Source organism: uncultured Serinicoccus sp., from assembly GCF_947487915.1.
GTDB lineage: Bacteria > Actinomycetota > Actinomycetes > Actinomycetales > Dermatophilaceae > Ornithinicoccus.
The window spans coordinates 1-54022 of sequence record NZ_CANKYH010000007.1; the positions used below are offsets into that span (position 1 = coordinate 1).

At 70.6% G+C, this 54022-nt stretch carries 63 protein-coding genes and 3 tRNA genes (1 of these 66 cut by a window edge); 5 read left to right on the forward strand and 61 right to left on the reverse strand.

Annotated features, from left to right (window positions below; all coding sequences use genetic code 11):
- Nucleotides 1–266: 266 nt before the first annotated feature.
- From Q0795_RS10010 to rplJ, 42 genes are all read right to left on the reverse strand, one after another.
- Nucleotides 267–1259, reverse strand: coding sequence for a zinc-binding dehydrogenase (locus Q0795_RS10010; RefSeq protein ID WP_298889323.1), 993 nt, complete (start codon nt 1257–1259; stop codon nt 267–269).
- A gap of 17 nt (nt 1260–1276) precedes the next feature.
- Entirely contained in the window at nt 1277–2116 is an 840-nt protein-coding gene (truA, locus tag Q0795_RS10015; protein WP_298889325.1) for a tRNA pseudouridine(38-40) synthase TruA, read from the reverse strand.
- A 100-nt stretch (nt 2117–2216) separates the two neighbouring features.
- Nucleotides 2217–2894, reverse strand: a complete 678-nt coding sequence (rplQ, locus tag Q0795_RS10020) for a 50S ribosomal protein L17 (protein ID WP_298889327.1) — start codon at nt 2892–2894, stop codon at nt 2217–2219.
- 26 nt (nt 2895–2920) lie between these two features.
- On the reverse strand, nt 2921–3943 hold the full coding sequence (locus tag Q0795_RS10025; RefSeq protein WP_298889329.1) for a DNA-directed RNA polymerase subunit alpha: 1023 nt from the start codon (nt 3941–3943) through the stop codon (nt 2921–2923).
- Between the two features lie 266 nt (nt 3944–4209).
- Nucleotides 4210–4818, reverse strand: coding sequence for a 30S ribosomal protein S4 (gene rpsD / locus Q0795_RS10030; RefSeq protein WP_058890651.1), 609 nt, complete (start codon nt 4816–4818; stop codon nt 4210–4212).
- Nucleotides 4819–4848: 30 nt separating this feature from the next.
- Nucleotides 4849–5256, reverse strand: a complete 408-nt coding sequence (rpsK, locus tag Q0795_RS10035) for a 30S ribosomal protein S11 (RefSeq protein ID WP_058890650.1) — start codon at nt 5254–5256, stop codon at nt 4849–4851.
- A gap of 57 nt (nt 5257–5313) precedes the next feature.
- Nucleotides 5314–5691 carry a 30S ribosomal protein S13 gene (gene rpsM, locus Q0795_RS10040; RefSeq protein ID WP_058890649.1) on the reverse strand — a complete coding sequence of 126 codons (378 nt, stop codon included), beginning with the start codon at nt 5689–5691 and terminating at the stop codon, nt 5314–5316.
- 214 nt (nt 5692–5905) lie between these two features.
- Nucleotides 5906–6019: a 50S ribosomal protein L36 gene (rpmJ, locus tag Q0795_RS10045; protein ID WP_022925314.1), complete on the reverse strand. Its 114-nt coding sequence runs from the start codon at nt 6017–6019 to the stop codon at nt 5906–5908.
- A gap of 71 nt (nt 6020–6090) precedes the next feature.
- Nucleotides 6091–6312, reverse strand: a complete 222-nt coding sequence (gene infA, locus Q0795_RS10050) for a translation initiation factor IF-1 (RefSeq protein ID WP_010148648.1) — start codon at nt 6310–6312, stop codon at nt 6091–6093.
- 132 nt (nt 6313–6444) lie between these two features.
- Complete coding sequence (gene map / locus Q0795_RS10055; protein ID WP_298889331.1) at nt 6445–7320, reverse strand: type I methionyl aminopeptidase; 876 nt, start codon at nt 7318–7320, stop codon at nt 6445–6447.
- A complete protein-coding gene (locus tag Q0795_RS10060; protein WP_298889333.1) occupies nt 7320–7925 on the reverse strand; it encodes an adenylate kinase in 606 nt (201 codons plus the stop codon). The genes map and Q0795_RS10060 overlap by 1 nt, the downstream gene beginning before the upstream one ends.
- Nucleotides 7925–9250 carry a preprotein translocase subunit SecY gene (secY, locus tag Q0795_RS10065; protein ID WP_298889335.1) on the reverse strand — a complete coding sequence of 442 codons (1326 nt, stop codon included), beginning with the start codon at nt 9248–9250 and terminating at the stop codon, nt 7925–7927. Before secY ends, Q0795_RS10060 begins: the two co-directional genes overlap by 1 nt.
- Nucleotides 9251–9433: 183 nt before the next feature.
- Nucleotides 9434–9904: a 50S ribosomal protein L15 gene (gene rplO, locus Q0795_RS10070; RefSeq protein WP_298889336.1), complete on the reverse strand. Its 471-nt coding sequence runs from the start codon at nt 9902–9904 to the stop codon at nt 9434–9436.
- 1 nt (nt 9905) lies between these two features.
- Nucleotides 9906–10088, reverse strand: a complete 183-nt coding sequence (gene rpmD / locus Q0795_RS10075) for a 50S ribosomal protein L30 (RefSeq protein WP_010148653.1) — start codon at nt 10086–10088, stop codon at nt 9906–9908.
- Complete coding sequence (gene rpsE / locus Q0795_RS10080; protein ID WP_058890644.1) at nt 10088–10762, reverse strand: 30S ribosomal protein S5; 675 nt, start codon at nt 10760–10762, stop codon at nt 10088–10090. The genes rpmD and rpsE overlap by 1 nt, the downstream gene beginning before the upstream one ends.
- Before the next feature lie 36 nt (nt 10763–10798).
- Complete coding sequence (rplR, locus tag Q0795_RS10085; RefSeq protein ID WP_298889338.1) at nt 10799–11176, reverse strand: 50S ribosomal protein L18; 378 nt, start codon at nt 11174–11176, stop codon at nt 10799–10801.
- A 3-nt stretch (nt 11177–11179) separates the two neighbouring features.
- Nucleotides 11180–11719: a 50S ribosomal protein L6 gene (gene rplF, locus Q0795_RS10090; RefSeq protein WP_298889340.1), complete on the reverse strand. Its 540-nt coding sequence runs from the start codon at nt 11717–11719 to the stop codon at nt 11180–11182.
- A gap of 30 nt (nt 11720–11749) precedes the next feature.
- Complete coding sequence (gene rpsH / locus Q0795_RS10095) at nt 11750–12148, reverse strand: 30S ribosomal protein S8 (protein WP_010148657.1); 399 nt, start codon at nt 12146–12148, stop codon at nt 11750–11752.
- Between the two features lie 124 nt (nt 12149–12272).
- Nucleotides 12273–12458, reverse strand: a complete 186-nt coding sequence (locus tag Q0795_RS10100) for a type Z 30S ribosomal protein S14 (protein WP_009483068.1) — start codon at nt 12456–12458, stop codon at nt 12273–12275.
- 2 nt (nt 12459–12460) lie between these two features.
- A complete protein-coding gene (gene rplE, locus Q0795_RS10105) occupies nt 12461–13060 on the reverse strand; it encodes a 50S ribosomal protein L5 (RefSeq protein ID WP_298889342.1) in 600 nt (199 codons plus the stop codon).
- A gap of 2 nt (nt 13061–13062) precedes the next feature.
- Nucleotides 13063–13407: a 50S ribosomal protein L24 gene (gene rplX / locus Q0795_RS10110; protein ID WP_298889344.1), complete on the reverse strand. Its 345-nt coding sequence runs from the start codon at nt 13405–13407 to the stop codon at nt 13063–13065.
- 3 nt (nt 13408–13410) lie between these two features.
- Nucleotides 13411–13779 (reverse strand): 50S ribosomal protein L14, encoded by a 369-nt coding sequence (gene rplN, locus Q0795_RS10115; protein WP_010148661.1) that lies wholly within the window; start codon nt 13777–13779, stop codon nt 13411–13413.
- Nucleotides 13780–13900: 121 nt separating this feature from the next.
- The gene (rpsQ, locus tag Q0795_RS10120) at nt 13901–14242 is read right to left on the reverse strand and encodes a 30S ribosomal protein S17 (protein WP_298889346.1); all 342 of its coding nucleotides are present in this window, start codon (nt 14240–14242) and stop codon (nt 13901–13903) included.
- A 2-nt stretch (nt 14243–14244) separates the two neighbouring features.
- Nucleotides 14245–14493 (reverse strand): 50S ribosomal protein L29, encoded by a 249-nt coding sequence (rpmC, locus tag Q0795_RS10125; protein ID WP_058890637.1) that lies wholly within the window; start codon nt 14491–14493, stop codon nt 14245–14247.
- Complete coding sequence (gene rplP / locus Q0795_RS10130; RefSeq protein ID WP_298751757.1) at nt 14493–14912, reverse strand: 50S ribosomal protein L16; 420 nt, start codon at nt 14910–14912, stop codon at nt 14493–14495. Before rplP ends, rpmC begins: the two co-directional genes overlap by 1 nt.
- Entirely contained in the window at nt 14912–15766 is an 855-nt protein-coding gene (gene rpsC, locus Q0795_RS10135; RefSeq protein WP_298889348.1) for a 30S ribosomal protein S3, read from the reverse strand. Before rpsC ends, rplP begins: the two co-directional genes overlap by 1 nt.
- Nucleotides 15766–16131: a 50S ribosomal protein L22 gene (rplV, locus tag Q0795_RS10140; RefSeq protein ID WP_298889790.1), complete on the reverse strand. Its 366-nt coding sequence runs from the start codon at nt 16129–16131 to the stop codon at nt 15766–15768. Before rplV ends, rpsC begins: the two co-directional genes overlap by 1 nt.
- Nucleotides 16132–16166: 35 nt before the next feature.
- Nucleotides 16167–16448: a 30S ribosomal protein S19 gene (gene rpsS, locus Q0795_RS10145; RefSeq protein ID WP_010148667.1), complete on the reverse strand. Its 282-nt coding sequence runs from the start codon at nt 16446–16448 to the stop codon at nt 16167–16169.
- A 20-nt stretch (nt 16449–16468) separates the two neighbouring features.
- Complete coding sequence (rplB, locus tag Q0795_RS10150; RefSeq protein ID WP_130014036.1) at nt 16469–17305, reverse strand: 50S ribosomal protein L2; 837 nt, start codon at nt 17303–17305, stop codon at nt 16469–16471.
- 40 nt (nt 17306–17345) lie between these two features.
- A complete protein-coding gene (gene rplW, locus Q0795_RS10155; RefSeq protein WP_058890632.1) occupies nt 17346–17648 on the reverse strand; it encodes a 50S ribosomal protein L23 in 303 nt (100 codons plus the stop codon).
- A 2-nt stretch (nt 17649–17650) separates the two neighbouring features.
- Complete coding sequence (rplD, locus tag Q0795_RS10160; RefSeq protein ID WP_298889352.1) at nt 17651–18301, reverse strand: 50S ribosomal protein L4; 651 nt, start codon at nt 18299–18301, stop codon at nt 17651–17653.
- Nucleotides 18302–18308: 7 nt separating this feature from the next.
- Entirely contained in the window at nt 18309–18980 is a 672-nt protein-coding gene (gene rplC, locus Q0795_RS10165) for a 50S ribosomal protein L3 (protein WP_298889354.1), read from the reverse strand.
- A gap of 11 nt (nt 18981–18991) precedes the next feature.
- A complete protein-coding gene (rpsJ, locus tag Q0795_RS10170; RefSeq protein WP_006946210.1) occupies nt 18992–19300 on the reverse strand; it encodes a 30S ribosomal protein S10 in 309 nt (102 codons plus the stop codon).
- Between the two features lie 354 nt (nt 19301–19654).
- Nucleotides 19655–20272, reverse strand: coding sequence for a histone deacetylase (locus tag Q0795_RS10175; protein ID WP_298889356.1), 618 nt, complete (start codon nt 20270–20272; stop codon nt 19655–19657).
- 118 nt (nt 20273–20390) lie between these two features.
- Nucleotides 20391–21584 (reverse strand): elongation factor Tu, encoded by a 1194-nt coding sequence (gene tuf, locus Q0795_RS10180; RefSeq protein ID WP_058890629.1) that lies wholly within the window; start codon nt 21582–21584, stop codon nt 20391–20393.
- Between the two features lie 113 nt (nt 21585–21697).
- Nucleotides 21698–23800 (reverse strand): elongation factor G, encoded by a 2103-nt coding sequence (fusA, locus tag Q0795_RS10185; protein WP_298889359.1) that lies wholly within the window; start codon nt 23798–23800, stop codon nt 21698–21700.
- 100 nt (nt 23801–23900) lie between these two features.
- Entirely contained in the window at nt 23901–24371 is a 471-nt protein-coding gene (gene rpsG / locus Q0795_RS10190; protein WP_058890627.1) for a 30S ribosomal protein S7, read from the reverse strand.
- The gene (gene rpsL / locus Q0795_RS10195) at nt 24371–24745 is read right to left on the reverse strand and encodes a 30S ribosomal protein S12 (protein WP_022925287.1); all 375 of its coding nucleotides are present in this window, start codon (nt 24743–24745) and stop codon (nt 24371–24373) included. Before rpsL ends, rpsG begins: the two co-directional genes overlap by 1 nt.
- 369 nt (nt 24746–25114) lie before the next feature.
- Nucleotides 25115–29041 carry a DNA-directed RNA polymerase subunit beta' gene (locus Q0795_RS10200; RefSeq protein WP_298889361.1) on the reverse strand — a complete coding sequence of 1309 codons (3927 nt, stop codon included), beginning with the start codon at nt 29039–29041 and terminating at the stop codon, nt 25115–25117.
- A 129-nt stretch (nt 29042–29170) separates the two neighbouring features.
- Complete coding sequence (gene rpoB / locus Q0795_RS10205) at nt 29171–32650, reverse strand: DNA-directed RNA polymerase subunit beta (RefSeq protein WP_298889363.1); 3480 nt, start codon at nt 32648–32650, stop codon at nt 29171–29173.
- A 491-nt stretch (nt 32651–33141) separates the two neighbouring features.
- Complete coding sequence (rplL, locus tag Q0795_RS10210) at nt 33142–33534, reverse strand: 50S ribosomal protein L7/L12 (protein WP_058890624.1); 393 nt, start codon at nt 33532–33534, stop codon at nt 33142–33144.
- 80 nt (nt 33535–33614) lie between these two features.
- On the reverse strand, nt 33615–34259 hold the full coding sequence (gene rplJ / locus Q0795_RS10215; protein ID WP_298889365.1) for a 50S ribosomal protein L10: 645 nt from the start codon (nt 34257–34259) through the stop codon (nt 33615–33617).
- Nucleotides 34260–34573: 314 nt separating this feature from the next.
- On the opposite strand from rplJ, the gene Q0795_RS10220 reads away from it, so the two are divergent.
- Nucleotides 34574–35899 (forward strand): MFS transporter, encoded by a 1326-nt coding sequence (locus tag Q0795_RS10220; protein ID WP_298889367.1) that lies wholly within the window; start codon nt 34574–34576, stop codon nt 35897–35899.
- 304 nt (nt 35900–36203) lie between these two features.
- Here the strand turns inward: Q0795_RS10220 and rplA are convergent, their stop codons facing one another.
- The 5 genes from rplA to Q0795_RS10245 all read right to left on the reverse strand — a co-directional run bounded on the left by rplA (nt 36204) and on the right by Q0795_RS10245 (nt 38814).
- Nucleotides 36204–36920, reverse strand: a complete 717-nt coding sequence (gene rplA, locus Q0795_RS10225) for a 50S ribosomal protein L1 (protein WP_298889368.1) — start codon at nt 36918–36920, stop codon at nt 36204–36206.
- A gap of 113 nt (nt 36921–37033) precedes the next feature.
- Nucleotides 37034–37465 (reverse strand): 50S ribosomal protein L11, encoded by a 432-nt coding sequence (rplK, locus tag Q0795_RS10230; RefSeq protein ID WP_298889371.1) that lies wholly within the window; start codon nt 37463–37465, stop codon nt 37034–37036.
- A gap of 102 nt (nt 37466–37567) precedes the next feature.
- Nucleotides 37568–38380: a transcription termination/antitermination protein NusG gene (locus tag Q0795_RS10235; RefSeq protein WP_298889373.1), complete on the reverse strand. Its 813-nt coding sequence runs from the start codon at nt 38378–38380 to the stop codon at nt 37568–37570.
- 57 nt (nt 38381–38437) lie between these two features.
- Nucleotides 38438–38683, reverse strand: coding sequence for a preprotein translocase subunit SecE (gene secE, locus Q0795_RS10240; RefSeq protein ID WP_058890619.1), 246 nt, complete (start codon nt 38681–38683; stop codon nt 38438–38440).
- Between the two features lie 58 nt (nt 38684–38741).
- Nucleotides 38742–38814 (reverse strand) — tRNA-Trp (locus Q0795_RS10245).
- A gap of 145 nt (nt 38815–38959) precedes the next feature.
- Between Q0795_RS10245 and Q0795_RS10250 the strand changes: the two genes are divergently transcribed.
- Nucleotides 38960–40189, forward strand: coding sequence for a pyridoxal phosphate-dependent aminotransferase (locus Q0795_RS10250; protein ID WP_298889792.1), 1230 nt, complete (start codon nt 38960–38962; stop codon nt 40187–40189).
- 15 nt (nt 40190–40204) lie between these two features.
- On the opposite strand, the gene argG is transcribed toward Q0795_RS10250, so the two are convergent.
- Nucleotides 40205–41710, reverse strand: a complete 1506-nt coding sequence (gene argG / locus Q0795_RS10255) for an argininosuccinate synthase (RefSeq protein ID WP_298889376.1) — start codon at nt 41708–41710, stop codon at nt 40205–40207.
- 90 nt (nt 41711–41800) lie between these two features.
- Here argG and Q0795_RS10260 point away from each other — a divergent pair, with 90 nt between their 5' ends.
- On the forward strand, nt 41801–43120 hold the full coding sequence (locus Q0795_RS10260; RefSeq protein WP_298889378.1) for a hypothetical protein: 1320 nt from the start codon (nt 41801–41803) through the stop codon (nt 43118–43120).
- Here the strand turns inward: Q0795_RS10260 and Q0795_RS10265 are convergent.
- From Q0795_RS10265 to Q0795_RS10280, 4 genes are read right to left on the reverse strand one after another with little or no spacing between them, the layout of a single operon-like run.
- The gene (locus Q0795_RS10265) at nt 43104–43814 is read right to left on the reverse strand and encodes an ABC transporter permease subunit (protein WP_298889380.1); all 711 of its coding nucleotides are present in this window, start codon (nt 43812–43814) and stop codon (nt 43104–43106) included. The two genes, Q0795_RS10260 and Q0795_RS10265, sit on opposite strands and share 17 nt — an antisense overlap.
- Nucleotides 43811–44734, reverse strand: a complete 924-nt coding sequence (locus Q0795_RS10270) for an ABC transporter ATP-binding protein (RefSeq protein WP_298889381.1) — start codon at nt 44732–44734, stop codon at nt 43811–43813. The genes Q0795_RS10265 and Q0795_RS10270 overlap by 4 nt, the downstream gene beginning before the upstream one ends.
- On the reverse strand, nt 44734–45618 hold the full coding sequence (locus tag Q0795_RS10275; protein WP_298889382.1) for a hypothetical protein: 885 nt from the start codon (nt 45616–45618) through the stop codon (nt 44734–44736). The genes Q0795_RS10270 and Q0795_RS10275 overlap by 1 nt, the downstream gene beginning before the upstream one ends.
- Entirely contained in the window at nt 45615–46628 is a 1014-nt protein-coding gene (locus tag Q0795_RS10280; RefSeq protein WP_298889384.1) for an ABC transporter ATP-binding protein, read from the reverse strand. The genes Q0795_RS10275 and Q0795_RS10280 overlap by 4 nt, the downstream gene beginning before the upstream one ends.
- Nucleotides 46629–46693: 65 nt before the next feature.
- Here Q0795_RS10280 and Q0795_RS10285 point away from each other — a divergent pair, with 65 nt between their 5' ends.
- The gene (locus tag Q0795_RS10285) at nt 46694–47746 is read left to right on the forward strand and encodes an adenosine deaminase (protein ID WP_298889385.1); all 1053 of its coding nucleotides are present in this window, start codon (nt 46694–46696) and stop codon (nt 47744–47746) included.
- Between the two features lie 381 nt (nt 47747–48127).
- Nucleotides 48128–48703 carry a helix-turn-helix transcriptional regulator gene (locus tag Q0795_RS10290; protein ID WP_298889387.1) on the forward strand — a complete coding sequence of 192 codons (576 nt, stop codon included), beginning with the start codon at nt 48128–48130 and terminating at the stop codon, nt 48701–48703.
- A gap of 113 nt (nt 48704–48816) precedes the next feature.
- Here Q0795_RS10290 and Q0795_RS10295 read toward each other — a convergent pair whose 3' ends face one another.
- The 9 genes from Q0795_RS10295 to Q0795_RS10335 all read right to left on the reverse strand — a co-directional run.
- On the reverse strand, nt 48817–49257 hold the full coding sequence (locus Q0795_RS10295) for a hypothetical protein (RefSeq protein WP_298889389.1): 441 nt from the start codon (nt 49255–49257) through the stop codon (nt 48817–48819).
- 70 nt (nt 49258–49327) lie between these two features.
- Entirely contained in the window at nt 49328–50506 is a 1179-nt protein-coding gene (locus Q0795_RS10300; RefSeq protein ID WP_298889391.1) for a UDP-N-acetylmuramate dehydrogenase, read from the reverse strand.
- Nucleotides 50503–50907 carry a MaoC/PaaZ C-terminal domain-containing protein gene (locus Q0795_RS10305; RefSeq protein WP_298889393.1) on the reverse strand — a complete coding sequence of 135 codons (405 nt, stop codon included), beginning with the start codon at nt 50905–50907 and terminating at the stop codon, nt 50503–50505. The genes Q0795_RS10300 and Q0795_RS10305 overlap by 4 nt, the downstream gene beginning before the upstream one ends.
- Nucleotides 50907–51353 carry a MaoC family dehydratase N-terminal domain-containing protein gene (locus Q0795_RS10310; RefSeq protein WP_298889395.1) on the reverse strand — a complete coding sequence of 149 codons (447 nt, stop codon included), beginning with the start codon at nt 51351–51353 and terminating at the stop codon, nt 50907–50909. The genes Q0795_RS10305 and Q0795_RS10310 overlap by 1 nt, the downstream gene beginning before the upstream one ends.
- Nucleotides 51354–51460: 107 nt before the next feature.
- Entirely contained in the window at nt 51461–51628 is a 168-nt protein-coding gene (rpmG, locus tag Q0795_RS10315; protein ID WP_010148718.1) for a 50S ribosomal protein L33, read from the reverse strand.
- Nucleotides 51629–51686: 58 nt separating this feature from the next.
- Nucleotides 51687–51763: transfer RNA gene (locus tag Q0795_RS10320), tRNA-Met, on the reverse strand.
- 29 nt (nt 51764–51792) lie between these two features.
- Nucleotides 51793–51865 (reverse strand) — tRNA-Thr (locus Q0795_RS10325).
- A 103-nt stretch (nt 51866–51968) separates the two neighbouring features.
- Nucleotides 51969–52898: a MaoC/PaaZ C-terminal domain-containing protein gene (locus Q0795_RS10330; RefSeq protein WP_298889397.1), complete on the reverse strand. Its 930-nt coding sequence runs from the start codon at nt 52896–52898 to the stop codon at nt 51969–51971.
- On the reverse strand, nt 52895–54022 hold the 3' portion of the coding sequence (locus Q0795_RS10335) for a 3-oxoacyl-ACP reductase (RefSeq protein WP_298889399.1). It continues 294 nt past the right edge of the window; the window shows 1128 of its 1422 coding nt (coding positions 295–1422); its start codon lies beyond the right edge, outside the window; the stop codon is at nt 52895–52897. The genes Q0795_RS10330 and Q0795_RS10335 overlap by 4 nt, the downstream gene beginning before the upstream one ends.

Sequence of the window (54022 nt, forward strand, 5' to 3'; positions counted from 1 at the left end):
GGCACCAGCCATGGCAAACAAAACATGGCATCAAAAAACAAACACGCTGTTGAGTTCTCAAGAATCGGACACACACCTGCGGTCCAGACCTTTCCGGTCCTTGTCCGCTCGGGGCAACCTCTCCAGCCTACCTGATCTTCCGGCCCGGTGTCACATCCGTGGGACGTGACCGTGTGGGGGGTTGATCTGGTGGTCCTGGCGCGTCCGCCGCTTCTGCGTCGGCCGCGAGGTACAACACTACACGCCCTCAGGAGGGCGGTGCAAACTCACCCCGAGCCGTCGGTGCCGCGGACCTGGATCCCCAGCTGGCCGCCGCTCTCACCGGCCGCCATGCGTGCCAGGGCGGAGCCGGTGTCCGCCAGAGCGAAGACCCCACCCACGGCCGGCCGGAGGCCCTCCCGGGACACCAGCCGGGCGAGTGCCGCCAGCTCACCGCGGGTTCCCATGGTCGAGCCCTGCACCCGCAGCTGCTTGAAGAAGATCTTGGTCAGCTCGGCCTTCTCCGGTGCGTCCCCCGACGTCGCTCCGCAGATGACGAGCGTGCCACCGGGCCGCAAGGCGTTGATGGAGTGCGACCACGTGGCCGCGCCGACGCTCTCGAGCACCGCGTCGACCCGGGCCGGGAGGCGCTCGCCCGTCTCGAAGGTCGCCCCGGCGCCCAGCTCCTCGGCCCGGGCCCGCTTGGCGTCCGACCGGCTCGTCACCCACACCGTGAGCCCTGCCGCCGCACCGAGCTGGACGAGGGCGGTCGCCACCCCCCCGCCTGCCCCCTGCACCAGCACCGTGTCCCCGGGTCGGACCTGGGCCTGGGTGAAGAGCATGCGGTAGGCCGTCAGCCAGGAGGTGCACAGGGCAGCGGCCTCCACGGCGCTCAGGTGCTCCGGGCGGGGAACCCAGGCGCCCTCGGGCACGCTGACGAGCTCGGCGAGGGTGCCCTGGTGCTTCTCGGACAACAAGGAGCGGCGGGGGTCGAGGGTGGGGTCGCCCTCCCAGGACGGCGTCCCGGTCACCACGGGGTGGATCACCACCTCCCCCAGCTCGGGGTGCTCCGCCACCGCGTCGCACCCCAGGATCATGGGAAGACGGTCCTCCGCCAGCCCCACCCCCCGAAGCGACCACAGGTCGTGATGGTTCAGACCGGCGGCCACGACGGGGAGCACCCGCCAGCCGGGCCGGTCCGGCGGCTCCGGACGCTCGCCGACCACCAGCCCGCTGAGCGGGTCCTCGGGGTGGAAGCTCCGGGCGTAGGCGGCCAGCATGCGTCCATACAACCAGATCAGCCGGCGTGCGGCGCGCGGACGGCCCGGCTCTCCCGACCGCGTCGTCGCTGTCCCTCCACGGTGCCGGGGTAGGTGATCTCCTCCAGGCAGAGTCCGTGGGCGGGCATGACCCGCACCCCGGGGTCCCGGCGCCCGGCCCGCTGGACCTCCTCCGGCCAGCTCGCCGGACGTCGCCCCTCCCCCACCGGCGCGACCGCACCGACGAGCGCGCGCACCATGCTGTGGCAGAACGCGTCGGCCACGACGGTCCCCACGACGACGCCGGCGTCGTCCCTGCGCCAGCGGAACTCCAGCAGCGTGCGGATGGTGCTCGCCCCCTCCCGCGGCTTGCAGAAGGCCGCGAAGTCGCGCAGCCCCACGAGCGACCGGGCCGCCTGATCCATGAGGTCCGCGTCGAGCGGGTGCCGCACCACGACGGTGTCGTGGCGGCGCAACGGGTCGGCGCCGGTCGGACGGTCCTGCAGCCGGTAGCTGTAGCGGCGCCGCAGCGCGGAGAAGCGCGCGTCGAAGTCCGCGTGCACCTCGGTGGCCGCCCGCACCGCGACATCGGCCGGGAGCACCCCCCTCAACCGCGTCACCAGCGCGTCACCGGGCAGGCGGTCCGACCGGCCGGGCACGCGCCGCCACACCTCGTCCTCCACGTCGAGGTGGCAGACCGACCCCCGGGCGTGGACGCCGGCATCCGTGCGTCCCCCCACCACGAGCCTCGGGGGGTCCACCCGCAGCACCCGCCCCAGGCCCTGCGCCAGCGTCTCCTCCACCGTGCGCAGGCCCGGCTGCCGGGCCCACCCGGAGAAGTCGGTGCCGTCGTAGGCGAGGTCGATCCTGATGCGCACCCGCCCATCCTGCCCTGAACACCGGGGTGGGGGAACGACGAGGGCCGCCCACCCCCGTCAGGGGATGGGCGGCCCGTCGGTGCGTCAGTGACGCGACGGCTCACTTCGCGCTGTCGTCGCCCTCCGCCGGCTGCTCGGCGTCATCGGCACCGCCGGAGACCATCGCGGCCTCCGTGGTGTCCTCGGCGGCCTCGTTGTCGGCGACCTCGGTGAGCTCACCGTCGGCGGCCGGCTCGGCGCCCTGCTCGGCCGCGACGTCGGCGGCCTCGACCTCGGCCTGGGCCTGGTCGACCTCGGCGGCGTCGGTCGTGGTGGGCTCCTCCGCCTCGAGCTCGGCGTCGCTGATCGCGGCGGCCTGACGGTCCTTGGCCGAGCGCCTGGTGGCGCCTTCGGCCTGGGTGACCACGGCCTTGCGCTCGACCGGCTCACGCACCAGCTCGATGACCGCCATCGGCGCGTTGTCGCCCTTGCGCGGGGCGATCTTGGTGATGCGGGTGTATCCACCCTGACGCTCGGCGACGTCCGGAGCGATCTCGGTGAACAGCCGGTGCACCACGCCCTTGTCCCGCACGATGGCCAGGACCTTGCGGCGGTTGTGCAGGTCTCCGCGCTTGGCGAAGGTCACCAGGCGCTCGGCCAGCGGACGCAGCCGCTTGGCCTTCGCCTCGGTGGTGGTGATCCGGTCGTGCTCGAACAGAGCGGTCGCCAGGTTGGACAGGATCAGGCGCTCGTGCGCCGGACCGCCGCCGAGGCGCGGACCCTTCTTGGGGGCAGGCATGGGTTCTCCTTAAGCCTTCTCGTGTCTCAGTACTGCTCGTCCTCGGCGAAGGCGGCGTCGCCCTCGTCGTCGTGCGCGCCGTCCTCGTAGGCGGCCGCACCCTCGAACCCGGGAGGGCTGTCCTTGAGGGCCAGGCCCATCTCCGCCAGCTTGTCCTTGACCTCGTCGATGGACTTGGCGCCGAAGTTGCGGATGTCGAGCAGGTCGGCCTCGCTGCGCCCGACGAGCTCACCCACGCTGTGGATGCCCTCGCGCTTGAGGCAGTTGTAGGACCGGACGGTGAGGTCGAGCTCCTCGATCGGCAGCGCCAGGTCGGACGCCAGGGCGCCCTCCCCCGCGGACGGGCCGATCTCGATGCCCTCGGCCTCGACGTTGAGCTCGCGGGCGAGCCCGAACAGCTCGACCAGGGTGCGGCCCGCGGAGGCGACCGCGTCCCGGGGAGCCATCGAGCTCTTGGTCTCGATGTCGAGCACGAGCCGGTCGAAGTCGGTCCGCTGCTCCACGCGCGTCGCCTCGACCTTGTAGGTCACCGCGAGGACCGGGGAGTAGATGGAGTCGACGGGGATCCGCCCGATCTCCTGGTCGCCGGACTTGTTGAGCTGGGCGGAGACGTAGCCCCGGCCGCGCTCGACGGTCATCTCCATCTCCAGCGAGGCGGACTCGCCGAGGGTGGCGATGTGCAGGTCCGGGTTGTGGACCTCCACCCCGGCCGGCGGGGCGATGTCGGCCGCGGTCACGGCACCGGCGCCCTGCTTGCGCAGGTACATGACGACCGGCTCGTCGAACTCGCTGGACACCACGAGGGACTTGAGGTTGAGGATGACCTCGGTGACGTCCTCCTTGACGCCCGGGATCGTGGAGAACTCGTGGAGCACGCCGTCGATCCGGATGCTGGTGAGGGACGCACCGGGGATGCTGGACAGCAGGGTCCGGCGCAGGGAGTTGCCGAGGGTGTAGCCGAAGCCGGGCTCGAGCGGTTCGAGGGAGAACCGGGAGCGGCTGTCGGAGACGACCTCCTCGGTGAGGGTGGGGCGCTGTGCGATGAGCACGTTTCGTTCCTTTCCACGGGCGACCGCTATATGACGCCCGGCGAGGGGTGCCGACCGACCTGCGGTCAGCTGCCCCGGTCACCTCTGTCCGTGACCGTGGCAGGTGAGGGGCAGGTATGCCGTCACGACCGCATACCTGCCCGCTCGCGGAGCGAGCCCGGGAGACCGCCGAGCGGAGCGACCTGGTCTCCCGGAACGTCGAGAACGAGCGAGCGCAGCGAGCACATCGCCGTTCGGGGGCTGGTGGGGGCGAAGCCCCCACCAGATCAGTTCTTGGAGTAGAGCTCGACGATCAGCTGCTCGGTGAGGATCGTGTCGATCTGCTCCCGGGTCGGCAGCTGGTGGATGAGGATCTTCAGCGAGCCGGGCACGACCTTCATCCAGGCGGGGACCGGCCGGTCGCCGTAGGTCTGGCGGGCCAGCTCGAACGGGAAGGTCTCGACCGACTGCGGCCGGACCTCGACGATGTCGTACTGCTCGACCCGGTAGCTGGGCACGTCGACCCGCTTGCCGTTGACCAGGAAGTGACCGTGGGTCACCAGCTGACGGGCGGCGCGACGGGTCCGCGCCAGGCCGGCGCGGTAGACGACGTTGTCGAGGCGGGACTCCAGGATGATGAGCAGGTTGGCGCCGGTCTTGCCGGGGCGGCGTGCCGCCTCGGCGTAGTAGCGGCGGAACTGCTTCTCCATGACGCCGTAGGTGAAACGGGCCTTCTGCTTCTCCTGCAGCTGGGTCAGGTACTCCTTCTCCTGGCTGCGACGGCGGCCGTGCTGTCCCGGGGGGAAGGGGCGCAGGTCGAAGTTCTTGTCGCCGCCGACGAGGTCGACCTTGAGCCGGCGGGACTTCTTGGTGATGGGTCCGGTGTAACGGGCCATGATGTGTCTACCTTGTTCCTTCCGGGGCGGTCAGTTGCGACGCTTCTTGGGCGGGCGGACGCCGTTGTGCGCCTGCGGCGTCACGTCGGAGATCGCGCCGACCTCCAGGCCGGCCGCGGTCAGCGAGCGGATCGCGGTCTCGCGACCCGAGCCCGGACCCTTGACGAAGACGTCGACCTTCTTCATGCCGTGGTCCATCGCGCGACGCGCGGCGGCCTCGGCGGCCATCTGGGCGGCGTAGGGGGTCGACTTGCGCGACCCCTTGAAGCCGACCTGGCCCGAGGAGGACCAGGCGATGACGGCACCGGTCGGGTCGGTGATCGAGATGATGGTGTTGCTGAACGTGCTCTTGATGTGAGCCTGCCCGAAGGCGACGTTCTTCTTCTCCTTGCGACGCACCTTGCGGGCGCCGGTGGCCTGACGGCTCTTGGGGGGCATGTGGTTTCTCCTAGCGGAAGAGCAAGACTGAGGTGTCGGGGCGGGGCCGCGACAGGGCTACTTGCCGGCCTTCTTCTTGCCGGCGACGGTGCGCTTGGGTCCCTTGCGGGTGCGCGCGTTGGTCTTGGTGCGCTGACCGTGGACCGGGAGCCCGCGGCGGTGCCGCAGCCCCTGGTAGCTGCCGATCTCCACCTTGCGGCGGATGTCGGCGGCGACCTCGCGGCGGAGGTCGCCCTCGAGGCGGAAGCTGCCCTCGAGGTGGTCGCGCAGGGAGACCAGCTGCTCTTCCGTCAGGTCCTTGACCCGGGTCGACGGGTCGACGCCCGTGGCCTGGAGAGTCTGCTCGGCGCGGGTGCGGCCCACGCCGAAGATGTAGGTGAGAGCGACCTCGACGCGCTTGTCGCGCGGCAGGTCGACACCGATGAGTCGTGCCATGTGGCAGTGCTCCTTGGGAGTCGTGCGAGAGTCTGGTGCAGCACCGGTCCGCATCGTCTGGTGGGCTCGGTCGCCCGCGGTCCCCGGCTCTCGCGGCCAGGGGTGACGTCCCGCCGGTCGGCGGGGGTCGGGTGCTGCGTCATCTGGGTGGTGACGGTATGCAGTTGTGGTCGACGCATCGAAGCTGCGACGCGTGCGGCGGGTGGTGCTCTGCTCAGCCCTGACGCTGCTTGTGGCGCAGGTTGTCGCAGATCACCATGACCCGCCCGTGACGGCGGATCACCTTGCACTTGTCGCAGATCTTCTTCACGCTCGGCTGAACCTTCATGGCTTCCTGCCTTCGGTGGAGTGGATCTGTGCGGGGGTGGGGTGAGGAGCGCGGCCCGGAGGCCGTGGACCTCAGCGGTAGCGGAAGACGATGCGACCGCGGGTCAGGTCATACGGGCTGAGCTCCACCACCACCCGGTCCTCGGGGAGGATCCGGATGTAGTGCTGCCGCATCTTCCCGGAGATGTGAGCCAGCACCACGTGACCGTTGGTGAGCTCGACCCGGAAGTTCGCGTTCGGGAGGGCCTCGACAACCGAGCCCTCGATCTCAATGACGCCGTCCTTCTTCGCCATGTCCTCCACATTCCCTGAATTGCACTGGACTCGGCCCACGCAGGGCCGACGCACCATCCTACGGGAACGGCAACCCCCAAGGCCAATCGCCCAACCTGCACCTGGCCGGGCCCGTGCGAGGGGACGCCCGCGTCAGTCGGAGAGCGGGGCGAAGTCGGCGCCGACGCGCGCGAGCCCGGCCTCTCCCCCGTCCGCCGCGGTGAGCACCCACAGCCCCGCGTCGGTGACCGCGACGGTGTGCTCCCAGTGGGCCGCGCGGCTGCCGTCCGAGGTGACGACCGTCCAGTCGTCGGCGAGGGTGCGCGTCTCGATGCTGCCGAGGGTGACCATCGGCTCGATGGCGAAGGTCGCCCCCGACGGGACCGTGGGGCCGCTCGAGGTGACCCCGTAGTTGGGGACGTGCGGGTCCATGTGCATCTCCCGGCCGATGCCGTGACCGGTGTAGTCCTCGAGGATGCCGTAGACCTCCACACCCGACACCCCGTCCCGACGGCGTCGCTCCAGAGCCGCGTCGACCGACTCCTCGACCGCGTCCCCGACCGCGTACAACCGGCCCCCGGGGCGCAGCGCCGCGATGCCGGCCCACAGCGAGGCCTCGGTGTCGTCCATGAGGGCGAGGTCGGCGGCACGGCCACGCTCCCGGCCGCCGACGACGAGGCTGACCGCGGCGTCCCCGTGCCAGCCCTCGACGATCGCCCCGCAGTCGATGGAGACCAGGTCCCCGTCGGCGAGGACCCGCCCCCCGGGTATGCCGTGCACCACCTCGTCGTTGACCGAGATGCACAGGCTGCCGGTGAACCCGTGGTAGCCCAGGAAGCTCGGTGTCGCACCGGCTCCGCGGATGGCCTCCTCGGCCAGGGTGTCGAGCTCGAGGGTGGTCACCCCGGCGGTGGCGTGCTCGGTGGCCAGGGCCAGCGTCCGCGCCACGACCGTGCCCGCCCGCCGCATGGCGACGAGCTGGTCCGGGGTCTTGGCCTCGATACGGGGCCGACGCCGGAGGAGGGACATCAGCTCTCGCCGGTGGCGCCCGGCGTGCCGGCCGCGGCCGGCACCTGCGACAGGGCGGCCTCGATGCGGCCGGTGACCTCGTCGACAGCCCCCATCCCGTCGACGCGCCGGAGCAGGCCGCGAGCCTTGTAGTGGGCGGCCAGCGGGGCCGTCTCCTCGGCGTACATCCGCATGCGCTCGCGGATGACGTCCTCGGTGTCGTCGGCCCTGCCCTGCTCCTGCGCACGGGCCAGCAGCCGCTGCACGACCTCGTCGGTGTCGACCGTCAGCTCGACCACGACGTCCAGCTGGTGGCCGGTGTCGCCGAGCATCTCGTCCAGCGCCTCGACCTGCCCCGTGGTGCGGGGGTACCCGTCGAGCAGGAAGCCGGCGGCCGCGTCGGGCCGGGCGAGGCGGTCACGCACGATCGCGTTGGTGATCTCGTCCGGGACGTAGCCGCCGGAGGCCGTGATCTGCTTGACCTGCAGGCCGAGGTCGGTCTCGTCCTTGATGTTGGCCCGGAAGATGTCACCGGTGGAGATGGCGGGGATGCCGTGGGCGGCGGACACGTGGGCGGCCTGGGTGCCCTTGCCGGCACCGGGGGGCCCGAGCAGGATGAGGCGCATCAGCGGAGGAACCCTTCGTAGTCGTGCTGCTGGAGCTGGGACTCGATCTGCTTCACCGTCTGCAGGCCGACGCCCACGATGATGAGGATCGAGGCACCACCCAGCGGGAAGTTGGCCACCCCCATGACGTTGAAGGCGATCAGCGGGATGACGGCCAGACCGGCGAGGTAGAGCGCGCCGGGGGTGGTGATGCGGTTGATGACGTACTCGAGGTACTCGGCGGTGGGACGACCGGCCCGGATGCCCGGGATGAAGCCGCCGTACCGCTTCATGTTGTCCGCCACCTCGGTCGGGTTGAAGGTCACCGACGTGTAGAAGAAGCAGAAGAAGATGATCATGGCCGCGTACAGCAGCATGTAGACCCAGTGCGTGCCGGAGCCGGTGGCGCCCATGGACAGGTAGCGGTCGATGAAGCCCACCCAGGCCGGCGCCGTGGCCCCCGGCTCCGTCGGCCGGTTGAAGTTGGCCAGCAGCGAGGGAAGCATGAGGATCGAGCTGGCGAAGATGATGGGGATGACGTTGGCCATGTTGAGCTTGAGCGGGATGTAGGTCGACGTCCCGCCGTACTGGCGACGACCCACCATCCGCTTGGCGTACTGCACCGGGATGCGGCGCTGGCACTGCTCGACGTAGACGACGAGCGTCATGATGACCAGACCGAGCAGCATGACGAGCACGAAGGTCGTCACCGAGCTCTGGTAGATGGCCCCCAGGGCCGCGGGGAAGCCGGCCGCGATGGAGATGAAGATCAGCAGCGACATCCCGTTGCCGACGCCCTTCTCGGTGATGAGCTCCCCCAGCCACATGATGAGCCCGGTGCCCGCCGTCATCGTGAGCACCATGAGCGCCAGCGTCCAGATGCTCTCGTCCGGCATCACCGAGGTGCACGTCGCGCCGAAGAGGCGAGCCGGCTCGCGGGCGATGGTCACGAGGGTGGACGCCTGCAGGACCGCGAGGCCGATGGTGAGGTAGCGGGTGTACTGGGTCATCTTGGTCTGACCCGACTGCCCCTCCTTCTTGAGCTGCTCGAACCGCGGGATGACCACGGTGAGCAGCTGCACGATGATCGCCGCCGTGATGTAGGGCATGATCCCCAGCGCGAAGATGGACAGCTGCACCATGGCCCCGCCGGAGAACAGGTTGACCATGCCCAGCACGTTGCCCGACAGCTCGGCGGTGTTGAGGCACTGCTGCACCAGGCCGTAGTCGACGCCGGGCGTCGGGATGTGCGTCCCGAGCCGGTACAGCGCCATGATGGCGAGCGTGAAGAGGATCTTCTTGCGAAGATCCGGCGTCTTGAACGCGCGCACGAAGGCGGAGAGCATTCAGGTCCTCCTGTGGGTCTCCCCCGACGCCGGTCGTCGCGGTCGACGACGCGCCCGGGGAGGCGAGCATGAGTCGCCCCCGACGATAACACCAGGGGTGGTGGGGGTGGGTAGCAGTGAGGCCCCGCGCCGCGGGGCGACGCAGGGCCTCACTCGAGGTGTGACAGGACCGGGGCCGGAGCCTCAGACCTCCGTGGCGCTCCCACCGGCAGCCTCGAGCTTCTCCTTGGCGGAGGCCGAGAACTTCGTGGCGGTCACGTCGAGCGCGACCGACACCTCACCGGTGCCGAGCACCTTGACGGGCTGGCCCTTGCGGACCGCACCCTTGGCGACGAGCTCGTCGGTCCCGACGGTGCCGCCCTCGGGGAAGAGGGTGGCCAGGGTGTCGAGGTTGACGACCTGGTAGGTCACCTTGAACGGGTTGGTGAAACCACGCAGCTTGGGCAGCCGCATGTGCATCGGGGTCTGACCGCCCTCGAAGGTCGCCGGCACCTGGTACCGGGCCTTCGTGCCCTTCGTGCCACGACCCGCGCTCTTGCCCTTGGACGCCTCACCGCGACCCACACGGGTCTTCGCGGTCTTGGCGCCGGGGGCCGGACGCAGGTGGTGCACCTTCAGCGCGGCCGCCTCGCGGCGGGTGGTGCTGTCGGCCATATCAGTCAACCTCCTCCACGGTCACCAGGTGGGCGACCGTGCGGACCATGCCCCGGAACTCCGGGCGGTCCTCCTTGACGACGGTGTCCCCGATCCGCTTGAGGCCCAGGCTCCGGACGGTCTCCCGGTGCATGTGCTTCGTGCCGACGGTGGACTTGATCTGGGTCACCTTGAGCTTGGCCATCAGGCACCTGCCTTCGCCTCGGCCGCGGCCTCCGCACGTGCCTTGAGCATGGCGTGCGGCGCGACCTCCTCGAGTGACTTGCCCCGACGGGCCGCGACGGCCTCGGGCTGCTCGAGACCCTGCAGCGCCGCGACGGTGGCGTGCACGATGTTGATGGAGTTGCTCGACCCGAGCGACTTGCTCAGGACGTCGTGGATCCCCGCGCACTCGAGCACGGCGCGCACCGGACCCCCGGCGATGACACCGGTACCCGGGCTGGCCGGCTTGAGCATGACGACACCGGCGGCGGCCTCGCCCTGGATCGGGTGCGGGATGGTGCCGGCGATCCGCGGGACGCGGAAGAAGTTCTTCTTCGCCTCCTCGACCCCCTTGGAGATCGCGGCCGGCACCTCCTTGGCCTTGCCGTAGCCGACGCCCACGGTTCCGTCGCCGTCACCCACCACGACGAGCGCGGTGAAGCTGAAGCGACGGCCACCCTTGACGACCTTGGCCACGCGGTTGATCGTCACGACGCGCTCGAGGTACTGGTTGCGGTCGTCGTCCCGACCCCCGCGGCCACCACGGCCGTCGCGATTGTCTCGGTTGTTGCTGTCCCGGCCGCCGCGACGGTTGTCGCGGGCGTCACCGGACGTGGAACCGGAACCGGTTCCACGTCGCTGGAAGTCACCAGCCATCGAAAAGTCCTCTTTCCTCGTTCTCGCAGGTCCGAATCAGAGCGCCAGGCCGCCCTCGCGGGCGCCCTCCGCGATCGCGGCCACGCGGCCGGCGTACCGGTTGCCGCCACGGTCGAAGACCGCCGCGTCGACGCCCGCCGCCTTGGCCCGCTCGGCGAGCAGCTCGCCGACCCGCCTGGCCTTGGCCGTCTTGTCGCCCTCCAGGGCACGCAGGTCCGACTCCATGGTGGAGGCGGAGGCCACGGTGGCGCTCTTGGTGTCGTCCACGAGCTGGACGAAGACGTGACGCGAGGACCGGTTGACCACGAGACGCGGACGCTCCGCGGTCCCGGTGACCTTCTTGCGCAGCCGCACGTGGCGGCGGCCCCGTGCTGCGCTCTTGCTGTTGGCGCGCTTGACGATGATCTGTGCCATGGCTTACTTACCAGCCTTTCCGACCTTGCGGCGGATGCGCTCACCCTCGTAGCGCACGCCCTTGCCCTTGTAGGGGTCCGGCTTGCGCAGCTTGCGGATGTTCGCGGCGACCTCGCCGACCTGCTGCTTGTCGATGCCCGTGACCGAGAACCGCGTCGGGTTCTCGACCTGGAAGGTGATGCCCTCCGGGGCCTGGATGAGGATGGGGTGGCTGTAGCCGAGCGCGAACTCGAGGTCGCTGCCCCGGGCCACCACGCGGTAGCCGGTGCCGTGGATCTCGAGCTTCTTGGTGTAACCGTTGGTCACACCCTCGACCATGTTGGCGATGAGGCTGCGGGTGAGCCCGTGCCGCGAGCGCGAGTCGCGCTCGTCGTCGGGTCGGGTCACCTCGATGCTGCCGTCCTCGCCCGCGGCCACCGCGATGGGCTCGACGACGTCGAGCGCGAGCTGGCCCTTGGGCCCCTTGACCGTGACGGTCGAACCGTCGATGGCCACGTCGACACCGGAGGGGACGGTGACGGGGAGTCGTCCGATACGAGACATTCTTGTGAGCTCCTTACCTTCTGCTCCGGGTCACCAGACGTAGGCGAGCACTTCGCCGCCGACGCCCTTCTCGGCCGCCTGGCGGTCGGTGAGCAGGCCGGAGGACGTGGAGATGATCGCCACTCCCAGGCCGCCCAGCACGCGGGGCAGGTTGGTGGACTTCGCGTAGACACGCAGGCCCGGCTTGGAGACGCGGCGCACACCGGCGATGGAGCGCTCCCGGTTGGGGCCGTACTTGAGGTCGATGATCAGCGTGGTCCCCACCTCGGCATCCGCGGAGGACCAGGAGGCGATGTAGCCCTCGGCCTTGAGGATGTCGGCGATGGTCGCCTTCAGCTTGGAGTACGGCATGGAAACCTGGTCCTTGTGCGCCGAGTTGGCGTTCCGGATCCGGGTCAGCATGTCCGCGATCGGGTCGGTCATGGTCATGGGCTTCGTGCCCTTTCTCACCGCGGTTTCCCCCCGGGCATGGTGCCCGGGGCGACCTTCGATGTTCCAGGTGGGTGGTTACGTCAGTGAAGGATGTGCCGGAGGACGGGCGGGGAGGCCCGCCTCACCAGCTCGACTTGGTGACACCGGGCAGCTCGCCGCGGTGCGCCATCTCGCGCAGGCAGATCCGGCACAGGCCGAACTTGCGGTAGACCGAGTGCGGACGGCCGCACCGCTGGCAGCGGGTGTAGGCGCGCACCTTGAACTTCGGCTTGCGGTTGGCCTTGTTGATGAGAGCAGTCTTCGCCATGCTCAGTTCTCCTTGAACGGGAAGCCCAGGTGCTTGAGCAGCGCCCGGCCCTCGTCGTCGGTGGTGGCGGTGGTGACCAGCGTGATGTCCATGCCGCGGACCCGGTCGATCTTGTCCTGGTCGATCTCGTGGAACATCGACTGCTCCACCAGACCGAAGGTGTAGTTGCCGTTGCCGTCGAACTGCCGCGGGGACAGCCCGCGGAAGTCGCGGATGCGCGGCAGGGCCAGCGACAGCAGCCGGTCGAGGAACTCCCACATCCGGTCCCCGCGCAGCGTCACGTGGGCGCCGATCGGCATCCCCTCGCGCAGCTTGAACTGGGCGATGGACTTGCGGGCCTTGGTGACCGACGGCTTCTGGCCGGTGATCGTCGCCAGGTCCCGGATGGCGCCCTCGATGAGCTTGCTGTCGCGAGCGGCCTCCCCGACACCCATGTTGACGGTGATCTTCACCAGGCCGGGGACCTGCATGGGGTTGGCGTAGCCGAACTGCTCGGTCATCGCCGGGGCGATGTCCTGGCGGTAACGCGCCTTGAGCCGGGGTGCCGCCGCGGCGGCGGAACCGGCCTGCGTCTCGGTGGTCTCGGTGATCGTGTCAGTCATGCTCAGAGGTCCTTACCCGAGCGCACCGCCACGCGGGTGCGCACCGTCTTGTCACGGCCATCGCGGTCCACCTGCTCGACGCGGGTCTTGATCCGCGTCGGCGTCTTGGTCTCGGGGTCGACCACCATCACGTTGGACACGTGGATGGGGGCCTCCTGGACCTGGATGCCGCCGGTGTTGACGCCGCGCTGGCCACCCGCACGAGTGTGCTTGGTGATGCGGTTGACGCCCTCGACCAGCACGCGTCCGGTGTCGGTGTGCACGGCGATGACGCGGCCCTGCAGGCCCTTGTCCTTGCCGGCGATGACCTGCACCAGGTCGTTCTTCTTGATCTTCATCTTCGCCATGTCTCAGATCACCTCCGGCGCGAGCGAGACGATCCGCATGAATCGCTTGTCGCGCAGCTCACGGCCCACCGGGCCGAAGATGCGGGTGCCGCGGGGGTCTCCGTCGTTCTTGAGGATGACCGCGGCGTTCTCGTCGAAACGGATGTAGCTGCCGTCGGGGCGACGGCGCTCCTTGCGGGTGCGGACGATGACCGCCTTGACGACATCGCCCTTCTTCACGTTGCCGCCGGGGATGGCGTCCTTCACGGTCGCCACGATGGTGTCCCCGATGCCCGCGTAGCGGCGGCCGGAACCGCCGAGCACGCGGATGCACAGGAGCTCCTTGGCACCGGTGTTGTCGGCGACGCGCAGTCGCGACTCCTGCTGGATCACTGTTCGTTCTCCTACTGCCGGCTGGTTCTCGCCCGCGGGGGCCGAGCCTGGCCAGACGTCGTGGATGAAAGGGTTCGTTGGCGGGACGCGAGGGTCCCGCAGGTGGGGGTCGGAGTGCGGCCTACTTGGCCTTCTCGAGGATGTCGACCAGCCGCCACCGCTTGGTGGCGGACAGCGGGCGGGTCTCCATGATGAGGACCCGGTCGCCGACGCCTGCGGAGTTGCCCTCGTCGTGCACCTTGACCTTGTTGGTCGTGCGGATGACCTTGCCGTAGAGGCCGTGCTTCACGCGGTCCTCGACCTGGACGACGATCGTCTTGTCCATCTTGTCGCTGACGACGTAGCCCTGACGGGCCTTGCGGTAGTTGCGGTCACCGCCGTGCCCGAGCGAGCTCTCGCTGGGCTCGTGCGCCTCGACCGACGCGGAGGCCGTGCCGGCCTGGGTCTGGGTGCTCTCGCTCATGCTCAGCCCACCTTCTCGTTCTCGTCGGACGCACGGCCGATGCCGAGCTCGCGCTCGCGCATCTCCGTGTAGATGCGCGCGATGTCCTTGCGGACCGCACGCAGCCGGCCATGGCTCTCCAGCTGCCCGGTGGCGGACTGGAAGCGCAGGTTGAACAGCTCCTTCTTGGCCTCGGCCAGGGCATCGGCCAGGGGGCCGTCCTCCAGGCCGCGCAGCTGCTCGGGGGTCAGGTTGTCGGAACCGACAGCCATCAGATGTCACCACCCTCACGGGAGACGAAACGGGACTTCATGGGCAGCTTGTGCATCGCCAGACGCAGCGCCTCGCGGGCGACGTCCTCGGACACACCGGACAGCTCGAACATGACGCGGCCCGGCTTGACGTTGGCCACCCACCACTCGGGCGAGCCCTTGCCGGAACCCATGCGGGTCTCGGCCGGCTTCTTGGTCAGCGGACGGTCGGGGTAGATGTTGATCCACACCTTGCCGCCTCGCTTGATGTAGCGGGTCATGGCGATACGAGCGGACTCGATCTGCCGGTTGGTGACGTAGGCCGGCGCGAGGGCCTGGATGCCGTAGTCACCGAACGCGAGCTGGGTGCCACCCTTGGCGTTGCCGGAGCGGCCCGGGTGGTGCTGCTTGCGGTGCTTGACGCGACGGGGAATCAACATCAGGACTGCTCTCCCTCGGTGGTAGCGGGGGCGGCGGTCGCCGAGTCCGTCTGCGCAGCAGCGGGGGCCTGCTCCGAGCTCGCGGCGTCGTCGCGCCGCGGGGCACGGCCGCGGCGCTCGCCACGCTCGCCCCCGGGGCCGCCACGACCACCGCGGCCGCCGCGGCGGTCGCCACGCCCGCTGGGGGCCTGGGCCTCCTCGCGAGCGAGCTCCTTGGCGGTCAGGTCGCCCTTGTAGATCCAGACCTTCACGCCGATCCGGCCGAAGGTCGTCTTGGCCTCGTACAGGCCGTAGTCGATGTTGGCGCGCAGGGTGTGCAGCGGCACACGGCCCTCGCGGTAGAACTCCGACCGGGACATCTCGGCGCCGCCAAGACGGCCCGAGCACTGGATCCTGATGCCCTTGGCGCCGGCGCGCAGGGCGGACTGCATGCCCTTGCGCATCGCGCGCCGGAAGGTCACGCGGGCGGCGAGCTGCTCGGCGATGCCCTGGGCCACCAGCTGCGCGTCCACCTCGGGGTTCTTCACCTCGAGGATGTTGAGCTGGACCTGCTTGCCGGTGAGCTTCTCCAGGGCACCGCGCAGCCGGTCGGCCTCGGCGCCACGGCGCCCGATGACGATCCCCGGGCGGGCCGTGTGGATGTCGACGCGGACGCGGTCGCGGGTGCGCTCGATCTCGACCTTGGAGATGCCGGCCCGGTCCATACCGGTCGACAGCAGCTCACGGATCGCGACGTCTTCCTTCACGTAGTCGCGGTAGCGCTGCCCCTCCTTGGTGGAGTCGGCGAACCAGCGGCTGCGGTGGTCGGTCGTGATGCCCAGGCGGTAGCCGTTCGGGTTGATCTTCTGCCCCATCAGCGGGCACCTCCCTTGGTCTTCTCGGCGACGACCACGGTGATGTGGCTCGTGCGCTTGTTGATGCGGCTGGCGCGGCCCTGCGCGCGCGGCCGGAACCGCTTCATGGTCGGGCCCTCGTCGACGAAGGCGGACGCGACGACGAGGCGGGCCTCGTCGATGCCCGAGCCGCTGTTGTCGGCGGCGTGCCGGGCGTTGGCGACCGCGCTGTTCAGGACCTTGAGCACCGGCTCGCTGGCGCTCTGCGGGGCGAACCGCATGAGGGCCTGCGCCTCCGGGACGCTCTTGCCCCGGATGAGGTCGACGACACGGCGGGCCTTCATCGGCGTCACGCGGACGAACCGCGCCTGCGCCTTGGCTTCCATGACGAATCCTTCTTCCGTGGTGTTCGTGGTGGTCGTCATCGGCGGCGACCCTTCCTGTCGTCCTTCTCGTGACCCTTGAACGTGCGGGTCGGAGCGAACTCACCGAGCTTGTGGCCGACCATCGACTCGGTCACGAAGACCGGGACGTGCTTGCGGCCGTCGTGCACGGCCAGGGTGTGGCCGAGCATGTCGGGGGTGATCATCGACCGGCGGGACCAGGTCTTGATGACGTTCTTGGTTCCGGCCTCGTTCTGCGCGTCCACCTTCTTGGTGAGGTGGTCGTCGACGAACGGGCCCTTCTTCAGGCTGCGAGGCATACTTCGGACTGCTCCTAAACTCAGCGCTTCTTGCCGGTCCGGCGACGACGCACGATGAGCTTGTCGCTGGGCTTGTTGGGCTTGCGGGTACGTCCCTCGGGCTGACCCCAGGGGCTCACCGGGTGACGGCCACCGGAGGTCCGGCCCTCACCACCACCGTGCGGGTGATCCACCGGGTTCATGACCACACCGCGGACGGTCGGGCGCTTGCCCTTCCACCGCATCCGGCCGGCCTTGCCCCAGCTGATGTTGCTCTGCTCGGCGTTGCCGACCTCGCCGATGCTGGCGCGGCAGCGCGCGTCGACGTTGCGGATCTCCCCGGAGGGCATGCGCAGCTGCGCCATGCTGCCCTCCTTGGCGACCAGCTGGACGCGGGCCCCGGCCGAGCGGGCGATCTTGGCTCCCCCACCGGGCCGCAGCTCGATGGCGTGGATGACGGTACCGACCGGGATGTTGCGCAGCGGCAGGTTGTTGCCGGGCTTGATGTCGGCGGACGGGCCGTTCTCGATGGTGTCGCCCTGCTTGAGCCGGTTCGGCGCGATGATGTAGCGCTTCTCGCCGTCGGTGTAGTGCAGCAGGGCGATGCGGGCGGTGCGGTTGGGGTCGTACTCGATGTGCGCGACCTTGGCGTTGACGCCGTCCTTGTCCGCACGACGGAAGTCGATCACCCGGTAGGCGCGCTTGTGCCCGCCACCGATGTGCCGCGTCGTGATTCGACCGGAGGCGTTGCGCCCACCCGTCTTGGACAGCGGCTTGACCAACGACTTCTCGGGGGTCGTCCGGGTCACCTCGACGAAGTCGGCCACGCTCGAGCCGCGTCGGCCCGGCGTCGTCGGCTTGTACTTGCGAATAGCCATTCTGGAAAGTCCTCTAGCTTCTCGTCTCGTGCCCCGGCGCTCAGAGCGTGCCGAAGATGTCGATGGATCCCTCACGAAGCGTGACGATCGCCCGCTTCGTGTCCTTGCGGCGGCCCATCCCGAACCTCGTGCGACGGGCCTTGCCCTGACGGTTCATCGTGTGGACCGAGGAGACCTTCACGTCGAAGATGGCCTCCACGGCCTTCTTGATCTCCGACTTGTTGGCGCGGGGGTCGACCAGGAAGGTGTACTTGCCCTGGTCCAGCAGCGCGTAGGACTTCTCGGACACGACCGGCGACAGCAGGATGTCGCGGGGGTCCTTCTGGGTGCTGAAGGTGCTCATGCTCACTTGCTCTCCTCGGCAGTCGTGGTGCTCACGCCGGAGATGAAGGTGTCCAGGGCGGCCTGGGTGAAGACCACGTCGTCGGAGCACAGCACGTCGTAGGTGTTGAGCTGGTCGACGAACAGGACGTGCACGTCGGGCATGTTGCGCACCGAGCGCAGCCCGAGGTCGTCCGCGCGGTCCAGGACCACGAGGAAGTTCGGCCGGTCCGACAGGGCCTGCAGGACCGTGCGCGCGGTGCGGGTGGAGGGGGCCTCCCCCTCCACCAGCGCCGACAGCACGTGGATGCGGCCGTGGCGGGCGCGGTCCGACAGCGCACCGCGCAGGGCGGCGGCCTTCATCTTCTTGGGCGTCTTCTGGGCGTAGCTGCGCGGCTGCGGGCCGTGCACCGTGCCACCGCCGGCGAACTGCGGGGCGCGGGTCGAGCCCTGGCGGGCGCGGCCGGTGCCCTTCTGCCGGTAGGGCTTGCGGCCACCGCCGCGGACCTCGCCGCGGGTCTTGGTGGCGTGCGTCCCCTGCCGGGCCGCGGCCAGCTGGGCCACGACGACCTGGTGGATCAGGGGCACGTTGGTCTGCACGTCGAAGAGCTCCGCGGGCAGGTCCACCGTGCCGGCGTCTCCACCGGCGGGCTTGGTGATGGTGATGGTGGTCATGTCAGGTTCACGCACCCTTCGCGGCCGTGCGCACGAGGACGACGCCGCCGCGGGGGCCGGGGACGGCACCCTTGATGAGCAGCAGGCCCTTGTCCGCGTCCACGGCGTGGACGGTCAGGTTCGAGGTGGTCTGGCGCTCGCCGCCCATCCGGCCGGCCATCCGCAGGCCCTTGAAGACGCGGCCCGGGGTGGCGCAGCCACCGATGGAGCCCGGCTTGCGGTGGTTGCGGTGAGCACCGTGGGAGGCGCCGACGCCGGAGAAGCCGTGGCGCTTCATGACGCCCGCGAAGCCCTTGCCCTTCGTGGTGCCGGTGACGTCCACCTTCTGGCCACCCTCGAAGGTCTCGGCGGTGATCTCCTGGCCGAGCTCGTAGTCGCCGGCGTCCGCGGTGCGCAGCTCGGCGACGTGCCGGCGCGGGGTGACCCCGGCCTTGGCGAAGTGGCCCTTCAGCGGCTGGGTCACCTTGCGCGGGTCGATCGCCCCGAAGGCGATCTGCACCGCGTCGTACCCGTCGGTCTGCGCGTTGCGGACCTGGGTCACGACGGCGGGGCCGGCCTTGATGACCGTGACCGGCACGAGGCGGTTGTCGGCGTCCCAGACCTGGGTCATGCCGAGCTTCTCGCCGAGCACGCCCTTGACGGTGCGCCTGGTGGTCGATGCAGTGGTCGCAGTAGTCATCGTCGTCACACTCACAGCTTGATCTCGATGTTGACGTCCGCCGGGAGGTCGAGACGCATCAAGGAGTCGACCGCCTTGGGGGTGGGGTCGACGATGTCGATCAGCCGCTTGTGGGTTCGCATCTCGAAGTGCTCGCGGCTGTCCTTGTACTTGTGCGGCGACCGGATGACGCAGAAGACGTTCTTCTCCGTCGGGAGCGGCACCGGGCCGACCACCGTGGCGCCAGCACGGGTCACCGTGTCAACGATCTTGCGCGCCGAGCTGTCGATGACCTCGTGGTCGTACGACTTCAGCCGGATGCGGATCTTCTGTCCCGCCATCGCTTGTCTGACTCTCTCTCGTCGTCCGTCTGGAACATTCGTGGTCCGGTCCGACGGGCCTTCCACCGACCCCCGCGGTCGGGCGTGTCGCGCCTCCCGCGGACGTCACCCAGGGATCCTCAGATCGTTCTGGGCGGTGTCCGTGCCCGGCTCGGCCGGGGCTTGCGCTGCCGTCGCCCGCGCCACGTGGGCGCGTGCCGTACGGCCGGCGGCGCACACATGGGTGAGCACCGCGCGTCAAGCAACCTGTCCAGTGTGCCATGCGTCGTCGGCATACCTCAAATCGGTGCCGCGAGAACCTCCGGGAGGGCCTCCCTCACATCGGTGCCGCGAGAACCTCCGGGAGGGCCTCCCTCACATCGGTGCCGCGAGGACCTCCACCAGGGCGGGCCGTGACCACGCCTCGCGGACAACCGGGCTGGACCGCAGGTAGTCCGCCACGGCCTCCTCGCTCATGCCGTGGCTCTCCCGGAGACCCTCGGCGATGGTGCGCAGGTAGGGCGCGGTCGGCGCCAGGGACCCCAGCGCGTCGACGTCCTCGGCGGTGAAGGTCAGCACCGGGAGATCCTCGATGGTCCCCACGCGGTGGATGGTCTCGTAGCGCCCCGGCCCGGCGACGTCATAGCCCTCGGACAGCACCCGGGACAGGTCCAGCCTGCCCCGGGGCTCCCGGTGCATCTCCTGCGCCGCGACGTCCACGAACTGCTCCGCCGTCAGCAGGTAGGCCCGTGCCGCCACCCCGCGCGGGTCCTCACCGGGCACGTAGAAGGCGATCCCCCCGCCCCACGTCACCGACTCCCACCCGAAGTGCAGCCGGCCGGGGAGGTGGACCGGCCGGTCCCCCGTGGGTGGCTGCGGGTCGCGGGCCCCGGTCTGCGTCCGACGTGCCCCCGAGGCGGTACCCCCCTGCAGGTAGGTGAGGAAGCGGCGACGGCTGAGGTTCGACCCGTACGCGGCATACCAGACCCTCATCCCACCAGCCTGCCACGTGCGCCTCGGAGTCCGGCGAGCCACCCGCCCCGGGACGTCAGGAGCCCCCGTCACCGAGAACGGTGACGGGGGCTCCTGCGCGGGACGGGCCCGGCTCAGGTCACTTGAGGATCTTGGTGACCCGACCGGCGCCGACGGTGCGGCCGCCCTCGCGGATGTTGAACATCAGGCCCTCCTCCATGGCGATCGGCTGGATCAGCTCGACCTTCATGTCGGTGTTGTCGCCGGGCATGACCATCTCGGTGCCCTCGGGCAGGTGCACGACACCCGTGACGTCCGTCGTCCGGAAGTAGAACTGCGGACGGTAGTTGTCGTAGAACGGCGTGTGCCGGCCACCCTCGTCCTTGGACAGGATGTAGGCCTGCGCCTCGAACTCGGTGTGCGGGGTGATGGTGCCCGGCTTGACGATGACCTGACCGCGCTCGACGTCCTCACGCTTGGTGCCACGCAGGAGCAGGCCGACGTTCTCGCCCGCACGCCCCTCGTCGAGCAGCTTGCGGAACATCTCGATGCCGGTCACGGTCGTCTTGCTCGAGCCCGGGCGGATGCCGACGATCTCGATCTCCTCGTTCACCTTAAGGATGCCGCGCTCGATGCGGCCGGTGACGACGGTGCCACGACCGGTGATCGTGAAGACGTCCTCGACGGGCATCATGAACGGCTTGTCCAGGTCGCGCTCGGGCTCCGGGATGTACTCGTCCACGGTGTCCATGAGCTCGAGGACGGTGTTGGCCCACGCCTCGTCGCCCTCCAGCGCCTTGAGCGCGGAGACCTTCACGACGGGCAGGTCGTCACCGGGGAACTCGTAGGAGGACAGCAGCTCGCGGACCTCCATCTCGACGAGCTCCATGATCTCCTCGTCGTCGACCATGTCGGCCTTGTTGAGGGCCACCACGATGTAGGGGACGCCGACCTGGCGGGCCAGGAGGACGTGCTCCTTCGTCTGCGGCATGGGGCCGTCGGTGGCGGCGACCACGAGGATGGCACCGTCCATCTGGGCAGCGCCGGTGATCATGTTCTTGACGTAGTCGGCGTGACCCGGGCAGTCGACGTGCGCGTAGTGACGCTTCTCCGTCTGGTACTCGATGTGCGCGATCGAGATCGTGATGCCGCGCTGCTTCTCCTCGGGCGCCTTGTCGATCGAGTCGAAGGGCGACGCCTGGTTCAACTCCGGGTACTTGTCGTGCAGCACCTTGGAGATGGCAGCCGTGAGGGTGGTCTTGCCGTGGTCGATGTGACCGATGGTGCCGATGTTGACGTGCGGCTTGCTCCGCTCGAACTTGGCCTTCGCCACTGGGGTGTCCTCCTGTTGGACTCGGGATGTGCGATCGTCACCGGTGCAGGACCGGGGGCGACGTCTGGATGGGTGTTGCTCGGTCCATCACTCCGCGGACGGAGTGAACGGGCTCACTCGCCGCGGACCTTCTTGATGATCTCCTCGGCGACGTTCTTGGGAACCTCGGCGTAGGAGTCGAACTGCATCGTGTAGTTGGCACGACCCTGGGTCCGGGACCTGAGGTCACCAACGTACCCGAACATCTCGGACAGCGGGACCACGGCCTTGACGACCTTGGCACCGGAGATGTCCTCCATGGACTGGATCTGCCCACGGCGGGAGTTGAGGTCGCCGATGACGTCCCCCATGTAGTCCTCCGGGGTCCGGACCTCCACGGCCATCATGGGCTCGAGCAGCACCGGGTTGGCGCGGCGGGCGGCCTCCTTGAAGGCCATCGAGCCGGCGATCTTGAACGCCATCTCCGAGGAGTCGACGTCGTGGTAGGCGCCGTCCAGCAGGGTGGCCTTGATGCCCACGACCGGGTAGCCGGCCTGGATGCCGACCTGCATCGCGTCCTGGATGCCCTGGTCCACCGAGGGGATGTACTCCTTGGGGACCCGGCCGCCGGTGACCGAGTTCGCGAACTCGTAGAGCTCGCCCTCGGCGGTGTCCATCGGCTCGAAGGTCAGCTGCACCTTGGCGAACTGGCCCGACCCACCCGTCTGCTTCTTGTGGGTGTAGTCGTACTTCTCCACGGCCTTCTTGATGGTCTCGCGGTAGGCGACCTGGGGGGCGCCGACGTTGGCCTCGACCTTGAACTCGCGCTTCATGCGGTCCACGAACACGTCCAGGTGCAGCTCGCCCATCCCGCCGATGACGGTCTGACCGGTCTCCTCGTCCAGCCGGACGGTGAAGGTCGGGTCCTCCTGGACCAGCTTCTGGATCGCGGTGGACAGCTTCTCCTGGTCGCCCTTGGTCTTGGGCTCGATGGCGACGTGGATGACCGGCTCCGGGAAGCTCATCGACTCCAGCACGATGTGCTGGCTCATGTCGGAGAGCGTGTCACCGGTGGTGGTGTCCTTGAGGCCGATCATCGCGTAGATGTGGCCGGCCGAGGCCGAGCCCACCGGGTTCTCCTTGTTGGAGTGCATCTGGAACAGCTTGCCGATGCGCTCCTTCTTGCCCTTGGTCGCGTTGTAGACGGGCTGACCGGCGTCGATCTTGCCCGAGTAGACGCGCACGTAGGTCAGGGTCCCGAAGAACGGGTGGGTGGCGACCTTGAAGGCCAGCCCGGAGAAGGGCTCGCTGGAGTCCGGGCGACGGGTCAGCTCGACGGTCTCGTCGTTGGGGTCGTGCCCGATCATCGGCGGCACGTCCAGCGGCGAGGGCAGGTAGGAGATGACCGCGTCCAGCATCGGCTGCACGCCCTTGTTCTTGAAGGCCGAGCCGCACAGGACCGGGTAGGCCTGCGAGGTGACGGTCATGGCGCGGATGCCCGCGACCAGCTCCTCCTCGGTCAGCTCGCCCTCGTCGAGGTAGCGCTCCATCAGCTCGTCGGTCGCCTCGGCGACCTGCTCGACCAGCTTCTCGCGGTACTCCTCGGCCTGGGCCTGCAGGTCCTCGGGGATCTCCTCGACGGCGTAGTCCTCACCCTTCTCGACCTCGCCGCGCCACGTCAGCGCGCGCATCTTGATGAGGTCGATGACGCCGACGAAGTCGCTCTCGGCACCGATGGGCAGCTGGACGACCAGCGGGGTCGCGCCCAGCCGGTCCTTGATGGTCTGCACGGTGAAGTAGAAGTCGGCACCCAGCTTGTCCATCTTGTTGACGAAGCACACGCGCGGGACGTCGTACTTGTCGGCCTGGCGCCACACGGTCTCGGACTGCGGCTCGACACCCTCCTTGCCGTCGAACACCGCGACCGCGCCGTCGAGCACGCGCAGGGAGCGCTCCACCTCGACGGTGAAGTCGACGTGCCCCGGGGTGTCGATGATGTTGATCTGGGTGTCCTTCCAGAAGCAGGTCGTCGCGGCCGACGTGATCGTGATGCCGCGCTCCTGCTCCTGCTCCATCCAGTCCATGGTCGACGCGCCGTCGTGCGTCTCGCCGATCTTGTAGTTGATGCCGGTGTAGAACAGGATCCGCTCGGTGGTCGTCGTCTTGCCGGCATCGATGTGAGCCATGATGCCGATGTTGCGGACCTTGTTGAGGTCCGTGAGGACGTCGAGTGCCACAGTCTCTCTTCTCTGGTTGTCTCTCGTGGTCAGTGCGATGCGGGTGCGCGGTCGGGGCGGGGGGCGCGGCCGGCGCGCCTGCCCTGCCCCGACCCGCAGGTCACCAGCGGTAGTGGGCGAACGCCTTGTTGGCGTCGGCCATCTTGTGGGTGTCCTCACGACGCTTGACCGCGGCGCCCAGGCCGTTGCTCGCGTCGAGGATCTCGTTCATGAGGCGCTCGGTCATCGTCTTCTCCCGGCGCTGCCGCGAGTAGCCCACGAGCCAGCGCAGGGCCAGCGTGGTGCTGCGGCCGGGCTTGACCTCGATCGGCACCTGGTAGGTGGCGCCACCCACGCGGCGGGACTTGACCTCCAGCGCCGGCTTGACGTTGTCCAGCGCGCGCTTGAGCGTCTGCACGGGGTCGGTGCCGGTCTTGGCGCGGCAGCCCTCGAGGGCGCCGTAGACGATGCGCTCGGCGGTCGCCTTCTTGCCGTCCAGCAGGATCTTGTTGACCAGCTGGGTCACCAAGGTCGAGCCGTAGACCGGGTCGTTGATGAGCGGACGCTTGGGAGCAGGGCCCTTACGAGGCATTACTTCTTCTCCTTCTTCGCGCCGTAGCGGGACCGGGCCTGGTTACGGCCCCGGACGCCCTGGGTGTCCAGGGACCCGCGGATGATCTTGTAGCGGACACCGGGCAGGTCCTTCACCCGGCCGCCGCGGACGAGCACGATCGAGTGCTCCTGCAGGTTGTGGCCGACCCCCGGGATGTAGGCCGTGACCTCGACGCCGCTGGTGAGGCGCACGCGGGCGACCTTGCGCAGGGCGGAGTTCGGCTTCTTGGGGGTGGTGGTGTAGACACGGGTGCAGACGCCGCGGCGCTGCGGGTTGCCCTTGAGGGCCGGGGAGTTGGTCTTCTTGACCTTGTCCTGCCGGCCCTTGCGGACAAGCTGGTTGATCGTAGGCACTGATGCTCCGTCAGTCGTGGATGGTCTTCGCTGGCCGCACGGGGGTCCGTGCGGGTCACGCTCCTTGGGTTGCGCCGTTCCTCGACCCCCGCACCCGGGTGTGTCGGAACCGCTGCTCTCCCCTGCACTTCCCGTCCGGACCACCGTGCGACGTAGGTGCCGCGCGCGACCCGGGCGGACTGCCCGGCGAAAGGTGGGTGCGAGCGCTGCGGCCCGCCTGCGCGCAGGACCTAGCCCGCACACAGTTCTCCAGGATACCGGGAGCGACGGCGCGGGGACAAATCCGCGACCCGGCGGACGCGCCAGGGGCGGGTATGCCGTGAGTCACGGCATACCCGCCCCTGGCGGTGTGCGAGGTCGGACCTGCGCTCAGTAGCGCGGCTCGTCCACGGGGACGTCGTCGAGGCGGACGGCCTCGCCGCTGCCCTGGCCGAACGTGCCGGCGTAGTCGAAGTCCTCGTAGTCCGGAACCGCGTAGGCCGCAGCCTTGGCCTCCTCGGTGGGCTCCACCGTGAGGTTGCGGTACCGCGTCAGGCCGGTCCCCGCGGGGATCAGCTTGCCGAGGATGACGTTCTCCTTCAGCCCCAGCAGCGGGTCGCTCTTGGCCTCCATCGCGGCCTCGGTGAGGACGCGCGTGGTCTCCTGGAAGGAGGCCGCGGAGAGCCAGGAGTCGGTCGCCAACGAGGCCTTGGTGATGCCCATGAGCTCGGGACGGCCCGAGGCCGGGCGCCCGCCCTCGGAGACGACCCGACGGTTCTCGGTCTCGAAGCGGCCACGCTCGGAGAGGGTGCCGGGCAGGAGCTCGGTGTCCCCCGCCTCGATGATCGTGACGCGCCGCAGCATCTGCCGGACGATGACCTCGATGTGCTTGTCGTGGATCGAGACACCCTGCTGGCGGTACACACCCTGGACCTGGTCGACCAGGTGCTGCTGGGTGGCCCGCGGGCCGAGGATGCGCAGGACCTGCTTGGGGTCGATCGCGCCGACCACGAGCTGGGTGCCGACCTCGACGTGGTCGCCGTCGGCGACCAGCAGGCGGGCCCGCTTGCTCACCGGGTAGGCGTGCTCGTCGCTGCCGTCGTCCGGGGCGAGGAGCAGCCGGCGCGACTTGTCCGTGTCCTCGACCTCGATCCGGCCGGTCGCCTCGGCGATCGGGGCGACCGCCTTGGGCGTGCGGGCCTCGAACAGCTCGACGACACGCGGCAGACCCTGCGTGATGTCGTCACCGGCCACACCACCGGTGTGGAAGGTGCGCATCGTCAGCTGGGTGCCGGGCTCACCGATGGACTGGGCGGCGATGATGCCGACGGCCTCGCCGATGTCCACCAGCTTGCCGGTCGCGAGGCTGCGTCCGTAGCACTTGGCGCAGGTGCCCACCAGCGACTCGCAGGTCAGGACCGAACGGACCTTGACCTCCTCGACGCCGGCGTTCACCAGGGTGTCGATGACGACGTCACCCAGGTCGATGCCCGCCTGGGCGAGCACCTGGCCGTCGACCTCCACGTCCGCGGCGAGGGTCCGCGCGTAGACCGCGGTCTCGACGTCGTCGTGCTCGCGCAGCGCGCCCTCGGCGCCGGCCTGCGCGATCGGCATCACGAAGCCACGGTCGGTGCCGCAGTCGTTCTCCCGGATGATGACGTCCTGGCTCACGTCGACCAGCCGCCGCGTGAGGTAGCCCGAGTCGGCGGTCCGCAGCGCGGTGTCCGCCAGGCCCTTGCGGGCACCGTGCGTGGAGATGAAGAACTCCAGCACGGACAGGCCCTCGCGGAAGTTGGACTTGATCGGACGCGGGATGATCTCGCCCTTGGGGTTGGCCATGAGGCCGCGCATCCCGGCGATCTGCCGCAGCTGGAACCAGTTGCCTCGGGCGCCCGAGGTCACCATCCGGTAGATGGTGTTGTCCTTGGGCATCGAGGTCTCCAGCTCCTTGGCGACCTCGTTGGTGGCCTGGGTCCAGATCTCGATGAGCTCCTGGCGCCGCTCGTCGTCGGTGATGAGACCGCGCTCGTACTGCAGCTGCACCTTGGCGGCCTTGGCCTCGTAGGAGGACAGGATCTCGGTCTTGCGCTCCGGCGTCTGCACGTCGGAGACCGCGACCGTGGTGCCCGAGCGGGTGGCCCAGTGGTAGCCGGCGTCCTTGAGCGAGTCGAGGCTCGCGGCGACCTGCACCTTGGTGTAGCGCTCGGCCAGGTCGTTGACGATCCCGGAGAGCCGCTTCTTGTCCACCACCTCGTCGACGTAGGCGTAGTTGGGCGGCAGGGCGTCGTTGAACAGCGCCCGACCCAACGAGGTCTCCATGACGAAGGTGTCGACGACACCGTCCTCGCTCACCTGGGCGCCCTCGGGCAGCGCGAAGCCCTCCGGCGGCGCGGTCTGGTTGAGCCGCAGCCGGATGGCCGTGCCCAGCTCGATCTGGCCGGCGTCGAAGGCCATGCGGGCCTCCGCGACCGAGCCGAAGCTGCGCAGGTGGTGGTTGCCGTCCTCGTCCACGAGGTATGCCGACCCCGCCTCTCCCCGGGTGTTCTCCGAGGTGAGGTGGAACAGGCCGATGATCATGTCCTGGGTGGGCATGGTCACCGGGCGGCCGTCGGCCGGCTTGAGGATGTTGTTGGAGCTGAGCATGAGGATCCGGGCCTCGGCCTGGGCCTCCGCCGACAGCGGCACGTGGACCGCCATCTGGTCACCGTCGAAGTCGGCGTTGAAGGCGGTGCAGACCAGCGGGTGGATCTGGATCGCCTTGCCCTCGACCAGCTGCGGCTCGAAGGCCTGGATGCCCAGACGGTGCAGCGTGGGGGCACGGTTGAGCAGCACGGGGTGGTCGGTGATGACCTCCTCGAGCACGTCCCAGACGACGCTGCGGCCACGCTCGACCATGCGCTTGGCCGACTTGATGTTCTGCGCGTGGTCCAGGTCGACCAGCCGCTTCATGACGAACGGCTTGAACAGCTCCAGCGCCATCTGCTTGGGCAGACCGCACTGGTGCAGCCGCAGCTGGGGACCGACGACGATGACCGAACGCCCGGAGTAGTCGACGCGCTTGCCCAGCAGGTTCTGCCGGAACCGGCCCTGCTTGCCCTTGAGCATGTCGGAGAGCGACTTCAGCGGCCGGTTGCCCGGTCCGGTGACGGCGCGCCCGCGGCGGCCGTTGTCGAAGAGGCTGTCGACGGCCTCCTGCAGCATGCGCTTCTCGTTGTTGACGATGATCTCCGGCGCGCCTAGGTCCAGCAGCCGCTTGAGGCGGTTGTTGCGGTTGATGACGCGGCGGTAGAGGTCGTTGAGGTCGGAGGTCGCGAAGCGGCCACCGTCCAGCTGGACCATGGGGCGCAGGTCCGGCGGGATGACCGGCACGCAGTCCAGCACCATGCCGGCCGGCTCGTTCTTGGTCTGCCGGAAGCTGGTGACGACCTTGAGCCGCTTGATGGCCCGGGTCTTGCGCTGTCCCTTGCCGGTGGCGATGGTCTCGCGCAGCGACTGGGCCTCGGCGTCCAGGTCGAAGCTCTCCAGCCGCTTCTGCAGCGCGGCCGCACCCATGCCTCCCTCGAAGTACATGCCGAAGCGGTCCCGCATCTCGCGGTAGAGGATCTCGTCGCCCTCGAGGTCCTGGACCTTGAGGTTCTTGAAGCGGTCCCAGACCTGCTCCAGGCGCTCGACCTGGGCGTCGGCGCGCCGACGGATCTGGTTCATCTCCCGCTCGGCACCGTCCTTCACCTTGCGCTTGGCGTCGGACTTGGCGCCCTCGGCCTCGAGCTCGGCGAGGTCGGACTCCAGCTTCTTGGCCCGCTCCTCGACGTCGGAGTCGCGACGGTTCTCCATCGCCTTCTTCTCGGTCTGGATCTGCGCCTCGAGGCTGGGCAGGTCCTGGTGGCGCCCCTCCTCGTCGACCGTGGTGATCATGTAGGCCGCGAAGTAGATGACCTTCTCGAGGTCCTTCGGAGCCAGGTCCAGCAGGTAGCCGAGCCGGCTCGGGACGCCCTTGAAGTACCAGATGTGGGTGACCGGCGCGGCGAGCTCGATGTGGCCCATCCGCTCGCGGCGGACGCCCGCCCGGGTCACCTCGACGCCGCAGCGCTCACAGATGATGCCCTTGAAGCGGACCCGCTTGTACTTGCCGCAGTAGCACTCCCAGTCCCGGGTGGGGCCGAAGATCTTCTCGCAGAAGAGGCCGTCCTTCTCGGGCTTGAGGGTGCGGTAGTTGATGGTCTCGGGCTTCTTGACCTCGCCGTGGCTCCAGGTCCTGATGTCCTCGGCCGTCGCCAGGCCGATGCGCAACTCGTCGAAGAAGTTGACGTCTAGCACTTCGTGCTTCCTTCTCTCGTATGCAGAAATCTCACGTTCATTGGTGGGGCGCCGGACGTAGCGGTCGGGCTACGCCCGGCGACCTCGACACTCCGCGGAACCAAGCTCGCTTCGCTCGCGGTTCCCCGGTCAGACTTCCTCGACCGAGCTGGGCTCGCGGCGGCTCAGGTCGATCCCGAGCTCCTCGGCGGCCCGGAACACCTCGGTGTCCGACTCGCGCAGGTCGATCTGGCTGCCGTCGGAGGACAGGACCTCGACGTTCAGGCACAGCGACTGCATCTCCTTGATGAGCACCTTGAAGGACTCGGGGATGCCGGGCTCGGGGACGTTGTCGCCCTTGACGATGGACTCGTAGACCTTGACCCGGCCGGTGACGTCGTCGGACTTGATGGTCAGGAGCTCCTGCAGGGCGTACGCGGCACCGTAGGCCTCCAGCGCCCACACCTCCATCTCACCGAAGCGCTGGCCACCGAACTGGGCCTTACCACCGAGCGGCTGCTGGGTGATCATCGAGTACGGCCCCGTGCTGCGCGCGTGGATCTTGTCGTCCACGAGGTGGTGCAGCTTGAGGATGTACATGTAGCCGACCGAGATCTCCTCGGGGAAGGGCTCGCCGGAGCGACCGTCGAACAGCTTGGTCTTGCCGCTGTTGTCGATGAGGCGCTTGCCGTCGCGGGTCGGGGTCGTCGAGTCCAGCAGGCCGGCGATCTCCTCCTCGCGGGCGCCGTCGAAGACCGGGCTCGCGACGCGGGTCCGGGGCTTCGCGCTCCGGGCGTCCTCGGGGATGAGCTCGGCCCACTCCGGCTGCCCGGCGATCTCCCAGCCCTGCGCCGCGGCCCAGCCGAGGTGCAGCTCCAGGATCTGGCCGATGTTCATCCGGCCCGGGACGCCCAGCGGGTTGAGCACGACGTCGACCGGCGTGCCGTCCTCGAGGAAGGGCATGTCCTCGACCGGGAGGATCTTGGAGATGACGCCCTTGTTGCCGTGCCGGCCGGCGAGCTTGTCGCCGTCGGTGATCTTGCGCTTGTTGGCGACGTAGACGCGGACCAGCTGGTTGACGCCCGGGGGAAGCTCGTCGCCCTCCTCGCGGTCGAAGACCTTGACGCCGATGACCGTGCCGGTCTCGCCGTGCGGCACCTTCATCGAGGTGTCGCGGACCTCGCGGGCCTTCTCGCCGAAGATGGCGCGCAGCAGGCGCTCCTCGGGGGTCAGCTCGGTCTCACCCTTGGGCGTGACCTTGCCGACGAGCAGGTCGCCGTCGCGGACCTCGGCACCGATCCGGATGATGCCGCGCTCGTCGAGGTCGGCCAGGACGTCGTCGGAGACGTTCGGGATGTCCCGGGTGATCTCCTCCGGACCCAGCTTGGTGTCGCGGGCGTCGATCTCGTGCTCCTCGATGTGGATCGAGGAGAGCACGTCGTCCTGGACCAGACGCTGGGAGAGGATGATCGCGTCCTCGTAGTTGTAGCCCTCCCACGGCATGAACGCCACGAGCAGGTTGCGGCCCAGCGCCATCTCGCCGCCGTCGGTCGCCGGACCGTCGGCCAGCAGCTGCCCCGCCTCGACGTGGTCGCCCACGTCGACCCGGACCTGCTGGTTGTAGCAGTTGCCCTGGTTGGAGCGGGTGAACTTGTTGATCTTGTAGGACTGGTAGGTCCCGTCGTCGTTGGCGACGGTCACCAGGTCCGCGGAGACCTCCTGGACCGCGCCCGCCTTGGCGGCGCGCACGACGTCACCGGAGTCCAGCGCGGCACGGTACTCCATGCCGGTGCCCACCAGCGGCGCCTCGGCGCGCACCAGCGGCACCGCCTGACGCTGCATGTTGGCACCCATGAGCGCACGGTTGGCGTCGTCGTGCTCGAGGAACGGGATCATCGCAGTCGCCGCGGACACCATCTGGCGTGCCGAGACGTCCATGTAGTCCACCTCGGAGGCGGGCACGTCGACGGCCTCGCCCTCACGGGCCCGGACCAGGACGCGCTCGTCGAGGAAGGTGCCGTCGTCGTCCAGCTTGGCGTTGGCCTGGGCGATGACGAACCGGTCCTCCTCGCCGGCCGAGAGGTAGTCGACGACATCGCTGACCTTGCCGTCCCTGACCCGGCGGTACGGGGTCTCGACGAAGCCGAACGGGTTGATCCGCCCGTAGGACGCCAGCGAGCCGATGAGGCCGATGTTGGGCCCCTCCGGGGTCTCGATCGGGCACATGCGGCCGTAGTGGCTGGGGTGCACGTCGCGCACCTCCATGCCGGCCCGGTCACGGGACAGACCACCCGGGCCCAGCGCGGACAGACGACGCTTGTGCGTCAGCCCGGAGAGCGGGTTGTTCTGGTCCATGAACTGGGACAGCTGGCTGGTGCCGAAGAACTCCTTGATGGAGGCGACGACCGGCCGGATGTTGATGAGCGTCTGCGGGGTGATCGCCTCGACGTCCTGGGTGGTCATCCGCTCGCGGACGACCCGCTCCATCCGGGACAGGCCCGTGCGCACCTGGTTCTGGATGAGCTCGCCCACGCTGCGCAGACGGCGGTTGCCGAAGTGGTCGATGTCGTCGACCTCGGCCGGGACCTCGCCGCTCGGGCTGCTGACGGCCTGCTCGTCGGCATGCAGCGCCACGAGGTACTTGATCGTCGCGACGATGTCGTCGGTGCCGAGCACGGACTCCCCGAGCGGCGCCTGCAGCCCCAGCTTCTTGTTGACCTTGTAGCGACCGACCTTCGCGAGGTCGTAGCGCTTGGGGTTGAAGTACAGGTTGTTGAGCAGCGTCTCGGCCGCGTCGCGCGTCGGGGGCTCGCCCGGGCGCAGCTTGCGGTAGATGTCCAGGAGCGCCTCGTCCTGGTCGGTGGTGTGGTCCTTCTCCAGGGTGAGCCGGATCGACTCGTAGTCGCCGAACTCCTCGAGGATCTGGTCCGTGGTCCAGCCGAGCGCCTTGAGCAGGACGGTGACGCTCTGCTTGCGCTTGCGGTCCACCCGCACGCCGACCTGGTCGCGCTTGTCGATCTCGAACTCCAGCCAGGCGCCGCGGCTGGGGATGACCTTGGCGGAGTAGATGTCCTTGTCCGAGGTCTTGTCGAGGCTGCGCTCGAAGTAGACACCCGGGCTGCGCACCAGCTGGGAGACGACCACCCGCTCGGTGCCGTTGACGATGAAGGTGCCGCGCGGCGTCATGAGCGGGAAGTCGCCCATGAAGACGGTCTGGCTCTTGATCTCGCCCGTCGAGTTGTTGATGAACTCCGCCGTGACGAACAGGGGGGCGGAGTAGGTCATGTCCTTCTCCTGGCACTCCTCGACGGAGTACTTCTGCTCCTCGAACCGGTGGTCGCGGAAGCTCAGCGACATGGAGCCGGAGAAGTCCTCGATCGGCGAGATCTCCTCGAAGATCTCCTCCAGACCGGAGGTGGTGGGGATGTCGTCGCGCCCCTCAACGGAGGCGCTGGCTGCGGCGACCCGCGCCTGCCAGGCCTCGTTGCCGAGGAGCCAGTCGAAGCTCTCGGTCTGGAGCGCCAGAAGATCCGGAACCTCGAGGGGCTCCCGGATCTTGGCGAAGCTCAGTCGTCCGGAGGGCGTCTGAGCGGTGGACACAGTCTTCTTCGCAGTGCGCGAGGCAGCCAAGGATGGTCCTTCCACGGGCCTAAATGTGTGCGGCGGTCAGGCGGCGCCCGGCCTGTTCTCGGATGCAGCGCGAAGCGATGGTGTCCAGCGCCTCGGCGGACCGGCCGGGGCGCGCACCGATCTCTTCAGCGGGATCGAGGGCAGGTGAAGGGCAGCGCAAAGATTTATCCTACACGCCGCATGGCCCGACGTCCAACCCTGGACGACGGGAACGGCCGCGGCACCGGACGTCGGCTCAAGGGCGGGCGCGCCCCTGGTGGATCCCGACCTCCGCCAGCGGCGGATGCGTCCGATGATGGTGCTCCCTGGGCCCCCTGCCCGTCAAGCACGTCCGCTCCTGGGCGTGTCCGTCCCCTCGTCGTCGGCCCGACGCCGGGCCGCACGCACCGCGGGCGGGGCCGGACACCCGTGGGTGCCCAGACCCCGCCCGCGGCGGAGGTGAGAGGTGCCGGTGGGGAGTCACGGCATACGCCGCGCCCCCACCGACGGGCTCACTTGAGGGTGACGGTCGCGCCGGCGCCCTCGAGCTGCTCCTTGGCCTTCTCGGCGGCCTCCTTGTCGACCTTCTCCAGGACCGGCTTCGGCGCACCGTCGACCAGGTCCTTGGCCTCCTTGAGGCCGAGGGAGGTCAGCGCGCGGACCTCCTTGATGACCTGGATCTTCTTGTCGCCGGCGGCCTCGAGGACGACGTCGAACTCGTCCTGCTCCTCGGCGGCGGCGGCCTCGCCGGCACCACCGGCGGGGGCACCGGCGGCAGCCACGGCGACCGGGGCGGCGGCGGTGACCTCGAAGGTGTCCTCGAAGGCCTTGACGAACTCGGACAGCTCGATGAGGGTCATCTCCTTGAACTGGTCAAGGAGCTCCTCGGTGCTCAGCTTCGCCATGATGGGCGTTCCTTCCTGTTGTATGCCGTGAGTGGCGTTGTGATGAATGCGCTGCTCGCGCGGCCCGGGGGCCGGCGCGCTCAGCCCTCGTCGCCACCCTCGGCGACGTCGGTGCCCGCCTCGGCCTCTGCCGGTGCGGTGGTGTCGGCGGAGTCCGCCGACGGGGTCTCGTCGGCAGCCGCCGACGTCGCCCCGGAGAGGGGACCGCCCTGCTCCTCGACCTTCGCGCGCAGCGCGTCGACGACCCGGGCGGTCGACGACAGCGGAGCGGCGAACAGGCCGGCAGCCTTGGACAGGTTGCCCTTCATGGCACCTGCCAGCTTGGCCAGCAGGACCTCGCGGGACTCCAGGTCCGCGAGCGTGGTGATCTCGGCGGGGGTCAACGGCCTGCCGTCGAGCACCCCACCCTTGATGACCAGGGCCGGGTTGGCCTTGGCGAAGTCACGCAGACCCTTGGCCGCCTCGACCGGGTCACCGGTGACGAAGGCGATGGCCGTGGGGCCCTGAAGGTGCTCGTCGAGGCCCTCGATGCCGGCCTCGGCAGCAGCACGCTTGGTGAGCGTGTTCTTCACCACGGCGTAGGTGGCGTGTTCACGCATGGAGGCGCGGAGCTCGGTGATCTGGCTCACCCGCAGCCCGCGGTACTCCGTGAGCACGGCCCCACCGGAGCTGCGGAACTTCTCCGTCAGCTCGGCGATGGCAGCAACCTTCTCGGGTGTCGCCATACTGGCCTCCTATCACGTCGTGGTGCCGGCTACCCCCCGGCCCGGCATGACGAGAGCCCCGGCGCAGGCGCACCGGGGCTCGCAGGACGCTCGTCGACCACAGTCGGACGGCTCGTGCTCGGTCCACCTACGCTGGTCGCCCCGACAGTGGTCGGAACCTTCGGCCGACGCCGCCCGACCCGACTCTCGCCGGACCCGGGCACGCCGACAACCGGCGGTCTTGGGTATGTCCCCAGGGTACGGCATACCCGGGGGTGGCCCAAATCCCGGGTGCCGGTCACCCCGCCGCACCGGGCGCCCGGCATCATGGGCCGGTGAGCGAGCAGTCGACGCGGGAGCGGTGGTACCACCGGTTCGTCACCGCGGGCCCCCAGGCCGAGTCCGACTTCGGCGGGACCGACCGGGTGAGCCGCGGCGGGCTGCGGCTCATCGGCGCCAACGCCCTGCAGAGCATCGGCGACCAGGTGGTCAACGCCAAGACGGTGCTCCCCTGGCTGCTGACCCTCGTGGGCGCGCCCGCGGCGCTGGTGGGGCTGCTGGTGCCCGTGCGCGAGGCCGGGTCGATGCTCCCGCAGGCCGCGCTGACGCCGTGGGTGGTGGCCCACCCGCGCCGCACCCGGGTGTGGATGCTCGGCGCGGCCGGCCAGGCGGGGGCGACGGCGGCCATGGCGGCAGCGGCCCTGGCGCTCGACGGGTGGGTGGCAGGGGCCGCGGTCCTGGCCGCGCTCGCGGTCTTCGCCCTCGCGCGCTGCCTGTGCTCGATGGCGGCCAAGGACGTGCAGGGTCGGACGGTGCCGAAGGGGCAGCGCGGCCAGGTCACCGGGGCCGCGACCATGGTCTCGGGGGCGGCGGCCCTGGTCATCGGGGTGGCCCTGCAGCTGCTCGGCCCCGGCCTGGACGCCCCGGCGCTGGCGGCCTTCCTGCTCGGCGCGGCGCTGATGTGGGCGCTCGCGGTCCTGGTCTACGCGGGGATCCCCGAGGAGCCCCGGGAGCCGGAGGAGGAGCGGCAGCACTGGTGGACCGACACGGTCGGCCTCCTGCGCGACGACGCCGGGTTCCGCCGGTTCGTCCTGGCCCGTGGGCTGCTCCTGGTGTCGGCGCTCGCGCCGCCCTTCCTGGTGACCCTGGCGGTCGACGCCGGCCGGTCCGGCGGCCAGGGCGAGGTCGCCGCCCTGCTCGGCGGACTCGGGTCGTTCGTCATCGCCCAAGGGGTCGCCTCGGTGGTCGGCGGCCGGGTCTTCGGGTCGCTGGCCGACCGGTCCAGCCGACTCGTCATGGTGCTCGGCGCGCTCGTCGCCTCCCTCGTCGTGCTCCTCGCGGTCGCCGCGGTGCTCGCGCTGCCGCAGCGGCCGGGAGCGCTGCTCGCCGTGCTGGTCACGGCATACCTCGTGCTGAGCCTCGTGCACGTGGGTGTCCGGGTGGCCCGCAAGACCTATGTCGTCGACCTCGCCGAGGGCGACCGGCGCACGCGCTACGTCGCGGTCTCCAACACCGCCATGGGCGTGATCCTGCTCGTCACGGGTGCGGTGAGCGCAGCCCTGGCCACCCTGGGCGCCGTCGCCGCCCTGGTCTTCCTGGCGCTGCTGGGGCTGGTCGGCGCCGCGGTCTCCTGGCGGCTGCCCGAGGTGTCGAGGGGCTGAGGACGGCCTGCCGGGTCACTCCCCCACTGCGCCGCCGCCCCGCTGACCAGCTGCCCAGCTGCCCAACTGCCCCACGAGTCACACCGACCACACGGCGCGGGGAAAGCTCCCTCCGCCGGGGATATTTCTCCGGCCCGGGGTCATTTCCCCGCACTCCGGGGCTCCTGCGGGAGGTGAGGCCGATGGGAGGACACCCGGGAAGGGCACGGAGGACGTCCGCGGGGACGACGACGCCCCCGGGAGCACGCGAGGTGCATCCGGGGGCGTCGTCGACGGCGGGTGGCCGTGGCCGCTCAGGCGGGCCTCACTCGGCCGGTGCGGTCTCCAGGACGCTGGCGACGCGCGCGGGGTCCATCGGGATGCCCGGGCCCATCGTGGTCGACATGGTCGCCTTGGTGACGTAGCGGCCCTTGGAGCTCGAGGGCTTCAGCCGCAGGATCTCCTCGATCGCCACGGCGTAGTTCTCCGCGAGGGTCGCCTCGTCGAAGGAGGTCTTGCCGATGATGAAGTGGAGGTTGCTGTGCTTGTCCACCCGGAACTCGATCTTGCCGCCCTTGATGTCGGACACGGCCTTGGCGGTGTCCATCGTGACGGTGCCGGTCTTGGGGTTGGGCATGAGCCCGCGGGGGCCGAGCACCTTGCCCAGGCGACCGACCTTGCCCATGAGGTCCGGGGTGGCGACGACGGCGTCGAAGTCCGTCCAGCCACCGGAGACCCGCTCGATCATGTCGTCCGAGCCGACGTAGTCGGCGCCGGCGTCCAGGGCGGCCTGCGCCTTGTCGCCGTTGGCGAAGACGAGGACCCGGGCCGTCTTGCCGGTGCCGCCGGGCAGGTTGACGGTGCCGCGAACGAGCTGATCGGCCTTCCGCGGGTCGACGCCCAGGCGCAGGGCGACCTCGACGGTCGCGTCGTACTTCGTGGTGCTGGTCTCCTTGGCCAGGCGGATCGCCTCGCGGGGGGCGTAGAACGACCCCTCGCCGAGCTTCTCCGCAGAGGCGCGGTAGGCCTTGCTGCGCTTCATGTGTCACTCCTCGTGGTGATGGTGGAGCTGTGGTCGGACGGGCCAGCGCAGGCCCTGCCACAGGGTTCGGGTATGCCGTCCGCCCAGTCGGGCGGGCGGCACTCCCCGGAGGTTCAGCTGGTGGTGATGCCCATCGACCGGGCGGTGCCGGCGATGATGCGCCTGGCCATGTCGAGGTCGTGGGCGTTGAGGTCGGCCATCTTCATCTCGGCGATCTCGGTGAGCTGCGCGTCGGTCAGCGTGCCGACCTTCGTCTTGTGCGGCTCGCCGGAGCCCTTGCCGACGCCCGTCGCCTTCTTGATGAGCTCGGCGGCCGGCGGGGTCTTGGTGATGAAGGTGAACGAGCGGTCCTCGTAGACCGTGATCTCGACCGGGATGACGTTGCCACGCTGGGACTCCGTCGCGGCGTTGTACGCCTTGACGAACTCCATGATGTTGACGCCGTGCTGACCCAGCGCGGGGCCGACGGGCGGGGCCGGGGTGGCGGCGCCGGCCTGGATCTGCAGCTTGATGAAGCCGCTGACCTTCTTGCTCTTGGGGGGCATGCTGATGTCTCCTTCGTCGGTGGGCCGACGCCGTGGGCGATGACCCGGTTGCATGCCGCGCACCGGCCGGTGCACGGCCGGGGGACGAGGTCCCCCGAGGGATCAGATCTTGGCGACCTGGTTGAACGACAGCTCGACGGGGGTCTCGCGGCCGAAGATCGAGACCAGCACCTTGAGCTTGTTGCTCTCGGGCAGGATCTCGGAGATCGTGGCGGGCAGGGTCTCGAACGGCCCCTCCATGACGGTGACCGACTCGCCGACCTCGAAGTCGACGTACGGCTGGGCCGGGCGGCCGAAGCCGTCGTCGCCGGTCCCGCCGCCCTCGGCGGCGGAGCTCGGCGCCGGCGCCGGGGTGTCGAACTTCGGGGCCAGCATGCTGACGACCTCGTCGATGCTCAGCGGCACCGGCTGGTGGGCGTTGCCCACGAAGCCGGTGACACCCGGCGTGTGCCGCACGGCGCCCCACGACTCGTCGGTCAGCTCCATGCGCACGAGCACGTAGCCGGGCATCCGCACGCGGCGCACCTGCTTGCGCTGGCCGTTCTTGATCTCCGTCACCTCCTCCATGGGGACCTCCACCTCGAAGATGTAGTCCTCCATGTTGAGGCTGGTGATGCGGGTCTCCAGGTTGTGCTTGACCCGGTTCTCGTAGCCCGCGTAGGAGTGGACGACGAACCAGTCGCCGTACTTGCCGCGCAGGACCGAGGTGAACTCCTCCAGCGGGTCGACCGCCTCGAGGACCTCCTCCGCGTCGGCGGGCTCCTCGGAGGCCACCTCGTCGTCCTCGCCGTAGACGGCCTCCTCCACGGGGTCGGCCGGGTCGTCACCGTCGTGACGCTCGGCGGCCTCCACGTCGGCGTCCTGGACGGACTGCTCGGCGGTGACCTCGTCGTGGTCGGGGGTCTGCTCGGACATGCCCTACTTCCTCAATGTCGTGTCGCGGCGCCGATCGGCACCGGGTGCTGCTCGCGGTCAGGCCCCGAAGACGAGACCGACCAGCCACTGGAACAGCTGGTCCAGACCGAAGACGAACGCCATCATCACCAGCACGAAGACGAAGACGACGATCGTGTAGGTGATGAGCTCGTTGCGGGTGGGCTGGACGACCTTGCGCAGCTCGGCCATGACCTGCTCGACGAAGGTCGCCGGACGGCCACCCTGCCCGGCGCCGGGCTGGCTACGGGCGACGCCGTCGGTGTCGCGGGCGGAGTCGGCCACGGCTCACCTTCCTGTCGCTGGTCTGGGTCTACCGGGGGCAGGAAGCCTCCCGGTCACGCAGGGCAAGAGGGACTCGAACCCCCAACCGCCGGTTTTGGAGACCGGTGCTCTACCAATTGAGCTATTGCCCTTCACCAGGTCCTCGCGACGCCGACCTGCTGCTGGGAGGCAGGCTGGCGCACGGTGCGAACACCCGAAGGGTCAGCATACGTGACGGCCGACAGGTTGGGCAAAAGACGGACGGCGGCTGACGCGACGTGAAGCGTCGATGCCATGATGGGGCACGTGAGCGAGCAGACCCGCATCAGCACCCGCATCGGATCCATCGCCGAGTCGGCCACCCTGGCCGTCGACGCCAAGGCCAAGGCCCTCAAGGCGCAGGGCCGACCCGTCATCGGCTTCGGCGCCGGCGAGCCGGACTTCCCCACACCCGACTACGTCGTGCAGGCCGCCGTCGAGGCCTGCTCCGACCCGGTCAACCACCGCTACTCCCCCGCGGGCGGTCTCCCCGCCCTCAAGGACGCGATCGTCGCCAAGACGCGTCGCGACTCCGGGTATGCCGTGGAGCCGGCCAACGTGCTCGTCACCAACGGTGGCAAGCAGGCGGTCTACAACACCTTCGCGGCGCTCCTCGACCCGGGCGACGAGGTCATCCTCCCCGCGCCCTACTGGACGACCTACCCGGAGTCGATCCGGCTGGCCGGCGGCACCCCGGTCGAGGTCTTCGTCGGCGCCGACGCGGCGTCGGGTCAGGCATACCTCGTCACCGTCGAGGAGCTGGAGGCCGCGCGCACCGAGCGCACCAAGGCCCTGCTGTTCTGCTCGCCGTCGAACCCGACCGGCGCCGTCTACCCGCCCGAGCAGGTCGAGGCGATCGGCCGCTGGGCGCTGGAGCACGGCATCTGGGTCATCACCGACGAGATCTACGAGCACCTGCTCTACGACGGTGCGCAGGCCCCGTCCATGCCGGTGCTGGTCCCGGAGCTGGCCGACACCTGCGTGGTGCTCAACGGGGTGGCCAAGACCTACGCGATGACCGGCTGGCGGGTCGGCTGGATGATCGGTCCGACCGACGTCATCAAGGCCGCCACCAACCTGCAGAGCCACGCGACCTCCAACGTCGCCAACGTCTCGCAGCGCGCGGCGATCGCGGCGCTGGAGGGGAGCCTGGACGCGGTGGAGGAGATGAAGCTCGCCTTCGACCGGCGCCGCCGCCGCATGGTGGAGATGCTCAACGCGATCGACGGGGTCGAGTGCCCCGTCCCCCAGGGCGCGTTCTACGCCTACCCCTCGGTCGAGGGCGTGCTCGGCAAGGAGATCCGCGGCCGCACGCCGCGCACGTCCGTGGAGCTCGCCGCCCTCATCCTCGAGGAGGTCGAGGTCGCCGTCGTGCCCGGGGAGGCCTTCGGCCCGAGCGGCTACCTGCGGCTGTCCTACGCCCTCGGTGACGAGGACCTCGAGGAGGGCGTGGGCCGGATCCAGGCGCTGCTCGCCGAGGCCCGCTGACGGGCCACCGGCCCGTCAGTCGGTGCCGAACTCCATGGCCGCCCAGTCCAGCGACTCCTCCTCGTCCTCGGTGGGGCCGACGCCGCCGGCGATCCGGTCCGCACCACCGGGAGTGAGCTCGCCGACCAGCGACGTCGTGGCCAGACCCAGCCGGGAGGGCTCCTCGGCGCCGAGCGCGCCCTCGGGGCGGCCGTCGGCGTCCGCGCCCGGCGCAGCCGCGGCTCCGACGCCCAGCAGCCCCATGGAGACGTACTGCTCCAGCCGGGCCCGCGAGTCCGCGATGTCGAGGTTGCGCAGGGTCAGCTGACCGATCCGGTCGGTGGGGCCGAAGGCGGCGTTGGTCACCCGCTCCATCGACAGCTTGTCGGGGTGGTAGCTGAAGGCCGGGCCGTCCGTCGCGACGATGGTGTAGTCCTCGCCCCGGCGCAGCCGCAGCGTCACCTCGCCGGTCACGGCGGAGGCGACCCACCGCTGCAGCGACTCCCGGATCATCAGTGCCTGCGGGTCCAGCCAGCGGCCCTCGTACATGAGCCGGCCCAGGGCCCGGCCCTGCGTGTGGTACGCCGCGGTGACGTCCTCGTTGTGGATCGCGTTGACGAGCCGCTCGTAGCAGATGTGCAGCAGCGCCATCCCGGGCGCCTCGTAGATGCCCCGCGACTTGGCCTCGATGATGCGGTTCTCGATCTCGTCGGCCATGCCGAGCCCGTGCCGGCCGCCGATGGCGTTGGCCTCCATGACCAGCGCGACCGCGTCGCCGCCGAAGTCCTCGCCGTTGATCGAGACGGGTCGGCCGTGCTCGAAGGCGACGGTCACGTCCTCGGTCGGGATGTCCACCTCGGGGTCCCAGAAGGGCACCCCCATGATGGGCTCGACGACCTCCATCCCGACGTCGAGGTGCTCCAGCTTCTTGGCCTCGTGGGTGGCGCCCCAGATGTTGGCGTCGGTGGAGTAGGCCTTCTCCTTGCTCGCCCGGTAGGGCAGGTCGCGCTCGGAGAGCCACTGGCTCATCTCGTCCCGGCCGCCGAGCTCGTGCACGAACTCCTCGTCCAGCCAGGGCTTGTAGATGCGCAGCTGGGGGTTGGCGAGCAGGCCGTAGCGGTAGAACCGCTCGATGTCGTTGCCCTTGTAGGTCGAGCCGTCCCCCCAGATGTGGACCTCGTCCTCCTTCATCGCCCGGATGAGCATGGTGCCGGTGACGGCGCGGCCCAGCGGGGTGGTGTTGAAGTAGGTGCGGCCACCGGAGCGGATGTGGAAGGCGCCGCAGGCCAGGGCCACGAGGCCCTCCTCGACGAGCTCGGGCCGACAGTCGACGAGCCGGGCGATCTGCGCGCCGTACTCGGCCGCGCGACCGGGGACGCCGTCGATGTCGGTCTCGTCGTACTGACCGATGTGGGCCGTGTAGGTGCAGGGCACGGCGCCCCTCTCACGCATCCACGCCACCGCGACCGAGGTGTCCAGACCGCCGGAGAAGGCGATGCCGACACGTTCACCGACAGGGATGCTCGTCAAGACCTTGGACATGCCACGAGTCTATGCGCGACCCCGTATAAATATGCAATCCGCAGGTCACGCGGCCTTCCCAGGCGGCGGTGCGCGTGGTGTGATGAGGGTATGCCCCGCCTCACGCCGCAGACCGCCCGGGTCTGGGCGACCGACGGGTGGCACGCGCTGGTCCTCGGGTGGCGGCCCGACTGGGTGAACCTGGTGCGGGTGACCACGGCGGCCGTGCTCGCCTACGTCATCACCCGGGCGGTCACCGTGGGGCCGATCGACCTCACCTGCTCGCTCACCGCGATCCTCGTCACCCAGGCCAGCGCGACCGGCTCGTTGCGCATGGGGATGGTGCGGGTGGGTGCGGTGCTCACCGGCATCGGCGTCGCTCTCGTCGTCTCCATCTGGGTCGGGCTCACCTGGTGGTCGTTGGGCCTGGTCATCTTCGTCTCGCTGCTGCTGGGCAGCCTCCTGCGGCTGGGCCCGCAGGCGCTGGAGACGCCGATCAGCGGCATGCTCATCCTCGGGGCCTCGCTGCAGAACACGGCGGCCGAGACCCGGGTGCTCACCACCCTCATCGGTGCCGCCGTGGGGATCCTGCTCCCGCTGCTGTGGCCACCGGCGATCCCCGTCGGCGCGGCCGCCGCCTCCGTGCGCACCGTGGCCCGCCGCCAGGCCGAGGTGTTCGCCGCGGCGGCCGACGACATCGACGAGGGCAGGGTCACCGGCGAGTCGATCGCCGCCCACCTGCGCGCCGCCCGCGACGTCGGCGACGACCTGGGCCGCGCGGGTGAGCTCGTCGGGCGGGTCAGCGAGATGTGGCAGTGGAACACCCGCACGATCGGGCGCGCGGACGTCAGCCCGTTGCTGCGCTCGGGCCTGGACTCGCTGCAGGACTGCGCCGCCGCCACCCGCGCCCTCTTCGTCGCCCTGGGCCACGAGGCCCGCGACGAGGATCCCGACGGTGCGCCGGAGTTCTCCGACGAGGTGCGGGCGGCGGTGGCGGTGGTGCTGCGCGACGTCGGCAGCTGCATCGACTCCTTCGGGGAGTTGGTCCAGGCCGAGACCAGCGGGGACCAGGAGCGGCGGCGCGTCCTGCTCGACGGCAACATGGAGCTGCTGCGGGAGACCCGCGCGATCCTCACCGAGCTCATGCTCATGGAGTCCGGGGGCGGCCCGACCGACCAGTGGTTGCTGCGCGGCTCCATCCTGCGGGCCGTGGACCGGATCCTGCAGATCCTCGACGCCCCGGCCCGGACGGCGCAGCACGCTCGCTGGCGCGACGAGCAGGGCCGGAGGCCCCTGCCGGGGCCCACCATCTCCCGCGAGTTCGCGCCCCTCGACCGAGCGGTGCTGACCTCGCTGCGGCGGGCCTGGCGGCGCGCCCGGCGGTCCGGAGCCGCAGCGGGCTCGGGGGCTGCGCCTACTCGTCGCCCCTGAGCTGGAAGCGCGCCAGCCGCCAGCCGGCGCCGCCGACGCCGACACCGAGCAGGACCAGCGAGGCGACGACGGCATAGGACGTCGACAGGTCGGCCACCGGCAGGTCGACGTCGGCGGCCACCTCCCCCAGCCGCTCGGCGAAGGCCCGCACCGAGACGTAGCGGAAGCCGCCGAGGAACCGGCCGAGCAGGCTCTCGACCACGGTGACGTAGACGAGCCCGGCGATCATCCCGTGCCGCGTGGCGGCCGCGATCGCGCTGAACAGCGCCGTGTAGAGCACCGCCCCGCCGGCCCCGACCACGACCGACACGACCACCCACCGTCCGCTCAGCCCGCCGGCCAGCGTGGCCCCCATCAGCCCGGTGACCGCGGCGGCCGCGGCGACACCGGCCGCGACGACGAACTTGGAGGCGGCCACGGCATACCTGCTCACGGGCGTCGACAGGAGGTAGACGACCGAGCCGTCGTCGATCTCCGGGCCGAGGACCCCGTTGGCCGCGAGCAGCGCCACCAGGGGCACGACCAGGGCGATCCCGACCTCGACGACCACGGCGTTGGCGGAGACCGGCTCCCCGGTCAGCGCGCGGAGCACCCCGGCCAGGGCGACGAGCAGCACGGGCAGGGCGAGGATGACCAGGCCGCGCCGTTGACCGACGAGGGCCTGCAGCGCGAGGCGCATGATGGTGAGGTTCATGACTGCACCAGGTAGGTGAACACCGACTCCAGGCTCTCGTCCGAGGGCGCGAGCTCGCGCACCGTGATGCCGGCCGAGCGGGCCAGCCGGGGCAGGGAGAGGGTGAACTCGCCCATGTCGGTCACCTCCACCGTGATCGCCTCCCCGGTCCCCACGCGGCCGAGCGCGACCGAGCGCACCCCGGTCAGGCCCATGAGCATCGAGGCCAGGCCCCGGTCGTCGCTGGAGCGCACGACGTAGTGGCTGGGGCGGTCGGTCATGAGCCGCCGGATGGCGCCGAAGTCCCCACTGGCCGCGTGCCGGCCCGAGACCACGACCTCGATCTGCCGAGCGATCTGCTCGACCTCCTCGAGGATGTGGCTGGAGAAGAGCACGGTGCGCCCCTGCTCCCCCATCCGGGTCAGCAGCTCCATGAGGTGCATCCGCTGGCGCGGGTCGACGCCGTTGAAGGGCTCGTCCAGCAGCAGCACCGTCGGCTCGTGCACGAGCGCCGAGGCGAGCTTGGCGCGCTGCCGCATGCCCTTGGAGAAGGTGCTGATCGGCCGGTCCGCGGCGTCGACGAGATCCACCTCCGCGAGCGCTCTCGCCGTCGCGGCGCGCGGGTCCGCGAGCCGGTGGAGCTCGGCGGAGGCCTGCACGAAGGCGCGGCCGGTGAGGTAGGAGAAGCTGACCTCCCGCTCGGGGACCAGTCCCAGGTCACGGTAGGCGCCGACGTTGCGCCACACGGGCGCCTCGCCGAGGCGGATGTCGCCGGCGGAGGGCGCGAGAAAGCCGGCCATCATGGCGATGAGGGTCGACTTGCCGGCGCCGTTGGGGCCGAGGAGGCCCGTGACGCCGGGACGGATGGACATGGTGACGTCGTTGACGGCGACGACGTTGCCGTACCACCGGGAGACGCCGGTGAGGGTGAGGTCGGTCATCACGCCCCCCTGCTGCGGTAGCGGCGCACGAGCAGCGCCAGCCCGAGGAGCATGAGGGCGAGGGCGCTGGCGAGCAGCAGCAGGCCGGTGGCGGCGCTGTCAGCGGGGGCGGGGAACTGGCTGGTGGCGTCCCCCAGCGACACCTGCACCGAGTCGACGAGCACGAAGGGGGACAGCAGGGCCGCCCAGTGCGCCAGGCCGGTGGCGCCCTCGGTGCTGGCGACCTCCTGCAGCCCGGCCGTCACGCCGAGCCCCACGAGCAGGACCATGATCGAGCCGGCGATGGCCAGCCCCCGACGGAGCGTCCACGAGGCGACGAGGGAGGCGACGGTGGCGACCAGCATGGCCAGCAGCACGGCCCCGGCGAGGGCCACCGCGACCCGCGGGAGCTCCTCCCAAAAGCTGGCGCCGGCGGCGAGCCCGCCGATGAAGAGCACGAGCAGCGGGGTGAGCACGAAGGCGAGGATGGCCAGCACCAGGGAGGCCCACCGGGTGAGCGCGAACGCCGTGGCGCCCAGGGGGCGGGCGAGGTAGAGGCTGATGACGCCGGAGCGCAGGTCGCGGCTGAAGAGCACCGGCGCCTGGGCCGCGACGAAGAGCACGACGAGGAAGGAGGAGCCGGCGTTGTAGGCGGAGTAGTTGAGCAGGTCGGACGAGAGGCCGATGATGCTCATGATCCCCACCTGGATGACGGCCGGGACGAGCGTCATGCCCAGCAGGGCGAAGGGCAGCACCTTGGCCTTGCCGGAGCGGCCGAAGCCGAAGACGGCCAGGACCCCGGAGAAGAGCAGCGCCCGGGTGATGCCGGCGCGCGAGGTGCGCTCACCGGCATACCGCCGGTAGCCGATGTCGTGGATGACCCCGGCGCTGCCCTGGGCGCTCATGCGGGCACCTCGTCGCGGAAGACGTCCTCGAGACGGCCCGTGCGGGCCTGCACGCGGACCAGCCCGAGGTCGAGGTCGGCGGCGGTGTCGCGGACGAGGTCGCGCAGCCGGTCGTGGGCGGCCGCGGCAGCCTCGCCGTCGAGGGCACCCGCGTCGGGGCCCCGTCCGCCCTCGGGGGTGTCGCCGGCCTCGGTGGGCAGGGCGGGGGCCAGGGGGTCGATCTCGATGAGGCCGCCGTGCGGGCGGCAGCTGAGCCCGCGTGCCGCCAAGGCCTCGCCCATGCGCCGTTGGGCGTCCGCCTCACCGGTGACCTCGATGAGCACCGCGCCCGTGTCGGCGAGGAAGCTCCGGGTCGCCTCCGAGCGCAGCAGGCGCCCACCGTCGAGGACGACCACGTGGTCGCTGATGCGCTCGAGCTCGCCGAGCAGGTGCGAGGTCACGAGGACGGGGATGCCGAAGTCGTGACCGATGCGCTGCACGAGAGCCAGCATGTCGTCCCGCGCGGCGGGGTCGAGACCGTTCGTGGGCTCGTCGAGCATCACCAGCTCCGGGTCGTGCACGAGGGCCTGGGCCAGCTTGGCGCGCTGCTTCATACCGGTGGAGTAGCCGCCCATGAGGCGGTAGCGCTCCTCGGCGAGGCCGACGTGACGCAGGACGTCGGCGGCGCGCTCGCGGGCGGGGGCCGGCGGCAGTCCCGACATCCGCCCCATGTGGACCACGAAGTCGATGCAGCGCATGTCCGGGGGCAGGCAGTCGTGCTCGGGCATGTAGCCCACGGCCCGGCGGATCTGCTCCCCCGACCCCTCGATGTCGTGGCCGAGCACGCTCGCGGACCCGGAGGTCGGCGCCAGCAGGCCGAGGAGGATCTTGATGAGGGTGGACTTTCCGGCACCGTTGGCGCCGACCAGGCCGGTGACCCCGTCGTCCACCTCGATGCTGAGGTCGTCCAGCGCGGGCACCTGGGCGGACCCGTAGCGCTTGGTCAGCGCGGTCGTCTGGATCACGGTCACGGCAGCGACTCTAGCGAGCGGCGGGGACCTCTCCCAGGGGGCCATCCCCCGTCTACCCTGGGGGGATGCCTGGACGCACGCGCTCGTTGCTCGCGCTGCCCAAGGCCCACCTGCACCTGCACTTCACCGGGTCGATGCGGGTGGACACCGTCCGTGACCTGGCGGACAAGCACGGCCTGCGTCTGCCGCACGCCCTGACCAGCCAGTGGCCACCGCGGCTGTCCGGGCACGACGAGCGCGGCTGGTTCCGGTTCCAGCGCCTCTACGACGCGGCCCGGGCCGTGGTGCGCGACGAGGCGGACATGCGGCGCATCGTGCGTGAGGCGGCCCACGACGACGCCGCCGAAGGCTCGCGGTGGTTGGAGATCCAGGTCGACCCCACGTCATACGCTCCCTTCGTCGGCGGTCTGACCCCCGCCCTGGAGATCGTGCTCGACGAGGCGCGCTCGGTCTCGGCAACGGGGCGGACCCAGGTCGCGGTGGTCGTGGCGGCCTCCCGCATGCGACACCCGTTGGACGCCCGGGCGCTCGCCCGGCTCGCGGCCCGGCACGCCGGTGACGCCGCCGGGACGGTCGTCGGCTTCGGTCTGTCCAACGACGAGCGGCGCGGCTGGACCGGTGACTTCGAGCCGGCCTTCCGGATCGCCTCGAAGGCGGGCCTGGCGAGCGTGCCGCACGCCGGCGAGCTGCTGGGGGCCGACCACGTCGCGGTTGCGCTCGACCACCTCCTTCCGGACCGGCTGGGCCACGGCATCCGGGCCGTCGAGGACGAGTCCGTGCTGGGCCGGGTGGTCGACGAGCAGGTGACGCTCGAGGTCTGCCCGGGGAGCAACGTCGCGCTCGGGGTCTACGAGCACCTCGGGGCCGTGCCTCTCCCCCGGCTGCTCGAGGTGGGCGCCCGCGTCGCGCTCGGCGCGGACGACCCGCTGCTCTTCGGCAGCCGCCTGGCCGACCAGTACGTCTCCGCCCGCCTCGACCACGGGCTCGACGACGACGCGCTCGCGCTCCTGGCGCGCGGCTCCATCGAGGGCTCGGTGGCCTCCCCGTCGACCCGACGCCAGCTGCTTGCCGAGGTCGACGCCTGGCTCGACGCCCCCGCACCCCCCACCGACGCGTGACCCCCGCGCCCCGCGGCGCCGGCCATCCCGGCGGGCCTTCGGCCGCACACCTGTGCCGGACACGTCACATTGAGCCCCCTCCAGAATCAGCCCGCCACTGAGCCCGCTCGCGGGTCAGCGGCGGGCTGAGTCAACTCACGACTCAGTGGCGGGGTGACCCGCCGACGGCCTCAGCTCGCCGCTGAGTTGACTGCCGCGTCACGGGCGGGGTGATCCGGGAGGGGACTCAACGTGACGTCTCCGGCGCAGGGGGTCCGGTGGGGGTCGATATCCCCAAGGGCGGCGAGGTCAGGGCGCCGTCCACAGGGCGGCGCGGGCGGGTGGCGGCCGGCGGCCGGGCGCGGGCAGGGTGGGCTGCACGAGAACGAGGGGGAGGAACAGGTGGCTGCGATCGACACCGGTGCGGCACGCGAGGGCGAGGACGAGGAGCACCCGAGGGGGCTGGTGGCCCCGCCCGGAATCCCACCGGAGAGCCAGGTGGCCGGACCGCGGCTACCGGGTGCGGCCGAACAGGTAGGACTGGCGCTGCGCGCGTTTCGTCGTGAGCGGGGATGGAGCCAGCGAGCCCTGGCCCAGAGCTGGGGTGTCCACCAGAGCCTGGTCGCCCGGGCGGAGCGTCATGCCGATCAGCTCAGCCTCGACGTCTGCCTCGAGCTGCTGCGTCGGGCCGGGGCGGGCCTGGCGGTGCTCGGCCCGGACGGTAGGCCGGTGGTCCGCTGGGAGGAGACCGACCTGGTCGCGGTGGACCGGTCCGGTCGTCGGTTCCCCGCCCACCGTGCAGTGCGACCGAGCACGTACGGGCCGACGTGGTGGTGGTTCCACGACTACTTCGGAGGACGCAGCTCGGGCCCTCGACCACGATGGACCGCGGAGGGGTTCGCGATCCCGCCGGGGACCCGCTACGGGAAGAAGCCACGGCCCGAGGCCCCCGGCGAGGGCCCGCGCTGGCCCGGATAGAACCGCCCGCGGATGGTGCCGCGAGGACGCCCGGGGATGGCGCCGCGAGGACGGCCCGCGGATGGTGCGTCGAGGACGGCCCGGGATCGTGCGGCGCAGGATGCTCGTGCGGATCACCCCTCGCCGACGCGAAGGGGCGGATAGCCCGGCGGCTCCTCGGTGGTGAGCGGCCGGGTCAGCGTGAACGTGCCCTGCTCACCACCGTCGGGCGCGTAGGTGCCGACCCCGTAGTACGCCTCGTCCGTCCAGCGGACCTCGCCCTGCTGCTGCGCCTCCACGTCCTCCCAGGAGAACTCGCCCGCCAGCACCGGCCCCCGGCACTGGGGTGGCATCGACTCCGCGACCGGACCGACGCAGAACTCCGGGGGTTCGTCGGCAGAGCGCTGCATGACGATGCCGATGCCGACCACCTCCTCGGCAGCGGTGCTCTGCGTCGGCGTCTGCGTGGCGGCTCCGCCGCCCGGGTCCACCACCTCGGCCCCGCACCCGGAGACGGCGAGAGCGACGCCGAGGACCACGGCGAACAGCACGGAGGGGTGCCGGTGACATCTCATGAGGCCATCGTGGCCCGCGCATGCGAGATCGCGCACCTTGCCGGCGGGCGGGAAGGGCGGTGGCCGACCCTCAGAGCGAGAGGCCCACGAGCACCGGCTCGTTGACCAGCCGCACCCCCAGCGTCTGCTCCACCCCGTCCCGGACCTCGCGCGCGACCGCCACCACGTCGGCCGCGCTGGCGTGGCCGCGGTTGGTGACGGCGAGCGTGTGCTTGGTGGACAGGCCGGCGGGGCGCCCGCTGCTCGACCCGAAGCCCCGACCGAAGCCCGCGTGCTCGATGAGCCACGCGGCCGAGGTCTTGACGAGCTCCTCGCGATCCGTCGGGTAGGTCGGCGGCACCGCGGAGCGGCGGTCCTGGCCGATGCTCTCCTCGGCCCGCAGCCGCACCTGCTCCAGCTCCGGCCGTGACAGCACCGGGTTGGTGAAGAAGGACCCGCAGGACCAGGTGTCGTGATCCTGCGCGTCGAGCACCATGCCCCGGCGGCGTCGCTGCTCCAGCACCGCCTCCCGGGCCCGCTCCAGCGGCACGCGACCCCCCAGGGCGACGCCGAGACCGTCGGCGAGCGCGGCATACCCGATCGGCTGCGACAGCTCGGTGGGACGCAGCGAGAACGTGACCGAGAGCACGACGTGGCGCGGGGTCACCGTGCCCGGGGCGGCGTCCGGCCCGACCATGGACTCCTTGAGCACCGAGTGCCGGTAGGCGAAGCCCAGGTCGCCGGCAAACATCGTCCGGACCCGCTGCTCGGCCCGGTCCCAGACGCGCACCCGGGCCACGGTCTGGGCGACCTCCTGCCCGTAGGCGCCGACGTTCTGCACCGGCGTCGCACCGGTCGACCCGGGGATGCCCGAGAGCGCCTCGATCCCCGACCACCCCTGCTCGCAGGCGCGTGCGACGAGCTCGTCCCAGTCCTCGCCGGCCGCGACCGTCACGCTCACCCCGCCGCAGGCCGAGGCGTGCGGGACCTCGACGCCGCGGGTGCGCACCAGGACGACGGTGCCGGGGAACCCCTCGTCCGCGACCACGAGGTTCGACCCACCACCCACGACGAGCAGCGGCTCACCGGCCTCGTCGCACCCGCGGACCGCCTCGACGAGCTCGGCCTCGGTGCGGGCGGTGACCAGGCGCCGGGGCGCTCCACCCACCCGCATGGTCGTCAGCTCGGCGAGGGTCGTGCGCGCCGGAGCTGGCCGGTCCGGGCCGGCGGGGGGACCCGCGTCAGGACGACGGGGCTCCTGCCCGCTCACGCCTGCGTCCCGGGCAGGCGCACCACCGCCTGGCAGCGCCCGAGCACCTTCTCCCCCGCGCAGGTCGCGCTCAGCTCCACCGTCTGGGTCCCCGCGGCCTCGTCGACCTTCTTCACGACACCGGTGACGAGGACCTCGACCGTCTCCCCCTCGGGCACGACCACCATGCCGGTGAACCGGGTCTGGCAGGACAGGATCCGGGCCGGGTCGCCTCCCACGTAGTCGGTGACGACCTCGAGCGCGGCACCCATGGTCCACATGCCGTGCGCGATGACGTCGGGCAGCCCGACCCGGCGCGCCACGTCGGCGTCCTGGTGGATCGGGTTCTGGTCGCCGGAGGCGGCGGCGTAGGCCACGAGGCGCTCGCGGTCGACGGTCACCGTGCGGGTGAGGTCGCTCATCAACCCTCCCCCCGGACCACGATCGTCGACGTCACGGTCGTGACGGCGGCCCCCTCGGCGTCGACGAGCTCCACGCGGGTGGACACCATGCCGTGGCCGCCCGCCTCGCGCATGGTGTCGACGTGCAACGTGCCGGTCAGGCGGTCGCCCGCCGTGATCGGACGGTGGTGGACGAAGCCCTCCTGCCCGTGCACGACACGGGAGAAGTCGATGCCCGCTCCCGGGTCCTCGACCAGCTGCGCCTCGCACTCCTGTGCCAGGCGGACGGCAAACGTGGGCGGGGCGACGACGTCGGCGTGCCCCATCGCGCGGGCCGCCTCCGGGTCGCGGTGGGCCGGGCTGCCGGCACCGACCGCGTCGGCGAAGGCCGCCAGCTGCTCGCGGGTCACCTCGAAGGGGCCGGCCGGGGGGTACGCACGGCCGGCGTAGTCAGGGTTGACGGGCATACCTCTCACCCTAGCGATCCACCCGCCTGGCCCGGAGTGCGGTCGGGTATGACGAAGGCCGCCACCCTGCGCGGGTGACGGCCTGGTCGTCGTTGCCGACGGGTGGGTCAGCGGGTCTCGCGGTGCGCGGTGTGCTTGCCGCAGCGCGGGCAGAACTTCGCCATGTCGAGCCGGTCGGGGTTGTTCCGCCGGTTCTTCTTGGTGATGTAGTTGCGCTCCTTGCACTCCGTGCACGCCATGGTGATCTTCGGGCGAACGTCGGTGGACTTAGCCACGGTGCAACCTGCTCTCGGTGTGGATCTGTGCTTGTGCGGTCCGTACCTGCGAGGTACGTGGTAGCGGAGGCGGGGCTCGATCCCGCGACCTCACGATTATGAGTCGTGCGCTCTAACCAGCTGAGCTACTCCGCCTCGCGGCGCCCGGCGAACCGGCTCACCAGAGCCCCCAAACGGAATCGAACCGTTGACCTTCTCCTTACCATGGAGACGCTCTACCGACTGAGCTATGGGGGCGGGCTGTCGATCCTGGCGGGGGGAGGCCCGCAGGCAGCGAGACGCAACTTTACACGAGGCCGGCGGGCGAATCCAAAACGGCTGCGGCGTGCGCGAAGCCCGCTCAGAGCGGCCCGTCGACCTGCATCGACAGGTGCCTCCGCGAGCCCTCCCGGTCGGTCACCGCGAGGTCGCCGAGGCCCTGTCCGCCGGTGCGCAGCACCACCGTCGAGGGCAGCAGGATCGGCTTGACGAAGGTCGCGGAGACGGCATACCGCTGGGGCAGGCGCGGCTGGACCGCCGCCAGCACCCGGGCGTGCGTCCACATGCCGTGCGCGATGGCGCGGGGGAAGCCGAAGGCCTTGGCGCTGAGCGCCGAGAGGTGGATGGGGTTGGCGTCCCCCGCCACGCGCGCGTAGGAGCGACCGAGGTCGGCCGGGAGGCGCCACAGCGCGACCTGGCGGCCCGGCCCGGCGGCGCGCGCGGCAGCCCCCGCGCCGTCCGGTGACCCGCCCGCGTCGGCGTCACCCATGGCCTCCGACACCTCCCCGCGGGGCGCCCCGGGTGGCGTGTCGCCACGCACGAGGTAGGTGCTGCGCCCTTCCCAGACGAGCTCCTCGCCCACGCGCACCTCGCCGACGAGGTCGACGGTGCTGCCCTTGCGGTGGGGGGCGAGGTCCTCGGCCCAGGTGGACAGGGTGAGCTCCTCGCTCACGCGCACCGGGCGGTGCACCCGCATCCGGTTGCCCACGTGCACCATGCCGAGCATGGGGAAGGGGAAGTCGCGGGCGGACATGAGCCGCACCTGCAGCGGGAAGGTGAGCACGTGCAACCAGGTGGCCGGCACGGTGTCGGCCAGCAGGCCCCCGGTGACCTCGCAGAACCCGGCGAGCCTCGGCAGGTCCTGGCGGACGCCGGGCAGCACGAGCCGTCGCCCGGGCAGCTCGCCGCGGGCACCCGGCCGGCCCAGCCCGGTGGCGACACCGGTCGCGAAGGAGGTCGCCACCCGCGGGGTCCGGTCGAGCAGCTCCACGTCGACGTCCACCCTGCTCACGCCCCGATCTGGCTCTGGCCGCAGACGCGCAGCACCTCACCGGTGACCGCCGAGCTGGCCGGGTCGGCCAGGTAGCCGATGGTCTCGGCGACGTCGACCGGTCGGCCGCCCTGCTGCAGGCTGTTGATGCGCCGCGCCACCTCCCGGGTGGCCACCGGCATCCTGCCGGTCATCTCCGTCTCGATGAAGCCCGGGGCCACGGCGTTGACGGTGATCCCCCGCTCGGCGAGGCGCGGGTCGGCCCCCATGGCCCGCACGAGGCCGATGACCCCGGCCTTGGACGCGGCGTAGTTGGCCTGCCCGCGGTTGCCCGCGATGCCCGAGGTCGACGCGACCCCGACGATGCGCCCGCCGTCGTCCAGGCCACCGGGCAGGTCGGCGTCCAGGAGCACCTGGTTGATGCGGATCTGGGCTGCCAGGTTGACCTCCAGGACGCTGCCCCAGCGCTCCTCGTCGGTGTTGGCGAGCAGCTTGTCGCGGGTGATGCCGGCGTTGTGGACGATCGCGTGGATGCGGCCCATGCCGCCGAAGCGCTGGGCGACGTGGGCGGCGATGCGCGCTCCCGCGTCCGCGGCGGTGATGTCGAGCTGGAGGGCCGTGCCGCCGATGCTGTTGGCGACCTCGGCGAGCCCCTGCCCTCCGGCCGGCACGTCCACCGCGACCACCAGGGCGCCGTCGCGGGCGAGGGTGCGGGCGATCCCGGCCCCGATCCCGCGGCCGGCGCCGGTGACGACGACGACCCGCCCCTCGAAGGGACGGTCGGCCAGCACCTCCTCGGCCTGCGGGTCGCGGGCGCCGTGCCCCACGTGGAGCACCTGGCCGGAGACGTAGGCCGAGCGCCCGTGGAGCAGGAAGAGGAAGGTGGAGGCGAGCTCAGCCGGCGAGGTCGGCTCGGCGGTGAGCAGGTCGACCCGCACGAGGTTGGCCGTGGCCCCCCCGCGCAGCTCCTTGCCGACGCTGCGCACGATGCCCTCGAGCGCCTGCTGGGTCGCCACCGCGGTGGGCGCCCCGGCGGTCTCCGGCTCGACACCCAGCACGACGACCCGGCCGGAGCGCTCCAGACCCTTCATCGCCGGGCGCAGCAGCCCGCGGACGACCTCGAGGTCGGCGATCGAGGTCGCGCC

Excerpts from the sequence above, each read along its gene's own strand:
- rplO (WP_298889336.1), bottom strand. The coding sequence starts at position 9,904 with ATGGCCGACAGCACCACCCGCCGCGAGGCGGCCGCGCTGAAGGTGCAC.
- Q0795_RS10250 (WP_298889792.1), top strand. The coding sequence starts at position 38,960 with ATGGGGCACGTGAGCGAGCAGACCCGCATCAGCACCCGCATCGGATCC.
- Q0795_RS10270 (WP_298889381.1), bottom strand. The coding sequence starts at position 44,734 with ATGACCGACCTCACCCTCACCGGCGTCTCCCGGTGGTACGGCAACGTC.
- Q0795_RS10275 (WP_298889382.1), bottom strand. The coding sequence starts at position 45,618 with ATGAGCGCCCAGGGCAGCGCCGGGGTCATCCACGACATCGGCTACCGG.
- rpsC (WP_298889348.1), bottom strand. The coding sequence starts at position 15,766 with ATGGGGCAGAAGATCAACCCGAACGGCTACCGCCTGGGCATCACGACC.
- rplQ (WP_298889327.1), bottom strand. The coding sequence starts at position 2,894 with ATGCCTGCCCCCAAGAAGGGTCCGCGCCTCGGCGGCGGTCCGGCGCAC.
- Q0795_RS10285 (WP_298889385.1), top strand. The coding sequence starts at position 46,694 with ATGCCTGGACGCACGCGCTCGTTGCTCGCGCTGCCCAAGGCCCACCTG.
- rplJ (WP_298889365.1), bottom strand. The coding sequence starts at position 34,259 with ATGGCGACACCCGAGAAGGTTGCTGCCATCGCCGAGCTGACGGAGAAG.
- rplA (WP_298889368.1), bottom strand. The coding sequence starts at position 36,920 with ATGAAGCGCAGCAAGGCCTACCGCGCCTCTGCGGAGAAGCTCGGCGAG.
- rplF (WP_298889340.1), bottom strand. The coding sequence starts at position 11,719 with ATGTCTCGTATCGGACGACTCCCCGTCACCGTCCCCTCCGGTGTCGAC.
- infA (WP_010148648.1), bottom strand. The coding sequence starts at position 6,312 with ATGGCGAAGAAGGACGGCGTCATTGAGATCGAGGGCTCGGTTGTCGAG.
- rplE (WP_298889342.1), bottom strand. The coding sequence starts at position 13,060 with ATGACTGACACGATCACCGAGACCACCGAGACGCAGGCCGGTTCCGCC.
- rplL (WP_058890624.1), bottom strand. The coding sequence starts at position 33,534 with ATGGCGAAGCTGAGCACCGAGGAGCTCCTTGACCAGTTCAAGGAGATG.
- Q0795_RS10235 (WP_298889373.1), bottom strand. The coding sequence starts at position 38,380 with ATGTCCGAGCAGACCCCCGACCACGACGAGGTCACCGCCGAGCAGTCC.
- rpsG (WP_058890627.1), bottom strand. The coding sequence starts at position 24,371 with ATGCCTCGTAAGGGCCCTGCTCCCAAGCGTCCGCTCATCAACGACCCG.
- Q0795_RS10295 (WP_298889389.1), bottom strand. The coding sequence starts at position 49,257 with ATGAGATGTCACCGGCACCCCTCCGTGCTGTTCGCCGTGGTCCTCGGC.
- rpsD (WP_058890651.1), bottom strand. The coding sequence starts at position 4,818 with ATGGCCCGTTACACCGGACCCATCACCAAGAAGTCCCGCCGGCTCAAG.
- rplV (WP_298889790.1), bottom strand. The coding sequence starts at position 16,131 with ATGGAAGCCAAGGCGCAGGCGCGGTTCGTCCGCGTGACGCCGATGAAG.
- rpsH (WP_010148657.1), bottom strand. The coding sequence starts at position 12,148 with ATGACCATGACCGACCCGATCGCGGACATGCTGACCCGGATCCGGAAC.
- rpsQ (WP_298889346.1), bottom strand. The coding sequence starts at position 14,242 with ATGAGCGAGAGCACCCAGACCCAGGCCGGCACGGCCTCCGCGTCGGTC.
- rplC (WP_298889354.1), bottom strand. The coding sequence starts at position 18,980 with ATGACTACTGCGACCACTGCATCGACCACCAGGCGCACCGTCAAGGGC.
- rplB (WP_130014036.1), bottom strand. The coding sequence starts at position 17,305 with ATGGCTATTCGCAAGTACAAGCCGACGACGCCGGGCCGACGCGGCTCG.
- Q0795_RS10305 (WP_298889393.1), bottom strand. The coding sequence starts at position 50,907 with ATGAGCGACCTCACCCGCACGGTGACCGTCGACCGCGAGCGCCTCGTG.
- Q0795_RS10265 (WP_298889380.1), bottom strand. The coding sequence starts at position 43,814 with ATGAACCTCACCATCATGCGCCTCGCGCTGCAGGCCCTCGTCGGTCAA.
- rpmD (WP_010148653.1), bottom strand. The coding sequence starts at position 10,088 with ATGGCCAAGCTCAAGGTGACCCAGATCAAGTCCACCGTCGGCACGAAG.
- rplP (WP_298751757.1), bottom strand. The coding sequence starts at position 14,912 with ATGTTGATTCCCCGTCGCGTCAAGCACCGCAAGCAGCACCACCCGGGC.
- rplW (WP_058890632.1), bottom strand. The coding sequence starts at position 17,648 with ATGAGCACCTTCAGCACCCAGAAGGACCCCCGCGACATCCTGCTGTCG.
- argG (WP_298889376.1), bottom strand. The coding sequence starts at position 41,710 with ATGTCCAAGGTCTTGACGAGCATCCCTGTCGGTGAACGTGTCGGCATC.
- rpsS (WP_010148667.1), bottom strand. The coding sequence starts at position 16,448 with ATGCCTCGCAGCCTGAAGAAGGGCCCGTTCGTCGACGACCACCTCACC.
- rpmC (WP_058890637.1), bottom strand. The coding sequence starts at position 14,493 with ATGGCTGTCGGTTCCGACAACCTGACCCCCGAGCAGCTGCGCGGCCTG.
- Q0795_RS10010 (WP_298889323.1), bottom strand. The coding sequence starts at position 1,259 with ATGCTGGCCGCCTACGCCCGGAGCTTCCACCCCGAGGACCCGCTCAGC.
- Q0795_RS10100 (WP_009483068.1), bottom strand. The coding sequence starts at position 12,458 with ATGGCGAAGACTGCTCTCATCAACAAGGCCAACCGCAAGCCGAAGTTC.
- map (WP_298889331.1), bottom strand. The coding sequence starts at position 7,320 with ATGTCCCTCCTCCGGCGTCGGCCCCGTATCGAGGCCAAGACCCCGGAC.
- rpsK (WP_058890650.1), bottom strand. The coding sequence starts at position 5,256 with ATGCCCCCCAAGAGCCGTCAGGCCACCGGCGCCCGCAAGGTGCGTCGC.
- Q0795_RS10260 (WP_298889378.1), top strand. The coding sequence starts at position 41,801 with ATGCCCCGCCTCACGCCGCAGACCGCCCGGGTCTGGGCGACCGACGGG.
- rpsE (WP_058890644.1), bottom strand. The coding sequence starts at position 10,762 with ATGGCTGGTGACTTCCAGCGACGTGGAACCGGTTCCGGTTCCACGTCC.
- rplD (WP_298889352.1), bottom strand. The coding sequence starts at position 18,301 with ATGACCACCATCACCATCACCAAGCCCGCCGGTGGAGACGCCGGCACG.
- secY (WP_298889335.1), bottom strand. The coding sequence starts at position 9,250 with ATGCTCTCCGCCTTCGTGCGCGCGTTCAAGACGCCGGATCTTCGCAAG.
- rplK (WP_298889371.1), bottom strand. The coding sequence starts at position 37,465 with ATGCCCCCCAAGAGCAAGAAGGTCAGCGGCTTCATCAAGCTGCAGATC.
- rpsM (WP_058890649.1), bottom strand. The coding sequence starts at position 5,691 with ATGGCACGACTCATCGGTGTCGACCTGCCGCGCGACAAGCGCGTCGAG.
- rpmJ (WP_022925314.1), bottom strand. The coding sequence starts at position 6,019 with ATGAAGGTTCAGCCGAGCGTGAAGAAGATCTGCGACAAGTGCAAGGTG.
- Q0795_RS10175 (WP_298889356.1), bottom strand. The coding sequence starts at position 20,272 with ATGAGGGTCTGGTATGCCGCGTACGGGTCGAACCTCAGCCGTCGCCGC.
- Q0795_RS10310 (WP_298889395.1), bottom strand. The coding sequence starts at position 51,353 with ATGCCCGTCAACCCTGACTACGCCGGCCGTGCGTACCCCCCGGCCGGC.
- rplX (WP_298889344.1), bottom strand. The coding sequence starts at position 13,407 with ATGGCGAAGATGAAGATCAAGAAGAACGACCTGGTGCAGGTCATCGCC.
- Q0795_RS10060 (WP_298889333.1), bottom strand. The coding sequence starts at position 7,925 with ATGCGCCTCATCCTGCTCGGGCCCCCCGGTGCCGGCAAGGGCACCCAG.
- rplR (WP_298889338.1), bottom strand. The coding sequence starts at position 11,176 with ATGGCACAGATCATCGTCAAGCGCGCCAACAGCAAGAGCGCAGCACGG.
- rpsJ (WP_006946210.1), bottom strand. The coding sequence starts at position 19,300 with ATGGCGGGACAGAAGATCCGCATCCGGCTGAAGTCGTACGACCACGAG.